At 72.1% G+C, this 57,671-nt stretch carries 44 protein-coding genes and 1 tRNA gene (1 of these 45 only partly in view); 18 read left to right on the top strand and 27 right to left on the bottom strand.

The features are described 5' to 3' along the window. Window positions 1-26 precede the first annotated feature (26 nt). A complete protein-coding gene (gene fusA, locus ABT296_RS13155) occupies window positions 27-2,102 on the top strand; it encodes an elongation factor G (RefSeq protein WP_351926404.1) in 2,076 nt (691 codons plus the stop codon). 54 nt (window positions 2,103-2,156) lie between these two features. Here the strand turns inward: fusA and ABT296_RS13150 are convergent, their stop codons facing one another. Then, window positions 2,157-3,422: a cellulase family glycosylhydrolase gene (locus tag ABT296_RS13150; RefSeq protein WP_351926401.1), complete on the bottom strand. Its 1,266-nt coding sequence runs from the start codon at window positions 3,420-3,422 to the stop codon at window positions 2,157-2,159. A gap of 657 nt (window positions 3,423-4,079) precedes the next feature. On the opposite strand from ABT296_RS13150, the gene ABT296_RS13145 reads away from it, so the two are divergent. Continuing rightward, entirely contained in the window at window positions 4,080-5,024 is a 945-nt protein-coding gene (locus ABT296_RS13145; protein ID WP_351926399.1) for an ROK family protein, read from the top strand. 64 nt (window positions 5,025-5,088) lie between these two features. Here ABT296_RS13145 and ABT296_RS13140 read toward each other — a convergent pair whose 3' ends face one another. Continuing rightward, the gene (locus ABT296_RS13140) at window positions 5,089-6,117 is read right to left on the bottom strand and encodes a LacI family DNA-binding transcriptional regulator (protein WP_351926397.1); all 1,029 of its coding nucleotides are present in this window, start codon (window positions 6,115-6,117) and stop codon (window positions 5,089-5,091) included. Further along, window positions 6,114-8,543, bottom strand: coding sequence for a glycoside hydrolase family 2 protein (locus ABT296_RS13135; RefSeq protein ID WP_351926395.1), 2,430 nt, complete (start codon window positions 8,541-8,543; stop codon window positions 6,114-6,116). Before ABT296_RS13135 ends, ABT296_RS13140 begins: the two co-directional genes overlap by 4 nt. 280 nt (window positions 8,544-8,823) lie before the next feature. On the opposite strand from ABT296_RS13135, the gene ABT296_RS13130 reads away from it, so the two are divergent. The 4 genes from ABT296_RS13130 to ABT296_RS13115 all read left to right on the top strand — a co-directional run bounded on the left by ABT296_RS13130 (window position 8,824) and on the right by ABT296_RS13115 (window position 13,574). Beyond that, the gene (locus tag ABT296_RS13130; RefSeq protein ID WP_351926393.1) at window positions 8,824-10,152 is read left to right on the top strand and encodes an ABC transporter substrate-binding protein; all 1,329 of its coding nucleotides are present in this window, start codon (window positions 8,824-8,826) and stop codon (window positions 10,150-10,152) included. Window positions 10,153-10,245: 93 nt separating this feature from the next. After that, on the top strand, window positions 10,246-11,220 hold the full coding sequence (locus tag ABT296_RS13125; protein ID WP_351926391.1) for a carbohydrate ABC transporter permease: 975 nt from the start codon (window positions 10,246-10,248) through the stop codon (window positions 11,218-11,220). Further along, a complete protein-coding gene (locus ABT296_RS13120; protein ID WP_351926390.1) occupies window positions 11,217-12,074 on the top strand; it encodes a carbohydrate ABC transporter permease in 858 nt (285 codons plus the stop codon). Before ABT296_RS13125 ends, ABT296_RS13120 begins: the two co-directional genes overlap by 4 nt. A gap of 156 nt (window positions 12,075-12,230) precedes the next feature. Then, window positions 12,231-13,574, top strand: coding sequence for a diacylglycerol/lipid kinase family protein (locus tag ABT296_RS13115; protein ID WP_351926389.1), 1,344 nt, complete (start codon window positions 12,231-12,233; stop codon window positions 13,572-13,574). On the opposite strand, the gene ABT296_RS13110 is transcribed toward ABT296_RS13115, so the two are convergent. Together ABT296_RS13110 and ABT296_RS13105 are read right to left on the bottom strand one after the other, a co-directional pair. Beyond that, on the bottom strand, window positions 13,575-17,426 hold the full coding sequence (locus tag ABT296_RS13110) for a glycoside hydrolase family 2 TIM barrel-domain containing protein (RefSeq protein ID WP_351926387.1): 3,852 nt from the start codon (window positions 17,424-17,426) through the stop codon (window positions 13,575-13,577). It lies immediately after the preceding gene. A gap of 83 nt (window positions 17,427-17,509) precedes the next feature. Continuing rightward, window positions 17,510-19,402, bottom strand: a complete 1,893-nt coding sequence (locus ABT296_RS13105; RefSeq protein ID WP_351926385.1) for an ABC transporter ATP-binding protein — start codon at window positions 19,400-19,402, stop codon at window positions 17,510-17,512. Between the two features lie 145 nt (window positions 19,403-19,547). Here ABT296_RS13105 and ABT296_RS13100 point away from each other — a divergent pair, with 145 nt between their 5' ends. Both ABT296_RS13100 and ABT296_RS13095 read left to right on the top strand, forming a co-directional pair. After that, entirely contained in the window at window positions 19,548-20,471 is a 924-nt protein-coding gene (locus ABT296_RS13100; RefSeq protein WP_502977239.1) for a lysylphosphatidylglycerol synthase transmembrane domain-containing protein, read from the top strand. A gap of 532 nt (window positions 20,472-21,003) precedes the next feature. Next, a complete protein-coding gene (locus ABT296_RS13095; protein WP_351926383.1) occupies window positions 21,004-22,101 on the top strand; it encodes a mechanosensitive ion channel family protein in 1,098 nt (365 codons plus the stop codon). A 4-nt stretch (window positions 22,102-22,105) separates the two neighbouring features. Here ABT296_RS13095 and ABT296_RS13090 read toward each other — a convergent pair whose 3' ends face one another. Further along, a complete protein-coding gene (locus ABT296_RS13090) occupies window positions 22,106-23,644 on the bottom strand; it encodes a M1 family metallopeptidase (protein ID WP_351926381.1) in 1,539 nt (512 codons plus the stop codon). Between the two features lie 217 nt (window positions 23,645-23,861). On the opposite strand from ABT296_RS13090, the gene ABT296_RS13085 reads away from it, so the two are divergent. From ABT296_RS13085 to ABT296_RS13060, 6 genes are all read left to right on the top strand, one after another. Then, window positions 23,862-26,081 carry an NADP-dependent isocitrate dehydrogenase gene (locus tag ABT296_RS13085; protein ID WP_351926379.1) on the top strand — a complete coding sequence of 740 codons (2,220 nt, stop codon included), beginning with the start codon at window positions 23,862-23,864 and terminating at the stop codon, window positions 26,079-26,081. Between the two features lie 164 nt (window positions 26,082-26,245). Beyond that, on the top strand, window positions 26,246-26,617 hold the full coding sequence (locus ABT296_RS13080) for a hypothetical protein (RefSeq protein WP_351926377.1): 372 nt from the start codon (window positions 26,246-26,248) through the stop codon (window positions 26,615-26,617). 47 nt (window positions 26,618-26,664) lie between these two features. Then, the gene (locus tag ABT296_RS13075; protein ID WP_351926375.1) at window positions 26,665-27,789 is read left to right on the top strand and encodes a hypothetical protein; all 1,125 of its coding nucleotides are present in this window, start codon (window positions 26,665-26,667) and stop codon (window positions 27,787-27,789) included. Further along, window positions 27,786-28,346, top strand: coding sequence for a DinB family protein (locus ABT296_RS13070; RefSeq protein ID WP_351926373.1), 561 nt, complete (start codon window positions 27,786-27,788; stop codon window positions 28,344-28,346). The genes ABT296_RS13075 and ABT296_RS13070 overlap by 4 nt, the downstream gene beginning before the upstream one ends. Continuing rightward, window positions 28,346-29,152, top strand: coding sequence for an N-formylglutamate amidohydrolase (locus ABT296_RS13065; RefSeq protein ID WP_351926371.1), 807 nt, complete (start codon window positions 28,346-28,348; stop codon window positions 29,150-29,152). Before ABT296_RS13070 ends, ABT296_RS13065 begins: the two co-directional genes overlap by 1 nt. A gap of 56 nt (window positions 29,153-29,208) precedes the next feature. Continuing rightward, window positions 29,209-30,432: a cytochrome P450 gene (locus ABT296_RS13060; protein WP_351926369.1), complete on the top strand. Its 1,224-nt coding sequence runs from the start codon at window positions 29,209-29,211 to the stop codon at window positions 30,430-30,432. 231 nt (window positions 30,433-30,663) lie between these two features. On the opposite strand, the gene ABT296_RS13055 is transcribed toward ABT296_RS13060, so the two are convergent. Genes ABT296_RS13055 through ABT296_RS13045 form a run of 3 tightly spaced genes read right to left on the bottom strand, consistent with a single transcriptional unit; the run spans window position 30,664 to window position 33,226 of the window. Further along, window positions 30,664-31,155 (bottom strand): hypothetical protein, encoded by a 492-nt coding sequence (locus tag ABT296_RS13055; protein ID WP_351926367.1) that lies wholly within the window; start codon window positions 31,153-31,155, stop codon window positions 30,664-30,666. Then, window positions 31,152-31,790 carry an RNA polymerase sigma factor gene (locus ABT296_RS13050; protein ID WP_351926365.1) on the bottom strand — a complete coding sequence of 213 codons (639 nt, stop codon included), beginning with the start codon at window positions 31,788-31,790 and terminating at the stop codon, window positions 31,152-31,154. Before ABT296_RS13050 ends, ABT296_RS13055 begins: the two co-directional genes overlap by 4 nt. Then, window positions 31,787-33,226, bottom strand: coding sequence for a S8/S53 family peptidase (locus ABT296_RS13045; protein ID WP_351926363.1), 1,440 nt, complete (start codon window positions 33,224-33,226; stop codon window positions 31,787-31,789). The genes ABT296_RS13050 and ABT296_RS13045 overlap by 4 nt, the downstream gene beginning before the upstream one ends. Window positions 33,227-33,335: 109 nt before the next feature. Here ABT296_RS13045 and ABT296_RS13040 point away from each other — a divergent pair, with 109 nt between their 5' ends. Continuing rightward, window positions 33,336-35,942, top strand: coding sequence for a CHAT domain-containing protein (locus ABT296_RS13040; RefSeq protein ID WP_351926361.1), 2,607 nt, complete (start codon window positions 33,336-33,338; stop codon window positions 35,940-35,942). Window positions 35,943-36,704: 762 nt separating this feature from the next. Here the strand turns inward: ABT296_RS13040 and ABT296_RS13035 are convergent. Continuing rightward, on the bottom strand, window positions 36,705-38,471 hold the full coding sequence (locus ABT296_RS13035) for a LuxR family transcriptional regulator AbsR2 (RefSeq protein WP_351926359.1): 1,767 nt from the start codon (window positions 38,469-38,471) through the stop codon (window positions 36,705-36,707). A gap of 97 nt (window positions 38,472-38,568) precedes the next feature. On the opposite strand from ABT296_RS13035, the gene absR1 reads away from it, so the two are divergent. Continuing rightward, on the top strand, window positions 38,569-39,654 hold the full coding sequence (absR1, locus tag ABT296_RS13030) for a beta-glucuronidase AbsR1 (RefSeq protein ID WP_351926357.1): 1,086 nt from the start codon (window positions 38,569-38,571) through the stop codon (window positions 39,652-39,654). Window positions 39,655-39,835: 181 nt separating this feature from the next. Here the strand turns inward: absR1 and ABT296_RS13025 are convergent. Together ABT296_RS13025 and ABT296_RS13020 are read right to left on the bottom strand one after the other, a co-directional pair. Then, window positions 39,836-39,909: transfer RNA gene (locus ABT296_RS13025), tRNA-Pro, on the bottom strand. Window positions 39,910-39,953: 44 nt separating this feature from the next. Next, window positions 39,954-41,396 (bottom strand): MFS transporter, encoded by a 1,443-nt coding sequence (locus ABT296_RS13020; RefSeq protein WP_351926355.1) that lies wholly within the window; start codon window positions 41,394-41,396, stop codon window positions 39,954-39,956. 163 nt (window positions 41,397-41,559) lie between these two features. Here ABT296_RS13020 and ABT296_RS13015 point away from each other — a divergent pair, with 163 nt between their 5' ends. Next, window positions 41,560-42,138 carry a TetR/AcrR family transcriptional regulator gene (locus ABT296_RS13015; protein ID WP_351926353.1) on the top strand — a complete coding sequence of 193 codons (579 nt, stop codon included), beginning with the start codon at window positions 41,560-41,562 and terminating at the stop codon, window positions 42,136-42,138. 109 nt (window positions 42,139-42,247) lie between these two features. Here the strand turns inward: ABT296_RS13015 and ABT296_RS13010 are convergent, their stop codons facing one another. From ABT296_RS13010 to ABT296_RS12990, 5 genes are all read right to left on the bottom strand, one after another. Next, complete coding sequence (locus ABT296_RS13010; RefSeq protein WP_351926351.1) at window positions 42,248-43,282, bottom strand: Ldh family oxidoreductase; 1,035 nt, start codon at window positions 43,280-43,282, stop codon at window positions 42,248-42,250. 12 nt (window positions 43,283-43,294) lie between these two features. Continuing rightward, window positions 43,295-44,995: a thiamine pyrophosphate-dependent enzyme gene (locus tag ABT296_RS13005; RefSeq protein WP_351926349.1), complete on the bottom strand. Its 1,701-nt coding sequence runs from the start codon at window positions 44,993-44,995 to the stop codon at window positions 43,295-43,297. Window position 44,996: 1 nt separating this feature from the next. Further along, window positions 44,997-45,857 carry an amidohydrolase family protein gene (locus ABT296_RS13000; protein ID WP_351926347.1) on the bottom strand — a complete coding sequence of 287 codons (861 nt, stop codon included), beginning with the start codon at window positions 45,855-45,857 and terminating at the stop codon, window positions 44,997-44,999. A gap of 129 nt (window positions 45,858-45,986) precedes the next feature. Then, window positions 45,987-47,222, bottom strand: a complete 1,236-nt coding sequence (gene lhgD, locus ABT296_RS12995; protein WP_351926345.1) for an L-2-hydroxyglutarate dehydrogenase — start codon at window positions 47,220-47,222, stop codon at window positions 45,987-45,989. Window positions 47,223-47,250: 28 nt separating this feature from the next. After that, window positions 47,251-48,687: an aldehyde dehydrogenase family protein gene (locus ABT296_RS12990; RefSeq protein WP_351926343.1), complete on the bottom strand. Its 1,437-nt coding sequence runs from the start codon at window positions 48,685-48,687 to the stop codon at window positions 47,251-47,253. A 118-nt stretch (window positions 48,688-48,805) separates the two neighbouring features. Here ABT296_RS12990 and ABT296_RS12985 point away from each other — a divergent pair, with 118 nt between their 5' ends. Beyond that, window positions 48,806-49,096: a putative quinol monooxygenase gene (locus tag ABT296_RS12985; protein WP_351926341.1), complete on the top strand. Its 291-nt coding sequence runs from the start codon at window positions 48,806-48,808 to the stop codon at window positions 49,094-49,096. Between the two features lie 49 nt (window positions 49,097-49,145). Here the strand turns inward: ABT296_RS12985 and ABT296_RS12980 are convergent, their stop codons facing one another. The 10 genes from ABT296_RS12980 to ABT296_RS12935 form a co-directional block, all read right to left on the bottom strand. After that, window positions 49,146-50,132, bottom strand: a complete 987-nt coding sequence (locus tag ABT296_RS12980) for a uroporphyrinogen decarboxylase/cobalamine-independent methonine synthase family protein (RefSeq protein WP_351926339.1) — start codon at window positions 50,130-50,132, stop codon at window positions 49,146-49,148. A gap of 6 nt (window positions 50,133-50,138) precedes the next feature. Continuing rightward, window positions 50,139-50,600 (bottom strand): GlcG/HbpS family heme-binding protein, encoded by a 462-nt coding sequence (locus ABT296_RS12975; protein WP_351926337.1) that lies wholly within the window; start codon window positions 50,598-50,600, stop codon window positions 50,139-50,141. Then, window positions 50,597-51,376, bottom strand: coding sequence for an alpha/beta fold hydrolase (locus tag ABT296_RS12970; RefSeq protein ID WP_351926335.1), 780 nt, complete (start codon window positions 51,374-51,376; stop codon window positions 50,597-50,599). The genes ABT296_RS12975 and ABT296_RS12970 overlap by 4 nt, the downstream gene beginning before the upstream one ends. A gap of 26 nt (window positions 51,377-51,402) precedes the next feature. Continuing rightward, window positions 51,403-51,774 (bottom strand): VOC family protein, encoded by a 372-nt coding sequence (locus tag ABT296_RS12965; protein ID WP_351926333.1) that lies wholly within the window; start codon window positions 51,772-51,774, stop codon window positions 51,403-51,405. Further along, window positions 51,771-52,541 (bottom strand): fumarylacetoacetate hydrolase family protein, encoded by a 771-nt coding sequence (locus tag ABT296_RS12960; RefSeq protein WP_351926331.1) that lies wholly within the window; start codon window positions 52,539-52,541, stop codon window positions 51,771-51,773. Before ABT296_RS12960 ends, ABT296_RS12965 begins: the two co-directional genes overlap by 4 nt. Then, complete coding sequence (locus ABT296_RS12955; RefSeq protein ID WP_351926329.1) at window positions 52,538-53,986, bottom strand: NAD-dependent succinate-semialdehyde dehydrogenase; 1,449 nt, start codon at window positions 53,984-53,986, stop codon at window positions 52,538-52,540. The genes ABT296_RS12960 and ABT296_RS12955 overlap by 4 nt, the downstream gene beginning before the upstream one ends. Window positions 53,987-54,047: 61 nt before the next feature. Further along, complete coding sequence (locus tag ABT296_RS12950; RefSeq protein ID WP_351926327.1) at window positions 54,048-54,959, bottom strand: VOC family protein; 912 nt, start codon at window positions 54,957-54,959, stop codon at window positions 54,048-54,050. Window positions 54,960-55,070: 111 nt separating this feature from the next. Then, window positions 55,071-55,982 (bottom strand): LysR family transcriptional regulator, encoded by a 912-nt coding sequence (locus ABT296_RS12945; protein ID WP_351926325.1) that lies wholly within the window; start codon window positions 55,980-55,982, stop codon window positions 55,071-55,073. A gap of 94 nt (window positions 55,983-56,076) precedes the next feature. Next, window positions 56,077-57,042, bottom strand: a complete 966-nt coding sequence (locus ABT296_RS12940; protein ID WP_351926323.1) for a sugar ABC transporter substrate-binding protein — start codon at window positions 57,040-57,042, stop codon at window positions 56,077-56,079. A 50-nt stretch (window positions 57,043-57,092) separates the two neighbouring features. Then, a protein-coding gene (locus ABT296_RS12935) for an ABC transporter permease (RefSeq protein WP_351926322.1) crosses the window boundary here: on the bottom strand, window positions 57,093-57,671 show its 3' portion. 453 nt of this gene lie beyond the right edge of the window; 579 of the gene's 1,032 nt are visible here — the last part of the coding sequence; its start codon lies beyond the right edge, outside the window; the stop codon is at window positions 57,093-57,095.

Genomic DNA, 57,671 nt, shown 5'->3' with positions numbered 1-57,671 from the left:
GACACACGTAGAAGGGCCTCAAGGCCGTGCGTACCCAGCTCACACTCCGCGCGCTCGAAACCGTCCGCAACCTCGGCATCCTCGCCCATGTCGACGCCGGGAAGACGACCGTGACCGAGCGCATCCTGTTCCTGACCGGCGCCGTCCACAAGCGGGGCGAGGTGCACGAGGGCACCACCGTCACCGACTTCGACTCCCAGGAGCGCGACCGGGGCATCACCATCTTCGCGGCCGCGGTCAGCTGCGACTGGGACGGGCACCGGATCAACCTCATCGACACCCCCGGCCACGTGGACTTCGCCGACGAGGTGACACGTTCGCTGCGTGTCCTCGACGGCGCGGTGGCGGTGTTCGACGCCGTCGCGGGCGTCGAACCGCAGAGCGAGGCGGTCTGGCGGGAGGCCGACCGGCACGACGTTCCGCGCCTGGCGTTCGTCAACAAGATGGACCGCGCGGGCGCCGACCTGGACGCCGCCGTCACGTCGATCCGGGAACGGCTCGGCACCACGCCCCTGGTGGTGCAGCTTCCGATCGGCCGCGAGGACGGCTTCGAGGGCGTCGTCGACCTGGTCCGGATGCGGGCCGTGGTGTGGCCCCCGGACACCGGCGCGTACGAGGAACGCCCGGTGCCCGAGGAACTGCGCGCCGAGGCGACGCGGCGCCGCCGGACGCTGGACGAGGCGGTCGCCGAGCTGCATCCGCGGGCATTGGAGGAGTACTGCGCGCACTCGGCGGTCTCGGAGGAGACGCTGCGCGCGGCGCTGCGCGAACTGACCTGCACGGGTCAGGCCGTGGTCGTGCTGTGCGGTTCGGCGTACCGCAATCGGGGTGTCGAGCCGTTGCTGGAGGCCGTGGTGGCGTACCTGCCGTCCCCGGCGGACGTGCCCGCCGTGCGCGGCTCGTTCGACGGCGCCGAGCAGGAGCGGGCCGCCGATCCGGCGGCGCCGCTGGCCGCGCTGGCGTTCAAGGTGCAGGCCGCGCCGACCGGCCGGCTGACGTATCTGCGGATCTATTCGGGTGTGCTGCGCAAGGGGGACACGGTGCTGGACACGGGTGTGGGGCGCACCGAGCGGGTCGGCCGGATCCTGCGGGTGCAGGCCGACCGGCACACCGAGACGGATCTGGCCGTGGCCGGGGACATCGTCGCCGTGATCGGCCCGAAGTCCGCGCGGGCCGGTACGACCCTGTGCTCCCCGTCGGCGCCGCTCGTGCTGGAACCGCCCGCCACGGCCGACCCGGTGGTCTCGGTGGCCGTCGAGGCCCGCCTCGGCCAGGACACCGACCGGCTGGCCACGGCGCTGGCCCGGCTGACGGAGGAGGACCCGTCGCTGGTGGTGCGGACCGATCCGGAGACCGGCCAGACCCTGCTGTCGGGCCTGGGCGAACTGCATCTGGAGGTGGCGGTGGAGAAGCTGCGCCGGGACCGGGGCCTGGAGGTCTCGGTCGGCCGCCCGCAGGTGTCGTACCGGGAAACCGTGGCCGGCGGCGTGACGGGGCTGGTGTACCGGCACGTCAAGCAGGACGGCGGCGCCGGGCAGTTCGCCCATGTGGTGCTGGACGTCGAGCCGTTGGAGGCGGCCGAGGGTGAGGAGGGTTTCGTGTTCGGTTCGACGGTGGTCGGCGGCAGGGTCCCGCGGGAGTTCGTCCGCGCGGTGGAGGCCGGCTGCCGGGACGCGCTGGCGGAGGGGCCGCTCGGCGGGCATCCGGTGACCGGTGTGCGGGTGACGCTGACCGACGGGGCCACGCACTCCAAGGACTCCTCGGAGCTGGCGTTCCGCGCCGCCGGCCGGTTCGGTCTGCGCCAGGCGCTGCGGGGCTGCGCGATGCGGCTGCTGGAGCCGGTCGCCGAGGTGACGGTGACCGTGCCCGAGGAGTCCGTGGGAACGGTCCTGGGCGATCTCGCGGCGCGCCGCGGCCGGGTGTCGGCCTCCGCGACGCGCGGCGGTACGGCCGTGGTGACCGCGACGGTGCCGCTGGCCGAACTGTTCGGCTACGCCTCGCGCCTGCGCGGACGCACCCAGGGCCGGGGCACGTTCACCACCCGCCCGGCGGGCTACGCGGAGGTTCCGCGGAGCCTTGCGGCGGGGGCGACGGGCGCCTGACGCACGGGTGAGCCGGCCCCGCACTCCGAGGAGTGCGGGGCCGGTTCGGTGGGTTCAGCGGTCGGCGGCGCCCCCTCGGACGACACACGACCGGCTGTTCTCCCAGCCCCAGCCGTCCCCGTCCGGGTCGGCGGAGCTGCTGGAGCAGTACGGATAGCCGTTCGGCGCGGTACCGGTGCCGTCGGCCGCCCCGCCGCGGACCACGCAGGACCGGCTGTTCTCCCAGCCCCAGCCGTCCCCGTCCGGGTCGGCGGAGCTGCTGGAGCAGTACGGGTAGCCGTTCGGCGCGGTGCCGCCGCCCGAGCCGCCGTAGATCGTCGCGAGCCTCGACGTGGAGGAGATGCCGTTGGAGCCGTAGAACAGACGCTGGCCCCAGGACGTCATCGAGCTCGGGTTGAAGCTGTTGACCATGTCGAGGTACTCGACGCCGCCGCCGTTGCCGCTCCAGGACCAGCCGAGGTAGCCGATGCCCATGGACTGGGCGTACGACATGATCGCGTCCTCGTTGGGGTCGCCGTCGCTGTGCTGGTTGCCGAACTCTCCCACGACGATGGGGAGTCCGTTGTTGCGGAAGGCGCTGAGGTAGCTCTGCACCTCGGAGGCGGTGTCGTACACGCCGTACATGTGGATGGAGAAGATGGTGTTGCGGTCCGGGTCGGACGCGAACACCGAGGAGGCGTTGTCGCGCATGGTGTTCGACCAGTCCTGGCCCCAGTTGGGGGCGTCCACCATCAGGGCGTTGTTGATGCCGGCGCCGCGCAGCTTGCCGATCGCGCTCTTGGTGGCGCTGGTCCAGCCGGAGTAGTTGTTGTTGCCGTACGGCTCGTTGCCGATGTTGACGATGACGTAGTTCTCCTGGCCGGACAGCACGCTCTTGAGGCCGACCCAGTAGGACGCCGCCTTGTCGAGGGTGGTCGCGGAGGAGTCTTCCCCGTAGCCGGTGGTGTCGTGCACCTCCAGCACACAGATGACCTTGCTCGCCTTGCACTGGCTGATCAGCGACGCGACCTCGGAGCTGCTGGTCTTCGACCAGCGGTCGCCGCTGCCGAGCACCACGCGGACGGTGTTGGCGCCCTTGGCGGCGATGTTCGCGATGGAGCCGGTCTGCGACGGGTACCAGAGGTGGGCGTGGTTGACGCCGCGCATCACGAACTCACTGCCGTTGGCCTCGTACAGACGGCCGTTGCTCACACGCAGGCCGGTGGCGGCGGCCTCGGCGTCGCCGGGCGGGGTGCCGACCAGCGACAGCAGCAGGCCCAGTACAGCGGTGAGCGCCGCTGCGAGGGCGTTGCGGATCGTTCTCTTCCGTGGGTTTCCCATGTCACTCCCCTGAGAGGAACATCGAGCGGTGCGGCGTTCGAGACGCGGGCAGTAACACTGACAACGTTGTCCATGTCCAACGGTGCAGAATCTCGGCCACACTTGACGGAGCGTCAGGAACGAACGGCGCATCAGTTCGCCGTGCCCCCATATGAGAGCACCAAGTGTTTCGGTCATGTCAATAGGCGCGTTCGCGACGCTTCTTTTCTACGCGCGATGCGCAACCCGCAAGAGCTAAACATTCACTAAACCGGTTCGGGTCACGTCACACCCGTTGCCCACTCCCTCAGCCTGCCCTACCTTGCCCGGGCACAGGCCGTCCGATTCAACCTCCTGACGCCGTAGACGACCAGCGCGCATCCGGCCATCGGTGACCGGAATCCCATGCAGATCGAGGCGCATCTATACCGGTTTAATAACAGGAGGTACTGTGCTCATCCGAACCATTGTTCCGCGGCTAACGTAACGGCGTGGATCCACCGCGACCGATCGTCAATCCCCATTCCCGGGGCCTGAACGGTTCACGAAGACAACGTTGTCGAGAAAGTTGAATTCCGCACCGCACCCCGTCCGACCGACCCGCCTCGTCCCACCCCCCACTGCCCGCCACCCGGCGCCCCCGCCGCCACACCACCGAAGAGAGAAGAGACCACACAGGTGTACGCAGCACTCGACATCGGCGGCACGAAGATCGCGGGAGCGCTCGTCGACGACGCGGGCGTCCTGCGGGGGCGCGCCGAACTGCCCACGCCGGCCCGTGAGTCGGCGTCCCGGCTGGCGGACACCGTCGACGCCGTGATCAACGCGCTGGCGTTGCACCCGGCCTGGGGCACCGTCCGCGGCATGGGCATCGCCAGCGCCGGACCGGTGGACACGGCGAACGGCACCGTCAGCCCGGTGAACATCCCGGCCTGGCGGGCGTTCGAGCTGGTGGAGTCGGTACGGGCGCATCCGATGCTGTTCGACGGGATCGAGCCGGTGCTGATCGGGGACGCCGTGGCGGTGGCCGCCGCCGAGCACTGGCGCGGTGCCGCCCGGGGAGCCGCCAACGCCCTGTGCATGGTGGTCTCGACGGGGGTGGGCGGCGGCTACGTGCTGAACGGGAGGCTGCACCCAGGCCCCTCCGGCAACGCCGGGCACATCGGGCACGTCTCCGTCGACCTGGACGGCCCGCCCTGCGCGTGCGGCTCCCGCGGCTGCGTCGAGGGGTACGCCAGCGGCACCGCCATCGCCCGCCACGCGCTGCGGGCCGGCTGGACCCCGCCGCCGGGACGGGAGCCCTCGGCGGCGGTGGTGGCGGAGTCGGCGCGGGCCGGCGACACGCGTGCCCTGGCCGCCTACGACCGGTCCGCCCGGGCCCTGGCCGCCGCGATCGCCGGCAGCGCCACCCTGCTGGAGATCGAGGTGGCGGTGGTCGGCGGGGGTGTCGCCCGGGCCGGGGAGGTGCTCTTCACTCCCCTGCGGCGTCATCTGCGCGGTTTCGCCGTCCTCGACTTCACCCGGCGGCTGACGGTGCGGCCCGCCGCGCTGGCCCAGGACGCCGGCCTCGTCGGCGCGGCGGCGGCCGCCCGCGGCCACGTACCGCAGGAGGTCACGGCCTGAACGCGACACGAGGGGCCGCGACCCGAAGGCCGCGACCCCTTGTCGCGTAAGCACGTCGGCCCGCTCAGGGGCGGGGCGGCGCGGTGGAGCCCCGGGGCACCAGCTGGGGCATGGCCACCGGCTGGGACACGGCCTCCTGCCCCGCGATGACGTCGAACAGCACCCGGGTCACCTGGGCGCCGAAGGAGTGCACGTCATGGCTCATCGCCGACAGCGTCGGGTGGGTGAGGCGGCACAGCTGGGAGTCGTCCCAGGCCAGCAGGGACAGCTCGTCCGGTACGGCGACACCCATCTCGGTGGCCACGCCGAGCCCCGCGACCGCCATGATGTCGTTGTCGTACACGATGGCCGTGGGGCGCTCCGGCGACAGCAGCAGCGAGCGGGTCGCCCGGGCGCCCTCCTCGCCCGAGAAGCCGGTCTCCATATGCGTCCCGCGGTCCAGGCCGAGGTCCGTCATCGCCGCCTCGAACGCCTCGGTGCGGATGGCGCTGTGCCCCAGTCCGGACGGCCCGCCCACCCGGGCGATGCGCCGGTGGCCGAGGGCGGCCAGATAGCGGACCGCCTCGCCGACCGCGGTGGCGTCGTCGGTCCACACCGAGGGGAAGCCGCCCGTCAGGCTCGGGTGCCCGACGGCCACCGCCGGCAGCCCCAGCTTGCGCAGGGGCTCGATGCGCGGGTCGTCCTTGCGCAGGTCGACCAGGATCGAGCCGCCTATCTGCCGCTCCCGCCACCAGCGTTGCTGAAGCTGGATCTCCTCCTCCAGCGAGCCGACGAGCCGCAGCAGCAGTGAGCAGTCGCGCTCGGCCAGCACGCTCTCGATGCCGGAGATGAACTCCATGTAGAAGGGCTCCAGGCCGAGCAGCCGGGCGGGCCGGCAGATGGCGAGGCCGATGGTGTCGACCGCCTGCCGGGACAGGCTGCGCGCCGAGGAGTTCGGCGCCCAGCCCAGGTCCCGGGCGGCGGCGAAGATCCGTTCGCGGGTGGCATCGGAGACGCCCGGCTTGTGGTTGAAGGCCAGGGAGACCGCGCCCTTGGAGACACCGGCGGCCGCGGCGACGTCCTTGATGGTCACCCGCTCACTGGGTGCGCTCACGCCGGTTCCACGCTGAAGAGTGCCGCTCGTACGGAGTTGGCGCCCGTCTCGTCGGCGCCGCGGACCTTCAGATGGATCCGTTCCCCGGGCAGCAGGGTGCGCGGGCCGGTGTCACAGGAGGCTGCGGGGCCGAGCCGGTCCGGCTGGAGCAGGAGGTCCCGTACGAGGGTGCGTGCAGTTACCACGACGTCGAGACTACCCGCATCCGCGCCGGTCACGGTGGCCACGGTCACGTCGTAATCGGGGGCGGGGTAGGCGAAGTCCTTGTCGGTCACCGGGAAGTGCAGGGCGCGCAGGGCGCCCTCGTCGGCGACGAGGAACTCCTTGGCGGAGGAGGCGTCCGGCACCAGCTCCGGCGGCACCGCGGTGCGGTGGACGGTGCGCGCGGCGACGGTGACCTCCACGGCGCCCTCCGCCAGGACCGTGCCGTCGGCCCGGATCCGGCGCAGGGTCACCGAGGCCGCCCACGGCTCGGCCGCCTGGTTGATCACCGCGAGGGTGGGGCCGTCGGTGTCCGGCTGGAGGGTGAGCAGGCGGTCGGCGTAGACCCGGCGCAGTTCGTGGTGGAGGGGTTTGAGGCGGCCGTCGCCGTCGACGGCGGCCCAGGAGCTGACCGGCCAGCAGTCGTTGAGCTGCCACACCACCGTGCCCGCGCAGACGGGCCAGTGGGAGCGCCAGTGCTCGATGCCGGCCGCGACGGCCCGCGCCTGGACGAGCTGGGTGAGGTAGTGCCAGCGGTCGAAGTCCCCCTCGGGCAGGGGGAAGTGGCGGGCGACTCCGCGGTCGAGCTTGCCGTTGCCGTCCTCCGCCTTCTGGTGGTGGAGCATGCCGGGCGAGTCGGGGGCGAGTTCCTCGCCGGGCAGCGCCCGTCGGAGCGTGGCGAGGGCGGGCGGCCCCTGCCAGCCGAACTCGGCGACGAACCGGGGCACGCTCGCCCGGTACTCGGCGTAGTCCTGGCGGTTCCACACCTCCCAGGAGTGGTGGGTGCCGTGCGCCGGGTCGTTCGGGTGGTGGTCCCAGGTGCCGGACCAGGGGCTGCCCGCGGTGTAGGGGCGGGTCGGGTCGAGTTCGGCCACCACGCGGGGCAGGACGCCCAGGTAGTAGCCCTCGCCCCAGGAGTCGCCGTCGAGCGCGGGCTCCCAGTCCCAGTCCCGGAAGCCCCAGAGGTTCTCGTTGTTGCCGTTCCACATGATGAGCGAGGGGTGTGCCATGAGCCGGATAACGTTGTCGCGCGCCTCGGCCTCGATCTCGCCGCGCAGTGGCTGTTCCTCGGGGTAGGCGGCGCAGGCGAAGAGGAAGTCCTGCCAGACCATCAGGCCGAGTTCGTCGCAGGCGTCGTAGAAGGCGTGGTCCTCGTAGATGCCGCCGCCCCAGATGCGGACGAGGTCGACGTTGGCGTCGACGGCCTGCGTCAGCCGGGCCCGGTAGCGCTCGGGGGTGACGCGTGAGGGGAAGACGTCGTCGGGGATCCAGTTCACCCCGCGGGCGAAGATCCGCTCGCCGTTGACGACGAGGGTGAAGCCGGTGCCCAGTTCGTCGGCGGACCGGTCGATCTCCACGGTACGGAAGCCGATGCGGCGGTGCCAGGAGTCCAGCGGTCCGCTCCCGGCCTCGTCGCCGGCCGCGACCAGGGTCACGTCCAGGCCGTACAGGGGCTGCTCGCCGTAGCCGCGCGGCCACCACAGGTCGGCGTCGGGGACCTCCAGGACGAGCACGGCCCGGTCGCCGTCGACCGCGGCGCCGGCTCGCGCCCCGCCGACGGTGGCGTGGATCTCCAGGGCGCGCCCGGCGCCCTGCTCGGTGCGCTCGATGTCGACGCGCACCTCGACGCGGCCGGTGCCGTCGACGACGGTCACCACCGGGCGCACCTCGGTCAGCCGGGCGGTGGACCAGCGCTCCAGCCGGACCGGCCGCCAGATGCCGGCGGTGACCAGGGTGGGGCCCCAGTCCCAGCCGAAGCTGGAGGCCATCTTGCGGATGTACTGGAAGGGCTCCGGGTAGACGTTGGGCCGTTCCCCGGTGAGCGCGCGCACGGCGTCGGCCTCGTCGTAGGCGGAGGCGAACTCCACGTGCAGGCCGCCGTGGCCGCCGGTCACGTCGAAGCGGTAGGTGCGGTGCATGTTGCGGGTGCGGCCCAGCTCACGGCCGCCGAGCGTGATCACCGCGGCGGTGTCGAGCCCCTCGAAGACGAGGTCGGTGCGTTCGTGGCGGTCGGCTGCGGTGTCCGCCGAGTGGATGTGACGGCTGTAGGTCCACGCGCGTCGGCCCACCCAGGCCACCTCGTGCTCGTTGAGACCGAGGAACGGGTCCTCGATCTCGCCTGCCGCGAGCAGGTCCGTGTGGACGCAGCCGGGGACCTGGGCAGGCAGCGCGCTTCCGTCGTACCCAAGGCTCCAGCCTTCGGCAAGCTGGACGACTTCCTTCATGTGCGGCTCCTCTGGGCGGAACAGGCGGGACAGGCGGCGTCGTGCGTGTGCGACAGAAGTCAACCTAACGCCGCAGACATGAACCGGTCTAGTCCCCTCCCCTCGTGAGACGTGAAACAAAAATGCAGGTGAGAGCCATTGATGATGCGGGATGCCGTCACGCCATGTAACGATTAAGTATCGCGGCCTTGCAGACAGCTTTACCGGTTCATCACCCGGCTGGCATAGTCCCCGACATCCACCGAAGCCCGAGCCGTAATCCAATGGAGGAGTGGGGCGTATGGGAACGAGAACGCTGAGTGCCGCGATGCTGGCCGCCGCGGTGCTGACGGTCAGCACGGCGTGCAGCGGGGGCGCGACGAAGCCCGCCGGGGAGGAGTCGGCGGTAGCGCCGCTGAACCCCGAGGGCGCGTCCGGCAGCATCACCGTGCTGACCAACCGTACCGATCTCGTGCAGGACGGCACGATGAAAAAGTACGCGGCGGAGTTCAACAAGACCTACCCCGACGTGAAGGTCGAGTTCGAGGCCATCACGGACTACGAGGGTGAGGTCAAGATCAGGATGAACACCGAGAACTACGGTGACGTCCTGCTCATCCCCGGCGCCGTCTCCAAGGCGGACTACCCCAACTTCTTCGCGCCCCTCGGCGCGGCGGCCGACATGCGCTCGAAGTACCTGTTCACCGGCAAGACCGAGGTCGACGGCAAGGTCTACGGCATCGGCACCTTCGGTACGGCCAGCGGCTTCGTCTACAACAAGGCCCTGTGGAAGGAGGCCGGCATCACCGAGTGGCCGACCACTCCGGAGCAGTTCCTGCGCGACCTCAAGAGCGTCAAGGACAAGACGGGCGCCGTCCCCTACTACACCAACTTCAAGGACGCCTGGCCGCTCAGCGGGCAGTGGACCAACGGCGTCGGCACCGTCAGCTGCGACAGCCAGGCCCTGGACGTGCTGGCCGAGTCGGACAAGCCCTGGGCCAAGGGCAGCGACCTGAACACCCTCGACACGCTGCTGCACGACATGGTCGCGCGGAAGCTCACCGAGAAGGACCCCAGCACCACCAACTGGGAGAGCTCCAAGACGCTGCTCGCCAAGGGGGAGATCGGCAGCATGATGCTCGGCTCCTGGGCCGTCAACCAGATGCGCGCCGCGGCCGAGGACGCCGGGAAGAACCCCGACGACATCGGCTTCATGCCGGTGCCCGTCCAGTCCGGCGGCGAGTTCTGCGCGACGCTGGTCTCCGACTACCAGCAGGCCGTGAACATCCACTCCGACAACAAGGAGGCGGCCCGGGTCTGGATCGACTGGTTCACCGCGGAGTCCGGCTACTCCGAGAAGGAGGGCGCCGTCTCGGTGCTGAGGTCGGCAGCGATGCCCTCGACCCTCCAGGACTACGTTGACAACGGTGTCAAGATGGTGGAGCGTTCCGAGGCGAAGACCGCCGAGGTGAACGAGATCGACGAGGCCGCCGAGATCGGTCTCAACACGCCGGACTACCGGCAGAAGCTCATCGACATCGCCCGCGGCGCCCAGGACGGCTCGCTGCGGGACTACCTCGCCGACCTCGACAAGCGCTGGTCCGAGGCCCGGAAGAACGCCGGCTCCTGACGTTCCGCGCGCACGGGTCCCCCGCCGCCCCGCCCCCGGTGGCCGGGGGCCCCGCGCGGCGCTCAGCGGATGATGAAAGGCCCTGGCCCTCACATGCCTCGAACCCTGTCCACCACCCCACCGCCCGCACGGGCCGCGAAAGCGGACCGGGGGTCCCGGCGCCGCGCCCGGCGCCGCGCCCCGAGCGGACGCTCCTGGCGTGACCTGCCGATGCGCCGCCTGACCCCCTGGCTGTTCCTGGCGGCCCCGCTCGTCCTGCTGGTGACGTTCACCTACGTCCCGGTGGGCAACATGCTCTACTACAGCTTCACCGACTGGGACGGGGTCAGCCCCGACCGCAGTTACGTCGGCGGCGAGAACTACACCGACGTCTTCACCCGCGCGGACATGTTCCGGGTCTTCGCGGTGAGCCTGTACTACCTGGCGGCGTCCGCGGTACAGATCGTGATCGCCCTGTACCTCGCCACCGTCCTCAGCTTCGACCTGCGCTTCCGGAACCTGTTCAAAGGCATCCTGTTCTTCCCGTACCTGATCAACGGTGTCGCGATCGGCTTCGTCTTCCTCTACTTCTTCCAGGACGGCGGCACGCTCGACTCGGTCCTGTCCCTGGTCGGCCTGAACCCCGACCACGCCTGGCTCGGCGATCCGGAGTCCGCGAACACCTCGCTCGCCGGCGTCTCCGTCTGGCGGTTCACGGGTCTGAACTTCGTGCTCTTCCTCGGCGCGATCCAGTCGATCCCCGGTGAGCTCTACGAGGCCGCCCAGCTCGACGGCGCCACCCGCTGGCAGCAGTTCCGGCACATCATCGCCCCGGGCATCCGGCCGGTGCTCAGCCTGAGCGTCATCCTGGCGATCTCCGGTTCGCTGGCCGTCTTCGAGATCCCGTACATCATGACCGGCGGCGCGACCGGGACCTCGACCTTCGTGATCCAGACCGTGAAGCTGGCCTTCCAGTTCAACAAGACGGGCCTCGCCTCGGCGTGCGCCGTGGTGCTGCTGGCGATCATCCTGCTGATCACCTGGCTCCAGCGCCGTCTCGTGCCCGACGACAGGGTGGACCTCGTATGACCGTCAACGCGACCGACCGGCCCCGCCGGCGCCTGCGCCTCTCCACCCCGCTGACCTACCTGGTCCTGATCGCCGCCTCGCTGGTGGTCCTGGTCCCGCTCAGCGTGATCTTCCTGACCTCGCTGAAGTCGGAACAGGAGGTCGCGGGCGGCAGCGGCGCCCTGACCCTGCCGGACAACTGGCTGAACTTCGACAACTACGTCACCGCGTTCTCCGACGGCAAGATGCTGACGGCGTTCGGGAACACGGCGTTCATCCTGCTGTTCTCCATCACCGGCACCGTGATCATCGGCTCGATGACGGCGTACGCCATCGACCGCTTCCAGTTCCGCCTGAAGAAGCCGGTCATGGCGCTGTTCCTGATCGCCACCCTGGTCCCGGGGGTGACGACACAGGTCGCGACCTTCCAGGTGGTCAACAGCTTCGGCCTCTTCGACACCCGCTGGGCGCCGATCCTGCTGTACATGGGCACCGACATCGTGTCCATCTACATCTTCCTCCAGTTCATCCGGGGCATCCCGATGTCCGTGGACGAGGCGGCCCGGCTGGACGGCGCGAACGCCTTCACCATCTACCGCAAGATCATCTTCCCGATGCTGAAGCCGGCCATCGCGACCGTCGTCATCATCAAGGGCATCACCACGTACAACGACTTCTACATCCCGTTCCTGTACATGCCCTCCGAGGAACTGGGCACGATGTCCACGGCGCTGTTCCGGTTCAAGGGACCCTACGGCGCGCACTGGGAGACGATCTCCGCCGGCGCCATCCTGGTGATCGTCCCCACCCTGGTGGTCTTCCTCTTCCTCCAGCGCTTCATCTACAACGGATTCGCGCAGGGGGCGAGCAAGTAGCGGGGCGCCACGACCACGAGGAGGGAGAGCCGACCTGACCGGTTCTCCCTCCTCGGCGTGTTTCCCGTGGTGCCCGGGCACACGCCTGGCGATGATCAGAACGTGCGACGGACTCGTGATCGATCTGTCAGTGTTCTACTGAGGGGTGGAGGAGCGATGGCCGTGGATGCGAGCCGGCGGAACTATCACGCGCAGCGGTGGGCGGCGAGGGCCGCTCTGACGGCCGCCGCGCTCGCCCTGCTGGTGCCGCTCTTCTACGGCGGACTCGGCGGCGTGCTGCTGCTCGTGGGTGGTGCGGTGGGCCTGGTCGTCACCGCGGCGGCGGTGTGGTGGACGCTGAGTCTGCGCGGGCCGCTGCGCTGGCTGGCGGCGCTGGTCGCCCTGGTCGTCCCGGCGTGCGCGGTCGCCCTGTTCGCGGTGACCCTCTTCTGGGCGGTGCCGGTGTCGCTGGCGCTGTGGACCGTCGCCGTGTGGTGCGGCCGGTTCGCGCTGCGCGGGACGGGCGGGCACCGGGTGCGGGTGAAGGAGTACCGCACCCCGCCGCCGAAACGCCCCTTCCTGATCATGAACCCGCGGTCGGGCGGCGGGAAGGTCGTCCGGTTCGACCTCAAGGAGCGGGCCGAGCGGCTCGGCGCCCGGGTCGTCCTGCTCGACCCGGAGCACCAGCAGGACGTGACCGAGCTGGCGCGCGCCGCCGTCGCGGACGGCGCCGATCTGCTCGGGGTCGCGGGCGGCGACGGCACCCAGGCGCTGGTCGCGGCCGTGGCCGCCGCGCACGGGGTGCCGTTCCTGGTGATCAGCGCCGGAACCCGCAACCACTTCGCGCTCGACCTGGGCCTGGACCGGGACGACCCCTCCACCGGTCTGGACGCGCTCACCGACGGCGTGGAGCTCCGCGTCGACCTGGGCTTCGCCGCCGACCGGCCCTTCGTCAACAACGCCTCCTTCGGGGCGTACGCGACGATCGTGCAGAGCCCCTCCTACCGGGACGACAAGCTCGGCACCAGTCTGGACCTGTTGCCCGACCTGCTCACCGGACAGCAGGGCGCCCGGCTGACGGCCCGGGCGGCGGACACCACGCTCGACGCCCCGCAGGCGGTGCTGGTCAGCAACAACCCCTACCTCACCTCGGACCCGTTCGCGTTCGGCCGGCGCGAGCGGCTCGACGGCGGGGTCCTCGGGGTCGTCGGGATCAAGGTGGAGAACGCGGCGGAGGCCGCCGGGCTGCTGCTCGGACCGGATCCGCACGGCCTGACCGTGCTCACCGCCCGGGAGGTGGTCGTCGACGCCGACCGCCCCGAGATCGAGGCGGGACTCGACGGGGAGGCCCTGGTGCTGCCCGCCCCGGTCCGGCTGAGGGTCGAGCCGGGCGCCCTGCGCGTCCGGGTGCCCCGCAAGCGGCCCGGGGTGATCCGGCCCGAGCCGAAGCTGGACTGGCGCCGGCTGCGCAAGCTCGCCGCGACCGTCGGCCGTACGGCCGGACCGTACTCCCGTCCCTGATCAGCGGGTGGCGGTCGGGCGGCGGGAGATCCGGGTGGCGTCCGCGAGGTCGGTGAGGGGCCGCAGCCGGTAGGTGTGGGCGTGGGCGCGGTCGGCGAACAGCTTGTACTCGTCGTGGGTGTGGGCGCCCCAGCTGTTGTCGCCGCCGACGCCCATCTGCCGGTGGTTGACCCGCAGCACGACCTCTTCGCGGGGGGTGAGCTGGTAGTCGTGGCGCACCCCGACCGACAGGTCCTCCGGGGTGTGGCGGGAGGCGTTGATCTCCAGCAGCGGTTCGCCGCTGACCAGCAGTCCGGTGCCGTGTACGTCGGTGAGGGCGGCCCAGCGGACGTCGGTCCGGTTGCCGTTCTCCTGCGGGCGCACGTACGGCGTCCACTGGTCGGCGACGGCCCCGGAGTACAGCCCGACGTCGGTGCCGCTGTTGCGGTCCCAGTGGTTCTCCTCGGGGCCGCGCCCGTAGTAGTGCAGCCGGTCCAGCCGCCCGGGGAGGAAGAGGAGCGTGCCGACCTCGGGGATGTACGGGAGCGAACCGGCGCCCGGGTGCAGGGTGTTGTCGACCTTGATCTCGCCGTTGCCGAACACCGTGTAGGTGGTGCGGTACGTCGACCGCACGGTGGTGGGCAGGGTGCCGGTGACCTCGATGACGATGGCACGGTCGCCGAGGGCCCGTACGGCGCACCCGGTGACGGTGCGCCGGGCGCCCGCGTCGCGCCAGGTCTCGTTGCGGATGTGCTGGCGGTTGCCCCTGTCGTTGTCGGTGGGCGCCCTCCAGAAGTTGGGGGTGGCGCCGGAGAGCAGCAGCGGGGTCCCCGCCACCTCGTAGGAGGTGATGAGTCCGCTGGCCCGGTCGACGGTGACGGTGAAGTCCTCACCGGTGACGGTGACGGTCCGGGCACCGTCGTGGTGGGTGAGGGCGGGCACACCGGCCAGGGGGGCCGGGGTCACCGCGGGAGTCGGCGCGTCGAGGGCGAACTGGTGCCGGGCGACCTCGAAGCCGGCGTCCGCCCAGGGCGTGGACTGCCGTGTGGTGAAGGCCAGTCGGAGGAAGTACTCGGTGCCGGGGGCCGGGTCGGCGGGCAGCTCGAAGGGCACGGTGACGCCCTTGCTCGACAGCGGGGCCACGTCGAGGCGGTCGCGGTCCAGCCTGCCCCCGCCGATCGGGCGGCCGTCCGCGAGCAGGGTCCAACTCGCCTCGAAGGCACGCAGGTCGGTGAACAGGTACTCGTTGGTGAGGGTGACCGTGGTGCCGTCGTCCAGGGCCGCGCCGATCGCCTGGTAGGCGCGTCGGACCTCGGCGGCCTTGCCGGTGTGCCCCCGGTCGGCGGTGACGATGCCGTCGGCGACGAAGTTGCCGTCGTTGGGGTTGTCGCCCCAGTCGCCGCCGTAGGCGAGGAACGTCCGCTCGGGGGGCCGCAGTTCGGTGAGGGCGACGGTGGCCGCGTCGAACCAGAACCGCACTCCCTCGCCGTCGGGGCCCCGGTTCTCGGAGGCGAGTTCGGCCGCGCTCAGGGCGCGGGCGTAGACGCGGGCCCGTCGGACGGTGCCGCTGAACTCACGGGTGGGATGGTCGGCGTCGGTGGCCAGGGCGAGGGGGGCGCAGTTGACGGCGGGCCGGACCGTCGTGGTGCGGGTCGCCCTGGCCTCGCCGTCGACGTACAGGGTGAGGGTGCCGGCCCCGGCGTCGTAGACGCCCGCGACGTGGTGCTCGGTGCCGCGCCAGCCGGTCGCCGGGAGCGGCCAGGTGACGGTGATCCAGCGGCCGTCGCCGTAGATGAAGAACTCCAGGTTCTTGGTGGTCTGCTTCAGGGTGTAGTGGGTGTCGCCCTTGGCGATGACCGGCTGCTGGTAGCCGGTGAAGTGCGGGGTGATCCAGGCTTCCAGGGTGAGCGAGCCGGTGAGGTCCAGCCGCCGGTCGCGGGCGAACACGGTGCCGCCGTAGAGGCCCTTGGAGCGGTCGAGGGTGCCGGCCGCGGCGAGGATCTCGCCCTTCAGGCCGAGGGGTCCGGACTCGGTGAGCAACTTGCGGGTCGGCGTTGGCCAGTTGAGGCACTGGTCGGCGAAGTCCCAGATCCAGCCGCCCTGGAGGACGTCGTGGCGGCGGATCAGGTCCCAGTACTTCTTGAAGTTGCCGGTGGAGTTCCCCATCGCGTGCGCGTACTCGATCATCACGTACGGCCGGGTGTCCGCGGTGTCCGCGGCGCGGGCCGCTACCTCGGCGGGGGTGTCGTACATCTCGGAGCGGATGTCGCTGATGCCGGGCCGGTCGTCGCCCTCGTACTGGACGACGCGGGTGGGGTCGTAGGACTTGATCCAGTCGTGCATGGCGGTGAACGTGGAGCCGGTGCCGGCCTCGTTGCCGAGGGACCAGATGACGACCGAGGCGTGGTTCTTGTCCCGGTGGACCATGTTCCGGGCGCGGGCCAGGCACGCGCTCGCCCAGTCGGCGTGGTCGCCGGGGTAGTCCTTGTGGATGCCGTGGGTCTCCAGGTTGGTCTCGTCGACGAGGTACAGGCCGTAGGCGTCGGCGAGTTCGTACCAGAGCGGGTTGTTGGGGTAGTGCGAGGTGCGCACCGAGTTGATGTTGAGCCGTTTGATGACCTCGATGTCGCGGACCATGTCGGCGCGGGTCAGGGCGGTGCCGCGGTCGGGGTGGGTCTCGTGGCGGTTGACCCCGCGCAGCGAGACCGGCTTGCCGTTGATGCGCATCAGCCCGTCGCGCAGGGCGAATTCACGCAGGCCGACCCGGTGCGACAGCGTCTCGGTCACCCGGCCGGCGGGGTCGCGCAGGGTGAGGACGGCGGTGTAGAGGTTCGGCTGCTCGGCGGACCACAGCCGGGGCGCGGGCACCGCCCTGACCGCGGTGACGGTCGTGTCCGTGCCGGGCGCGCCGACCTCGGCGGTCCGCGCCAGCGGCCGGGGCCAGACGGGGTGGCCGTCAGCGTCGTACAGCTGGGTCTCGACGGTGTACGCGCCCGGCGTCCCGCCCCCGTAGGCGCGCACGCTCGCGGTGACCGAGAGCGCGGCGGTCGTGAAGTCGTCGCCGAGCGGGGTCTGCAGTGTGAAGTCGCGCAGGTGCACGGTGGGCGTGGAGTACAGGTACACCGAGCGGAAGATGCCGCTCAGCCGGATCATGTCCTGGTCCTCCAGCCAGTCGCCGTCCGAGTAGCGGTAGACCTCGACGGCGATGCGGTTGGTGCCGGACGTCAGACGGTCGGTGATGTCGTACTCGGACGGCGTGTAGGAGTCCTCTTCGTAGCCCACGAGTTGGCCGTTGATCCACACGTAGTGCGCCGACTTGACGCCCTCGAAGTGCAGGAAGACCCGGCGTCCCGACCAGTCGCCGGGGACGGTGAAGGTGCGGCGGTACTGGCCGACCGGGTTGTAGCGGGTCGGCGCGGCCGGCGGCTTGGGCTCCTCGCCGTGGCCGTTGGCGCCCCAGTAGGGGTAGGTGATGTTGAGGTAGATCGGCCGGTCGTGGCCGTGCAGTTGCCAGACGGAGGGGACCGGGAGGGTGCCCCAGTCCCCGTCGTCGAGGTCGGTGCGGTGGAAGTCGGTGTCCCGGTCGGCGGGCCGGTCGACGCAGGCGAACTTCCAGGTGCCGTCGAGGCTCAGCCGGTACGGCGACGCGGTGCGGTCGGCGGTGAGCGCCTGCGCGGTGTCGGCGTACGGCATCAGCGTGGTGTGCGGGGGCTCGGTGCCCAGGCTGAACACGTCGACGGCGCCGTTCCACCGGGGTGTCTCCGCCGCGGCCCGGGCGCGCCCGGCGGTGGTCGTGGAGGAGAGGGCGAACGCGCCGAGGAGGGCGGCTCCGCCCTCCAGCAGACGGCGGCGGCTGACGGTCGGGTGCGGCATGGACGTGGCCTTCCTCAGCCGCTGAACACAGCTGATCACAGCGGGTGACTGCCGGGTCGAGGGTCACCCTAGGGTGCGGCCCGCTACGCCACGGCGATCTCCGTCGTGTCGGCGGGTCGCTCCTCGAACTGCGTGCGGTGCAGCTCGGCGTAGCGTCCGTCGGCGGCCAGCAGCGTGTCGTGGGTGCCGCGTTCGACGATCCGCCCGTCCTCGACCACCAGGATCTGGTCGGCGGCGCGCACCGTGGAGAGCCGGTGCGCGATGACGATGGCGGTCCTGCCCTGGAGGGCCTCGGCGAGGGCCTCCTGGACGGCGGCCTCGGAGGTGTTGTCGAGGTGGGCGGTGGCCTCGTCGAGGATGACCACGCGCTGGCGGGCCAGCAGCAGCCGGGCGATGGTCATCCGCTGGCGTTCGCCGCCGGACAGCCGGTAACCGCGCTCGCCGACCACCGTGTCCAGACCGTCGGGCAGGGCGCGGACGAGGTCGTCGAGGCGGGAGCGGCGCAGGGCGTCGTGGAGTTCGTCGTCGGTCGCGGCGGGGCGGGCCAGGAGCAGGTTGGCGCGGACGGTGTCGTGGAAGAGGTGGCCGTCCTGGGTGACCATGCCGAGGGTCTCGCGCAGGGAGCGGGCGCTGACCTCGCGGACGTCGACCCCGCCGAGGCGTACGGCGCCGGCGTCGACGTCGTACAGGCGCGGCAGCAGGGCGGCGATGGTCGACTTGCCGGCGCCGGAGGAGCCGACGAGCGCGACCGTCTGTCCCGGCTCGGCGCGGAAACTGAGGCCGCGCAGCACCTCGGAGCCGCCGCGGGTGTCGAGCGCGGCGACCTCCTCCAGGGAGGCGAGGGAGACCTTGTCGGCGGAGGGGTAGCCGAAGCGGACGTCGGTGAACTCCACGCAGACCGGTCCCTCGGGGATTTCCCGGGCGTCGGGCCGGTCCTGGATGAGGGGCTCCAGGTCGAGCACCTCGAAGACCCGCTCGAAGCTGACCAGGGCGCTCATCACCTCGACGCGGGCCCCGGCGAGCGCGGTGAGCGGGGCGTACAGGCGGGTCAGCAGCAGGGCGAGGGCGACCACGGCGCCGGGTTCGAGGGTGCCGTTCAGGGCGAAGAAGCCGCCGAGGCCGTAGACCAGGGCGAGGGCGAGCGCGGAGACGAGGGTCAGGGCGGTGATGAACGCCGACTGGGCGGTGGCGGTGCGGATCCCGATGTCGGCGACCCGGCGGGCGCGGGCCGCGAACTCGGCCGACTCCTGTTCGGGGCGGCCGAAGAGCTTGACGAGGGTGGCGCCGGGGGCGGAGAAGCGCTCGGTCATCCGGGTGCCCATCGCCGCGTTGAGGGTGGCGGCCTCGCGGGTCATGCGGGCCATCCGGCGGCCCATGCGGCGGGCCGGGATCACGAACACCGGCAGGAGGACCAGCGCGAGCAGGGTGATCTGCCAGGACAGGGTGAGCATCACGACGAGGGTGAGGAGCAGGGTGACGAGGTTGCTCACCACTCCGGACAGGGTGTTGCTGAAGGCGCGCTGGGCGCCGATGACGTCGTTGTTGAGCCGGGAGACCAGCGCCCCCGTGCGCGTGCGGGTGAAGAACGCGACCGGCATGCGCTGCACATGGTCGAAGACGGCCGTCCGCAGATCGAGGATGAGCCCCTCCCCGAGCCTCGCCGAGAGCCGCCGGGCGAGGATGCCGAGGGCCGCCTCCACGACCGCGATGAGGGCGATCAGCAGGGCCAGGCGTACGACGCGGTCCTCGTCGCCGTCCGAGACGATGGTGTCGACGACCTCGCCGGCCAGGACGGGCGTCGCCACGGCGAGCAGCGCGGTGACCACTCCCAGGCCCACGAACCGGGCGATGCGGGTGCGGTGCGGGCGGGCGAACGCGCCGATGCGGCGCAGGGTTTCGCGGTCGAAGGGGCGGCGCTCCTGTTCGGCGGTCATGACGGAATGCAGTTGGGTCCAGGCTGTGGTCTCCATGCTCATGCGGTAGAAGCTAGAACCTCGACTTTCCTTGAGGTCAAGGCTCGGGGCGCGGAACACCGTAACGGGGGTCCCGACGAGCGGACTTAAGCCGTGGGCCCCGCTTCCGCAACCCGCTGTTGGGGCGGTGCGGAGAACCTCTTCGGATGTGACAGTCCGCCGGATCCTCTGTCTGCTGCCGCTGGTGCTGGTCGCCGTGGTGGCGGTGCTCCACCGTGACGTGCTCGCCGAGGGGTTCGCGCACCTGGGCACCGCCGAGTGGCCCTGGCTGCTGGCCGCGGCCGGCGCCACCTGTCTGACCTGGGTGGCCGCGGCCTGCTGCCGGCAGGGCGCGGTGGTCGAACGGCTGCCCTCCGCGCGGCTGCTGGCCACGCAGTTCGCGGCGGGCGCGGCCAACCATCTGCTACCGACCGGGCTCGGCGCGAGCGCGGTCAACCTGCGGTTCATGACCGTGTGCGGGCTGCCGCTCGCCCGTTCCTCGGCGGCCATAGCCCTCTATCTGCTCGCCGAGTCCGTGGGCCGGCTCGCGCTGCTGGCCGTGCTGCTGCTGGCGTTCCCCGACGCGTTGCGGCTCGGCACGCTGCTGCCGCAGGGGGCGGTGGGCCCGCTGCTGCTCGGCGCGGTCGCCCTCGCGCTGGTCGCGGCGGGCGTCCTCGCCCTGGTGCGGCGGGTGCGCGCGGCTGTGCTCTCCTTCCTGCGCACCGCGCTCGGCGAGGCCCGCTCGGTGCACACCCGCGCCTCCCGGGCCGTCGCCCTGTGGGGCGGCGCGTTCGCCTTCCCGGCCCTCCAGGCGGCCGGGCTGATCGCGGTGGGCGAGGCGTTGGGCCTGGGCGTCCCGCCGCTGCACATGGCGGTCGCCTACCTCGCCGCGACGGTCGCGGTGGCGCTGGTCCCCACCCCGGGCGGTCTCGGCTCGGTCGAGGCGGCGCTGATCGTGGCCCTGGTCGCGGCGGGCGGCACGGCGGCCGTGGCGACGGCGGTGGTCCTGGCGTACCGGATCATCACGGTCTGGCTGCCCATCCTGCCGGGTGCGCTGACGCTGGGGGCGCTGGTCCGCTGGAAGGTCATCTGACACGGGGGGTGTTGCTCGGGGCCGAGGGCCCGGCACGGGTCAGGGGCTCAGGGCCGAGGGCCCGGCACGGGTCAGGGGCTCGGGGCCGAGGGCCCGGCACGGGCCGGGGGCTCGGGGCCGAGGGCCCGGCACGGGCCGGGTGGTGCGGGCCGTGGCTCCGGCACGGGCTGGACGATCCGGGCCCAAGCCCCAGCAGTGGCCGGACGATCCGGGCCAAAGCCCCAGCCCGTGCCCGCGCCCGCGCCGAGGTTCCGCACGCGCCCGTGGCCACTCCAAACCGGCGCACCGGCGGGGCGCGCCGGCCCTGGTCCGAGTGCGCTCCGTCGGATTCGGGACGGACCTCGCCGTCACCCGCGCCAACAGCGCCCACCTGGTACGAACTGCTGTGCGGAATACGGGAAGATGAGGCCGCGTGCCCGGTCGGCGCACGCCCTTTTCCGTCCAGACATCGTGCAGGGGACAACGTGACGAAACTTCACATCCGGCCGACGGCGGCTCGACGCGCCGCCGACTCCCGTCCCGGAGGTGACCGGTGAAGCGGGATCTCACCATGGACGACCTGGTCGTCGCGGGGATAGCCCTGGGCGCCGGCCTGCTGGCGGCGTTCCTGCTCCGGATGCTGATGCGCTGGCTGGGCAAGCACGCCGACCGGACCCGCTGGAGCGGTGACGACCTGATCGTGGACGTGCTGCGGACCTTGGTGCCGTGGGCGGCGTTCCTCGGCGGCGTGGCCTCGGCCGGGGCGGCGCTGCCGCTCACGAGCACGGTGCAGCGCCACACCAATCAGGTGCTCACCGTCCTGCTGATCTTCCTGGTGACCCTCGCCGTGGCCCGTGGTATCGCCGGAGTGATGCGGACGGTCACCCAGGCCCGTCCCGGTGTCGCCGGCTCCGCCACGATCTTCGTGAACATCACCCGGGTCCTGATCCTGGCCATCGGCTTCCTGGTGGTGCTCCAGACGCTCGGCATCTCCATCGCGCCGATGCTCACCGCCCTCGGCGTCGGCGGTCTCGCGGTCGCCCTGGCGCTCCAGGACACCCTCGCCAACCTCTTCGCGGGCATCCACATCCTCGCCTCCAAGACCGTCCAGCCCGGTGACTACATCCGGCTGAGCAGCAACGAGGAGGGCTACGTCGAGGACATCAACTGGCGCCAGACCACCGTGCGGAACCTCTCCAACAACCTGGTCGTGATCCCCAACGGCCAGTTGGCGAAGACGAACATGACCAACTTCATGCGTCCCGACCAGCAGTTGACGATCCTGCTCCAGGTGGGCGTCGCCTACGACAGCGACCTGGACCAGGTGGAGCGGGTCACCAACGAGGTGATCGCCGAGGTGATGGCCGAGGTCGACGGTGCCGTGCCGGAGCACGAGCCGATCATCCGCTTCCACACCTTCGGGGACTCCCGCATCGGGTTCACCGTGATCCTGGGCGTCGGGGAGTTCAGCGACCAGTACCGGATCAAGCACGAGTTCATCAAGCGCCTGCACCGCCGCTACCGCCAGGAGGGCATCCGCATCCCGGCGCCCACCCGGACGGTGGCGATCCAGCAGGGTTCCCTCGCCATTCCGCAGCAGCGCGGCACGGAGAGCGAGCCGGACGAAGTCCCCTCCGTCCGGCTCGACTGATCCCTCAGAGGGTGGCTGAGTTGTCGTGCGGCCGCACGTCCCGCCGCTTGCGCGGGGCGGCGGACGCCGACGGCACCGGGGTGACCGTCCAGTCCGGGTGGCCGGGCATCCGCGGGGTCTTCGTCCCGTAGAGCCACTCGCGCAGGAAGCCCGACAGGTCCTGCCCGGACACCTCGGAGGCGACGGCGATGTAGTCCTCGGTCGACGCCGAGGTGTCCCGGAAGCGCTGGAGGAAAGTGCGCTCCAGAGCGTTGAAGGCGTCCTCGCCGACGGCCTGCCGCAGGGCGTACAGGACGAGGACGCCGCCCAGGTAGCGCTGGCTGTCGAAGAGGTTCGCGGCGTTCGGGGAGGCGACCGGCCCGGAGCTGTTCCGCCACAGGTCGCCCTTGGCGTAGGTGTCCTTCATCCGGGCTTCCATGCTGGTCAGGCCGATGGAGTCGGCCCAGCCGCGCTCGTAGCGGTAGAGCAGCCCGTAGAAGTCGGCGTGACCCTCGTTGATCCAGAGGTCGGCCCAGGTGGCGGGGCTGACGCTGTTGCCGAAGTAGGAGTGGACCAGCTCGTGCATCATGTGCGAGCCGATCTTCTTCTCCTCCTGGAGGAGGTAGTTCGGCCGGTAGATGGTGAGGGTCTGGGTCTCCAGGCCGGTGAAGCCGAAGGGCTCGGCGGCGTCGGAGTTGCACGGCAGCAGGCCGTACGTCTCGAAGGGGTAGGCGCCGAGCCGCTGCTCGATCCACTCGACCAGGGCCGGGGTGAGCGCGAGGGCCGGCTCCAGGGCGGCGGCCCGGGCGACCGGGACCACGTCGCGCAGGGGCAGCCCGTGCGGGCCCTGCCGGTCCTTGATCACGTAGTCGCCGACGGTGATCTGCACCATCTCGGTGGCGATCGGCGAGCGGGAGCGGTAGGTGTACGCGGTCCGGTCGCCGTCGAGGGTCTCGGTGCGTATGAGCTGTCCGGTGGCGACGCCGCGCAGCCCGGTGGGGACGGTGAGCCGGAAGGTGAAGTCGGCCTTGTCGACGGGGTGGTCGTTGCAGGGGAAGACGGTGTGCGCGGAGTCCGGCTGGCAGGCCACGGCGAAGCCGTCCGGGGTGGCGACCCAGCCGGTGTGCGTCAGGGTGCGGCGCGGGTCGGCGGTGTAGGTCACGCAGAGGGTGACGGCGGCCTTGGCCGGGAGCGTGGCGGCCGGGGTGATCCGCAGCTTCTCGTCGCTCTGCTCGAAGGCGGCGGCCCGCCCTCCGACGCGGACGGCGGTGACGTCCAGGCCGAGCGCGTCCAGGGAGAGCCGGGTCAGCGCCTGGGTGGTGCGCACACGCAGGGTCGCGGTGGCGGCGACGAGCCGGGTGGTGGCGTCGTAGGCGAAGTCCAGGTGGTACGACGACACGCGGTAGCCGTCGTTGCCCAGGGCCGGGAAGACGGGGTCGCCGAGGGTCTCGGGGCCCGGGGAGCCGCTCTTCGCCTTCGCCGCGTGCGCCGTGGGAGCCACGGCCAGGGCCGCCGCCGTGCCGATCAGGGCGGCCGGGGCCGTCACTCTGGTGCGATTTCTCATGGTCTGCTTCCGCTCGGGCGGCCGGGTGGTCAGGTCCGGCCGTCGCCTGTGATGAGTGATCCACCTACAGGACTGTCGAAACGCGTGCGGAGGTTGCCCCTCCGGCCGAAACTCGTTCCCCGCCCGTGCCGTCCGGGTGCGGACCCCTGTCGAGCCGAGGGCGATCACGAGATATCTTGATGTCGAGCAATGTTGCAGACGTGGAGCGGAGCACCCGGTGACTGACTCGACCATCATCTATACGCACACTGACGAGGCCCCGGCCCTGGCGACGTATTCCTTCCTGCCGGTGGTCCAGGCCTACGCCTCGCAGGCGGGTGTCGACGTGAAGACGCGTGACATCTCGCTGGCCGGCCGCATCATCGCGGTGTTCCCGGAGTACCTCGCCGAGGATCAGCGCATCCCGGACGCGCTGGCCGAGCTCGGTGAGCTCGCCAAGACGCCCGAGGCCAACATCATCAAGCTGCCGAACATCTCGGCGTCGATCCCGCAGCTCAAGGCCGCCGTCGCCGAGCTGCAGGGCCAGGGCTACGCGCTGCCGAACTACCCGGACGACCCCAAGACCGACGAGGAGCGGGACATCCAGGCCCGCTACGACAAGGTCAAGGGCTCGGCCGTGAACCCGGTCCTGCGTGAGGGCAACTCCGACCGCCGCGCCCCCGCCTCGGTCAAGAACTACGCCAAGACCCACCCGCACCGTATGGGCGCCTGGACCGGCGAGTCCAAGACCAACGTGGCGACCATGGGGCAGAACGACTTCCGCTCCACCGAGAAGTCCGTCGTGATCTCCGAGGCCGGCGCGCTCAGGATCGAGCACGTCGCCGCGGACGGCACCACCACGGTGCTGCGTGAGTCGGTACCGGTCCTGGCGGGCGAGGTCGTCGACGCCTCGGTGCTGCACGTGGCCGCGCTGCGCGAGTTCCTCACCGCGCAGATCGCCGAGGCGAAGGCCCAGGGCGTGCTGTTCTCGGTGCACCTCAAGGCCACGATGATGAAGGTCTCCGACCCGATCATCTTCGGTCATGTCGTGCGTGCCTTCTTCCCGAAGACCTTCGCCGCGCACGGCGCCGCGCTGGCCGCCGCCGGTCTCAGCCCCAACGACGGTCTGGGCGGCATCTACAAGGGCCTGGAGGCCCTCGCGAACGGCGCCGAGATCAAGGCGTCCTTCGACGCCGAGCTCGCCGAGGGCCCGGCCCTGGCGATGGTCGACTCCGACAAGGGCATCACCAACCTGCACGTGCCGTCCGACGTCATCGTCGACGCCTCGATGCCGGCCATGATCCGCACCTCCGGCCACATGTGGGGCCCCGACGGCGCCGAGGCCGACACCCTCGCGGTGCTGCCGGACTCCTCCTACGCCGGTGTCTACCAGGCCGTGATCGAGGACTGCCGCGCCAACGGCGCCTACGACCCCTCCACCATGGGCTCGGTCCCGAACGTCGGCCTGATGGCGCAGAAGGCCGAGGAGTACGGCTCCCACGACAAGACCTTCGAGATCGCGGCCGCCGGCACGGTCCGTCTGGTCGACGCCGCCGGTGAGGTCCTCATCGAGCAGCCGGTCGCCGAGGGCGACATCTTCCGCGCCTGCCAGACCAAGGACGCGCCGATCAAGGACTGGGTGAAGCTCGCCGTCACCCGCGCCCGCGCCACCGGCGACCCGGCCGTGTTCTGGCTGGACGAGACCCGCGCGCACGACGCCAACCTGATCGCCAAGGTCCACACGTACCTGGCCGAGCACGACACCGACGGCCTGGACATCCGCGTCCTCGCCCCGGTCGACGCCACCAAGCTGTCGGTGGAGCGCATCCGCCGCGGCGAGAACACCATCTCGGTGACCGGCAACGTGCTGCGCGACTACCTCACCGACCTGTTCCCGATCCTGGAGCTGGGCACCAGCGCCAAGATGCTGTCGGTGGTCCCGCTGATGGCGGGCGGCGGCCTGTTCGAGACGGGTGCCGGCGGTTCCGCTCCGAAGCACGTCCAGCAGCTGGTCAAGGAGAACTACCTGCGCTGGGACTCGCTCGGTGAGTTCTTCGCCCTGGTGCCGTCCCTGGAGCAGTACGCGAAGACCACCGGCAACGCCCGCGCCCAGGTCCTCGCCGACACCCTCGACCGCGCGACGGCGACCTTCCTCAACGAGGACAAGTCCCCGACCCGCCGCGTCGGCGGCATCGACAACCGCGGCAGCCACTTCTTCCTGTCCCTGTACTGGGCGCAGGAGCTGGCCGCGCAGACCGAGGACGCCGAGCTGGCCAAGGCCTTCGCGCCGCTGGCCGAGACGCTCTCCGCCAACGAGCAGAAGATCGTGGACGAGCTGATCGCGGCCCAGGGCTCCCCGGCCGAGATCGGCGGCTACTACCAGCCCGACCCGGCGAAGGCGGCCGAGATCATGCGCCCGTCGGCCACCTGGAACGAGGCTCTCGCCTCCCTGAGCTGACGCTCGCACGCACCCGGAGGGCCGGCACCGCCACGGTGCCGGCCCTCCGGCATGCCCGGGCACGTACCGGACGATTTCGTTCAGCCCTGTGCGGGGTTCGATCATGCCTACGATCGGGCCGCGGCCCCGGGACACCCCCGCGCGGCCGCCGAAGGAGGGGAACCTTGTCCAGTCTTTCCAGAAGATCCCTGCTCGGTTACTCCGGTACGACCGCGGCGGGCGCGGTCCTCGGCAGCGCGGCCTCGGCGCAGCCGGCCCAGGCGGCGGAGACGGGGGCCGCGGGGGCGGAGGCGCAGGCCGCGGAGGCCACGCAGTTCGCGCACGACACGTACTTCACCGGCCGGGCCTGGACGAACACCGGTAACGACACCAACGCGGAGGTGCAGATCGAGTTCCGCGTGACGAACTCGGAGACCCCCGCGTCGCTGCGCATCAGCCCCCTCGAACTCGCCGCGCTGCTCAGCGAGTTCGCGGAGTCCCGGGGCTGGCCCCCGATCACCTTCTACGGCGATCCGGCGCCGGTGGCACTGAACTAGCCGGGGCGCACGACCCGTTGTCAGTGCCCTCCCGTACCGTCTGCTCCATGTCGATCAACGTGGAGTCGCGGGGCTCGGTCCGGCTGCCGGGCGGGAGGGCGCTGGTCAACGGCTTCGCCCTGGACATCCGGGGCGGCCGGGCGCCGCGGGCGCTGCTGGCCGACGGGCCCGAGCTGGCGGTCCACGACCTGCATGAGGTGTTCGCGGGTGAAACGGCGCCGCTCGCCGTCTTCCCGCTGCCCTGGCCCGGCTGGGACCGCGGCGTGCACTCGGTGAGCCCCGACGCCGGCTTCGCGGTGTTCTCCGGGCAGCGCGCGGTGCGTGCCGTGGGAGCCGGCGGCGAGACCCTGTGGGAGTACCGGCACGCCTGCTGGGGGCCCGAACTCGACCACCCCCACACGGGCGACGAGCAGGAGGTGTGCCGCGGCCTCGAACACGGCTCGTGCCGGGTCTCCGACGACGGCCGGTTGGTCTGGGCGCACGTCGTACTCGCTCCCGAGGAGGGCGGGTTCCAGGAGTACTGGGTCGTCCTCGACGCCCGCGACGGACGCGAGCTGGCCCGGCTGCCGCTGGACGGTGCCGCCTCCGGCTCCCACCAGCTGTCCCACCCGGACGGCGTCCACATGGGCCTGTGCGTCGGCATGGGCCAGGACGGCGTCCTGCTGCACTGGGCGCGCCGGGACGGCGAGCGGCTGACCGGCTGGGACCTCAACGACTCCATGGACCGCATCCTGGCCGGCGTCCACCCCGCGCACGAGGGCTTCCTGACCGTCGAGCACTACGGCTCGGACCTGATCCTGCACGCGCTGGACGGCACCGTCCTCGCCGAGCGCGAACCCGATCCCGATCCCGATCCCGGCGACGACGAGGACCCGCCCTGCTGGGACCACGGCTGCGGTTTCGTCGACGCCGGCACCGTCATCGCCTCGACCCTGGAGTCCGACGCCGACCACGACCGGGCCCGGCACTGGCTCCTGGACGCCCGCACCCTGGAGATACGGGGCACGGTCACCTATCCCAGCGGCGAGGTGGACAGCTTCGTGAGCCCCCTCGGCGACGGGACCTGGCTGACCTACGACGACGCGAGCGGGACGCTCCACCGCTGGGCCCGCGCGGCCGACGGAAAAGCGGTTGCGGGCCCGGGGCCCGGGTCAGCAGGGTGGGGAGGATGAGCGACGTACCCGAGCGGTGGACCCAGGCGAGTGTGTACCCCGACATGTGGGCGGACCCGGGCGAGGACCCCCGCGACAACGACGGGCCCGGTCCGGACGGCGAGCTGGAGACGCTGCGCAGCGTGCTGCGCGACTTCCGGCTGACGCTGGAGATGAAGTGCCAGGGCCTGGAGCCCGAGCAGCTCGCCCTGCGGTCGGTGCCGCCGTCGACCATGTCGCTGCTCGGCCTGGTCCGTCATCTCGCCGAGGTGGAGCGGGACTGGCGCAACTGGATCGTGCCCGGCGACCCGCAGCCCAAGCTGTACGGCGTGCGGGACGCCGACTTCGACGGCGCGGCCGGCACCCGGGACCTGGTCGACGGGGCGTTCGCCGACCTCGCCCGCGAACAGGCGGCGACCGACGCGGAGTTGGAGCGGTACTCCGACCTGGGCACCCGGGTGGGCGAGGACCGGAACTCCGTGCGTGAGCTGTGGGTCCACCGCATCGAGGAGTACGCCCGCCACTGCGGCCACGCCGACCTGCTGCGCGAGTGCGTCGACGGCCGGGTGGGCCAGTAGTGCCGCAACCACCGCGCCCGGCCGGGGCGTTCACACTGGCCGCCGGTGCCGCGGACTCCCCCGTCCTCCTCCATGTCCCGCACTCCGCGCGGGAGATCCCCGACGACGTACGGACCTCCATCGTGCTGGACGGCCCGGCCCTGGAGCGGGAGCTCGACCACATCACCGACGCGCACACCGCGCGGATCGCCGAGACCGCGGCCGGGGCGTGCGCGCTGACTCCGTGGGTCTTCGCCAACCGGCTGTCCCGGCTCGTCGTCGACCCCGAGCGGTTCCCCGACGGGCGGGAGGAGATGCTCGCCGTCGGCATGGGCGCCGTCTACACGCACACCACGCACCGCGAGGTGCTGCGGGCGGCGGGCGCCGATCCCGAGCCGCTGCTCGACCGGTACTTCCGGCCGTACGCGCGGGCCATGTCCGAGGCCGTCGCGGGGCGGCTCGCGGCCACCGGGCGGGCCGTGATCGTCGATGTGCACTCCTACCCGAGCCGTCCGCTCCCCTACGAGCTGCACGGGGACGGGCCGAGGCCGGAGGTCTGTCTCGGCACCGACCCCTTCCACACCCCGCCCGCGCTGCTCGCCGCGGCCCGGGAGGCGTTCGCCGGGTGCGGAGACGTCGGCCTCGACAGCCCCTTCGCGGGGACGTACGTGCCGCTGGAGTTCTACGGGACCGATCCCCGGGTGAGCGCTCTGATGGTGGAGATCCGGCGGGACACCTACATGAGCGAGCCGGGCGGGCCGGCCGGCCCCGGCCTCACCCGGCTCGCCTCGGCACTGACCGCTCTGGTGGACGCGCTGCCCGGTTGACCTCGGCTGGAGCACTCCCGGGCGACAGCCGGGCGGGCGCCGGTGAGGGTGGGGGCATGACCGACGACACCACCACGCTCACCGGCCGTGACGGGCCTTTGGTCCGGGACTGGCCCGCGCGCGATCTGAACGGCACGGACTTCGACCCGGTCCTCGCCGAGCTGATGCGCGAGGGTCCGCTCACCCGGATCCGGCTGCCGCACGGCGAGGGCTGGGCGTGGCTGGTCACCCGGTACGAGGACGTCAAGGCCGTCACCGACGACCCCCGGTTCAGCCGGGCGGAAGTGACGATCCGTCAAGTGACGCGGACGGAAACGGACTTCAAGCCCCGCCCCGGCTCCCTGGCCTTCGCCGACCCGCCCGACCACGACCGGCTGGCGCACCCGGTCTCGGGGGCCTTCACGGTCGGCGCGATGAAGCGGCTCAGGCCGCGCGCCCGGCGTCTGCTGGACGAGGTGATGGACGGCGTCGTCAAGGAGGGGCCGCCCGCCGACCTCGTGGAGCGGGTCCTGGAGCCGTTCCCCCTCGCCGTGGTCAGCGAGGTCATGGGGGTGCCGGTCGCCGAACGGGACCAGGTGCACGACTGGACCCGGCGGATCGTCTCCCCCTCCGGGGACGCCGAGGACGCCGAGCGGGCCAGGGACGGCCTGTACGGGTGGATCACCGACACCGTGCGGGCCCGGGCGCACAGTCTCGGCGACGACGTGTACTCGCTGCTCGGGGCCGCCGTGCACCACGGCGGGATCAGCGAGACGGAGGCGATCGGGCTGGCCGGCCCGCTGCAGACCGGCGGCGAGGCCGTCACCCACAACTGCGGGCAGATGCTGTACCTGCTGCTCACCCGCCCCGAGTTGATGGAGCGGATGCGGGACCGGCCCCAGGATCGCGGCCCCGTCGTGGACGAGCTGCTGCGCCACATCCCGCACCGCGGCAGTGTGGGCCCGGCCCGGATCGCCCTGGAGGACGTCGCACTGCACGGGGTGCGGATCCGGGCCGGTGACCCGGTGTACGTGTCCTATCTCGCCGCCAACCGCGACCCCGGGGTCTTCGCCGAGCCGGACCGGATCGACCCCGACCGGGTGGCGCCGCCGCATCTGGCGTTCGGCAGCGGCCCGCACCACTGCACGGGCGCGGTGCTCGCCCGGCTGCAGAGCGAGCTGCTGCTGAACACGCTGCTGGAGCGGCTGCCGGGGCTTCGGCTCGCGGTGCCGCCGGACGAGGTGCCCTGGCGGCGCGGGACGGTGATCCGCGGTCCGCGGTCGCTGTCCTGCGCCTGGTGACCCGGGCGCAGGGCGGTGACTCGGGCGTGCCTGATAGTTCGGGCGTGCCCGGTGACACGGCGCACCCAATGACTCGAGCGCGCCCGGTGACACGGCGTGCCCATGACTCGGGCGGGCCCGGTGACACGGCGTGCCCGGTGACTCGGGCGTGCCCATGACTCGGGCGGGCCCGGTGACTCGGGCGTGCCCGGTGACTCGGGCGGGCCCGAAAATTCAGTCGTGCCCGGTGATTCAGGCGCAGAGCCACGGGGTGACGACGACCTCCGCGCCGGTCCGCAGTCTCAGCGCGAACGGGCCGGTGGGCGCCTCGTCGCTGCTGAAGCGGCCCATCGCGTCGGCCGTGAGGGCCGGGGCGGCCGACTGGGGGCCGCTGAGCACCTCGATCCGGGCCGGCTGGGGCGGCAGTACCTGCCCCATCAGCCCCTCGCCGGTCACCTCGACGTCCACGGTGACCTCACCCGCGCGGAAGGTCAGCATCCGCGGTACGTCCACGGCTCCCCTCACCGGGATGGCGTCCACCACCGAGTCGAAGGTCAACTCGGCGATGCGGGCGTCGAGTTCGAACAGCGCGTAGGCCTCGACGGCGATCCGGTTCAGTTCGGCCGGTACCGGGTCGAGGATGGCGGCGGCCCGCCGGAGCTCCTCCTCCAGCAGGGCGTCGTCGAAGTCCGGTCCCTCCTCGAAGGCGTCGAGGGGATCGTCGTTCAGGTCGTCGTCGTTCACAGCGCTCCCCGTGCGTCGAGTCGGGCCCGGAGCCGGCGCAGACAGCGCTGGCGGAGCGGACCGATGCTGCCCACGGCGATCCCGAGGGCCCCGGACACCTCCTGGTAGCTGGGTGGCGGCGAGGCCATCAGCACCCGCAGCAACTGGCGGCAGCGTTCGCCGAGTTCCTCGAACTCCTGCCACAGCCGGCGGACGCGTTCGCTCTGCGCGGCCGCCTCCTCGGAGTCCAGGAGGGTCTCCTCGGGCGTACGGTCGTCGCTGACCCGGTCCAGCAGCAGCGGGTCGTCCGTCGGCGTCAGCCGCTTGAGGCTCTTGAGGACCTTCAGGGACTCGTGGCGGGCGGTGCTCGCCAGCCAGGAGCCTGCCTTCTCCGGTTCGCGGATGCGCCCCAGGTGCTGGGCGAAGCGGAACCAGACGGTCTGGTACACCTCGTGCGCGTCGGCGTCGGAGAGCCGGTGGGCGCGCACCACCGACCACACCAGTGGGCTGAGTCCTTCCACGAGCGCTTTCCAGGCCGCCGCCTCACCGTCGACGGCGGACTGGACGAGCGCGCCGACATCCGCACGATCCACTGCCCCACCCCTCGTGTACGGCAAGACATCGTACGCCGTGGAGGGGGCGGTTCCGGCCCTCATGCCGGAGGACTGAGCGGCACGACGGGAACCGGGCGCCAGGTGGGCGGGCACAGCGCCGGCACATGCGCCCCGCGCACCTCGGCGAACTCGGTGTTGGAGGAGATCAGTTGGCCGCGGGCGGCGCGCGGGTCGGTCTCCTTGTGCGCGGTCATGTGCGCGGCGACCATGCCGGCGACGACGGGGGTGGCGAAGGAGGTGCCGCTCCAGTGCGCGAACCCCTCGAACATCACCTGGTCCGGCTTCCCGGTGGCGGCGACCGCCCGCTCCTCGCTCAACAGGCCCGTGTGGCGCGGGGACTGACAGGTGCACACGTAGGCGAAGCCGTACCGGCAGGCGTCGTAGGTGGAGTGCTGGTACACGTACGGGACGGGCCGGTCGAAGCCGGTGAGGGAGCTGGTCAGGCGCTCGCCGGGGGCGTACGCCTTCACCCAGGAGCCGTGGTTGCTGAAGCAGGCGCCGTACTCGCCGTCGCCGCGCAGGGCGCCGATGGACAGCACCGAGTCGGCGTACTCGGGGAGTTCGGCGTAGGCGGCCGGCCAGAACGGGGTGGCGCTGGCGTTGTTTCCGGCGGCGGCGACCAACAGGGTGCGCTGGGTGCGCAGTTCCCGCATGAAGGCGTCCAGGCCGAGCAGTCCGTCGGTGCGGCCGTTGGAGGTGCCGGCGGAGAGGCTGAGGATGTCCGGCCAGCCGCCGTGCTCGACGGCCTCGAAGAGCTTGTCGCCGAACTCGGACTCCAGGATGGCGCCGGCGTCGTTGAGCGTGTTGCGGACGGTGATCGTGGTGTTGGGGGCGACGGCGGCGACGAGTCCGGCGATGAACGTGCCGTGTCCGACGTACTGCTGGAGGATGCCGTCGTCGTCGCACTCCTTGATCTGGAGGTCGCCGTCGGTGTGCGCGAGCAGGGGGTAGGAGCGGTAGTCCTGCATCAGGCCGGTGTCGACGACGAGGACGCCGACGGCGGTGTCGGGGTCGTGGACGCCCTCCGCGGCGGACGGGTTGGGCCGCTGGGTGAGCGGGGCCGGCACGGGCTCGTCGCCGGGGCAGGCGTTCACCGCGATGGAGACCACGTGGTTGCGGCTGACCAGCCGGCGCCCGGCGCGGCCCTCGGCGGAGCGCAGGGCGCGCAGCGCGCCGGCCACGGCCCGGTCGCCGCGGCGGTCGCCGTGACCGGGGTCGCCGACCTGGATCCGGGTGATCCCGGACCGGTTGGTCTCCGGGCCCGCGCGGCGCACCTGGTCAGAGGTGAGGCCGGTGAAGGCGGTGAAGTGCTCGCGGACGGTGTCCTCGACGACGCGGGCCTCCTCCCCGTCCCGGGCCAGCACGACGCCCTTCTCGTAGAAGAACTCGGCGGAGTCGTCGGGACCCATCGCCAACGGCACGTCGGGCATGGAGCGTTGGATCTGGTCGAACTGCTCGTGGAATCGCTGTGGTGCCATGACGTGTCCTCCCGTTGAGCGACGGTTCGTCAGACAGAGTCCCCGGGCCGTCGATTGATACAGGGCCAAACCTGTGTGGCCGCCAGGAGTGAGCACTACCATCCGTAGGGTGACCGCGGGAAGCGACTCGGTTCTCCAACTGCTGCCGAAGGTGTTCGCCGCACCCGGGGAGGCTCTGGCCGGGGCGGAGGAGGTGCTGGGCGCCGATCCGTCACCGCTGCACGCCTCCGTCGCGCATCAGGTGATCGGCATCTGGCAGCGGGACTTCGGGGATCTGAGGCTGGCGCTGGAGCATCTGCGGCGGGCCCGCGATCTCGCGGCGCGCGCGGACTCCGCGGAGCGCGAGGCGGACGTCCTGGGCACGCTCGGCGTGGCGCTCGTGCACGCGGGCCGCACCCGGCAGGGCCTGGCCGCGTTCGAGCGGGGGGTCGCGCGCGGCACCGGGCACACGCGGGCGCGGGTGCTGTACCGGCGGGCGTACGTGTGGTGGGTGCTCGGTCATCACCGGGAGGCGCTGGAGGACGTCCGGCGGGCGATCCCGGTGCTGCGGCAGGCGGACGACGTGATCTGGACGGCTCGGGCGCTGACGCTGCGGGCCACGGTGCATCTGGCGCTCGGCACGGTGGAGCGGGCCGACGCCGACTTCACGGCCGCCGAGGCACTGTGGGACACCACCGGCCAGGAGCACGACAAGGCGGACGCGGTGGAGAGCCGGGGGCTGGCCGCGTTCCGGGCCGGGGACATCCCGGCCGCGCTGCGGCTGCTGGACGAGGCGGAGGAGCGGTACGCCAAGCTCGGCACGCCGACGTTCATGCTCGACATCCGGCGCTGCGAGGTGCTGATGGCCGCCGGGCTCGCCCCGGAGGCGCTGACCGCGGCGGACGCGGCGATCGGGGTGCTCGACGGGATCGGCGGGCAGTCCACGCGCAAGGCGGAGCTGCTGCTGGTCGCCGCGCGGGCGGCCCGGCTGACGGGCGACGAGCACACGGCCGTGGCCCGGGCCGCGCTGGCGGTACGGCTGTTCGCCGGGCAGCGGCGGACCTGGTGGGAGACGCACGCCCGGCTGGTGCTGATCGAGGCGCGGCTGACCGCGGGGCGGGCCTCGGGCCGGCTGGTGGCGGACGCCGCCTCGGCCGCGGACCGGCTGGCCGCGTTCGGTGCCCCGGCGGCACCGGAGGCGTCGCTGCTCGCGGGCCGGATCGCGCTGGCGCTGGGCTGGCGGGCGGACGCCGAGCGGCACTTGGGCGACGCGGCCCGCAGCCGGCACGCCGGTCCACCTCTGGCGCGGATGACGGGCTGGGCGGCGCAGGCGCTGCGGGCGCGGGCCGCGGGGTCAGGGCGAGGAGTCCTGGAGGCGTGCCGGCGCGGCCTGGACGTCCTCGACGACCACCGTACGACGCTGGGGGCCTCGGAGTTGCGGGCCCGGGCCACGGCGCAGGGCGCCGAACTCGCCGCGCTGGCGCAGCGGGTGAGCCTGGACTCCGGCGGTCCGCGGCAGTTGCTGGTGTGGAGCGAGCGCTGGCGGGCCACGGTGCTGACCGCTCCGCCGACCCTGCCGCCCGCCGACCCCGCGCTGCAGAGCGGGCTCACGGCGTTCCGGGAGATCGCGGCCCGGGCGGAGGCCGCCCGCATGGAGGGGCGGCCGGTGCCGGCGCTGGAGCGCGAACAGCGGCGCCTGGAAAGGGAGATACGCTCCCGGACCCTGCACATGCGCGGGGCGTCGCCCGGTGGCGGGGACCGCTTCGACCCGGCCCGGCTGCTGCGGCACCTCGGCGACCACACCAGGCTCGTGGAACTGGCCGTGGTGGACGGGCGGGTGCAGGTGCTGCTGTGCGCGCAGGGCCGGGTACGGCGGTTCGAGGCCGGGCTGCTCGCCGACGCGGAGGTCGAGGCGGAGCATGTGCAGGCGGGGCTGCGGCGACTGGCGCATCCGGGGGCCGAGGGGCGGCTTCCGGTGGTGGAGGCGGCGGGCCGGCGTCTGGAGGAGCTGCTGCTGGGGCCCGCGGCGGCGCATCTGGGCGGCGGGCCCGTCGTGGTCGTACCGCCGGGACGGCTGCACCGGGTGCCGTGGGCGCTGCTGCCGTCGCTGCGCGAGCGGGTGGTCAACGTGTCTCCGTCGGCGAGCAGTTGGCTGCGGGCGCGGGAGACGCAGCCGCCGCCGGGCGGCCGTCAGGTGCTGGTCCGCGGCCCCGGTCTGGCCAGCGGGGGCGCGGAGGTCCCCGAACTCGCCGACCGGTACGGTGCGCCGACGCTGCTGGAGCAGGACGCCGCGGGTGTGGAGCGGGTCTTGCGGGAGCTGGACGGGGCCGCGCTCGCGCACATCGCGGCACACGGCACGTTCCGGGCGGACAGTCCGCTCTTCTCCGCGCTGCGGATGTCCGACGGGCCGCTGATCGTGCACGACTTCGAGCGCCTCGCCCGCAGCCCGTACCGGATCATCCTCTCCTGCTGCGACACCGCCCGCTTCGCGTCGGTCGGCGCCGACGAACTCCTGGGCCTGGTCACGGCGTTGCTGCCGCTGGGCACGGCCGGGGTGGTGGCGTGCAGCGCCCCGGTCAACGACGCGGCAGTGGTCCCCCTGATGGTCGCCCTGCACAAGGGCCTGAGCGCCGGCCTCTCCCTGGCCGAGGCCCTGCGCGACGCCCGCGCGGCCCTGCCGTCGGACGCGATCCACCAGTCCACGGGCTGGGCCTTCACAGCCTTCGGAGCGGCGTAGACCCCTCCGGGAGTCCGCTGTCCGACCACGCCGGCCCACCGGTTCCCCCGGGCCGCCACCCGGCCCACGGGGGTGTCGGCCGGGGCCTGTGGTCCACCCGCGTCGGGGCCACGGGCACCGGGCGTACGAGCCCGCCGCCGGAGGCGCGGGGCGCCTGGAGGGTCCGGTCCAAGGGCCGGAGATCTCGCCGTCGTCGCATGTCGGAGGGCGTGCCCACGCGTCAACTCGTCGCGGCCTGTTCTGTCGGGCGCCGAGGAGAATGCCCGACGGGACCGATCGCACCGGCCCCTGCCGTCGCGTGCCGCGCCGGACACTCCTGCCCGGAAGGGCCAGGGCCTGATACCCGTGCTCGGGGTCCCGTTGGCTGCTCGGCATCCCCGCGCGGGTTCCGGTGGAGTGCGGCAAGCGGGGCGCGGGGCCTGAAGGGGTGTGGCGTCGTGCTCGCCCCGCTGCGAACGCGGCACGGCCCTTTCCCCGCCTGGGGCGTGGTGGGCTCGGTGGGCACCGGGCCGGTGCTGCCCGGGTCCGCTGCCGACAGGTCCGGGGTGAGGTCGAGGACCGGGCACTTGGACGTGCCAGGGCGGGTCCGGGTCCGGGCGTGCAGGAGTCTGTTGAGGGCCGGGCACACCAGGCGCGTCGAGGCATGGTCGGGGGGCATCCCGGGCGCACCGCGGTGCGGTCGGACCCGGCGCCCAGGCGTGCCGGGGTACGGGCGAGGGCCGGGCACCCGGGCGTGCCCGGCCCCTCGGGGGCGGTCGCGGGTCAGGCCGGCTGGTCCAGCAGGCAGGGGAGGGCGCCTCGGTCGCTCGCGCCGAGACGGGCGTACGCGCTGTAGAGGTGGTTGCCGACCGTGCGGACGGAGAGGGTGAGGCGTTCGGCGATCTGGCGGTTGCTCAGTCCCGCCGCGGCCAGCGTGACGATCTGCCGTTGGCGGGCGGTGAGTTCACCGAGGACCAGGCCGGAGAGCGCGGGTGTGCGGGCGCCCTGGCAGCGGCGGGCCAGGGACACCGCCCGGGTGCGGGAGCTACGGGCGGCGCGCGGGTCGCGGTGGGCCCGTACCGCCTGGGCGTGCGCCTCGGCCGCGTACAGCAGCAGCCCGCGCTCCTGGAGCGCCTCGGCTGCGCGGTCGAGCGCGGGTCCGTCGCCGCGGGCGAGCGCCTCGGCGTGCTGGGCGAACACCCCGTCGAGGCGTCCGGCGGCCCGCTCGGGCGCGCCGAGGCGTACGGCGTCGTACGGCTCGACGGTCGCGAGGGCCGCGTCGATGTCGCCGCGGACGACGGCGGGCCAGCCGGCCCCGGCGTCGGCGGCGGCCGTGAGTTCGCCCGACTGGGCCACGGCGAGGGCGAGTTCGTCGCCGCAGCGCGGGTCGCCCGGGGTGTCGAGGAGCCCTTCGTGGGCCCATGCCTCGGCCTCCTTCAGCCGCCCCCCGATCCGGGCGAACCGCGCACGCACGGCCGCGTAGCGGGCCGGGACCCGGACGCCCTCGTCCACCAGCCACTCCCCCACGGGCGCCGAAACGGCCCGTACGTCGGCCTGGCGGACGCTGTGCCGCAGGAGGGCCGTCTCCGTGTCGAGGGCCGCCGCGCACTGCTCGGGGGTGCGGGCCAGCCGCCTCGCCCGGAGCCCGCCGGCCGCGGCCCGCAGCACCGGGCCGTGCAGGGGGTGGGCGAGGCGGACGGCGCCCCGGTCGTCGATGCGGATCAGGCCGTCGGCCTCCAGGACTTCGAGGATCCGCAGATCGAAGGCGTCCATGTCCGGGGCTAGGGGCTCGTCGAAGGCGACGCGTTCGAGGGTCTCGCGCTCCTCGGGCCGGGCCCGGTCCAGGACGTGCGCGGCGCGCTCGCGCACGGTGGCCGTCAGGGGCAGCGGGCCGCGCCAGGCGCGGGCGTCGGAGCCGGGTACCGGGGTGAGCAGCCCACGCTCGCGCACCGCGCCCAACAGGTCGCGCAGCAGCCGTAGATCGCCCTGGCACAGCCGGTGCAGGCGGTTCACGGTGAGGGGTTCCAGGCCGCCGCCCGCCTGGGTGGCGAGGAGTTCGGCGGTCTCCTCCGGGGGCAGTGGGTCGAGGGTGAGGCGGGGCAGGAGTTCGCCGGTCCACAGCCGGGTGATCGCGCCGGGCGCGGGCGGGCCGTCGGTGGCGACCACCAGGAGCCGGGTGCGGCCCTGTACGGCGAGCTGGTGGACGAGGGCGGCGGAGGAGTCGTCGAGCAGGTGTGCGTCGTCGACGATCAACACCCTTACCGAGGAGAGGAGTTGCATGGCGCGGTGCAGGGTGACGCCCTCGGGGAGCAGGTGCGCGAAGGCGGCGAAGGGGATGGCGCGGGCCTCGGGCGTGCCGGCCACCCTGGCGCAGTCGCCGCCCCGGGTGGCCTCGGCGACGAGCCGGGTCTTGCCGCAGCCGGCGACACCGGTCACGACGATTCCGTGGCGGCCGGCGGCCAACGCCCGTCGGATCAGCTCGACTTCGCTGTCCCGTCCGGTGAACGGCCAGGGCAGTTCGAGGGTCTTCGCATCCCGTTCGAATGTCATCACACCCAATAGAGTCCGGTTACTCAGCCCTGATACAGGGCGACTTGAGTAGCCCCCGACTCAGGCGCGGGGCGGCCGGGGGCGGCAACCTTGCCCCATGACCGCTCGCTACTGCTCCCTCGCGCAGCAGTCGGCCCCCGTTCCGGCACCGGGGCTGACCGCCGAGCGGCAGCGCGCGCTCATCGGCGGACGCCGGATGTGGGTCAACCACACGGTCCTGCACTACTACTTCTTCGACGGCGACAGCGACGCGTCCACGATGTCCGTACCGGGGACCGGGGGGTCCCGGAAGGTGTCGTGGGTCGGCTCGAAGGAGCAGCGGGACGTGGTGCGCGAGTGCTTCCGGGAGTGGCAGGACCTCGGCATCGGGGTGTCGTTCACCGAGGTCGCCGACCGCTCGGAGGCGGAGGTACGGATCGGGTTCCAGCCGGGTGACGGTTCCTGGTCGACGGTGGGCAAGGACGCGCTCCAGGTCGGCCTGAACGAACGGACCATGAACTTCGGCTGGGACCTGACCGCGCCCGGGGAGCGCGGGACGGCCCTGCACGAGATCGGGCACGCGCTCGGCATGCTGCACGAGCACCAGAGCCCGTTCGCCGGCATCCACTGGGACGACGAGGCCGTCGTCGCGGACCTGGCGGGGCCGCCGAACTTCTGGAGCCGGGAGACGACGTTCTTCAACATCCTGCGCAAGCTCGACCCGGACGAGGTCAACGGCTCCGTCTGGGACCCGCAGTCGATCATGGAGTACCCCTTCGGGGCGGGGCTCATCCTGGAGCCGGAGCAGTTCCGCGGGGGCCTGAACCCGCCGGGCACGCTCTCCCCCGCCGACAAGGAGTACGTCCTGCGCTGGTATCCGTCGGCCGGTGCTCCACGACCGCCCGCGCTGGTGCCGTTCCGCTCGGCGCCGATCGCTCTCGGCCCGGGTGAGCAGGCCGACTTCACCGTCGAGCCGCCGGAGACCCGCGAGTACACGGTGGGCACCTTCGGCGACAGCGACACCGTCGTGGTGGTCTTCGAGGAGCGGGACGGGGAACCCCGCTACCTCACCGGCCAGGACGACGGAGGCACGTCCGGGAACACGAATATCAAGGCCCATCTCGTCAAGGGCCGCCGCTACTTCGTCCGTGTGCGCCTGTACTCCGCCTGGGGGTCGGGGGAAACCGCGGTGATGTGCTGGTAAACGGCACGGGTGCAGCCGCACACGGACGAACGGACCACCAGTCCGGCGCCGGGGGAGCTGCCGGTGACGCCACCTTCGGGGGAGGGTGACGTCGCCGGCAGCGTCATGCCGTGCGGACGGAGCCGTAGGCAAGAAAAAAAAGATCCTCGCGGGCTGTCGCCCGCGAGGATCCTTCGTACCGTCGGGACGACAGGATTTGAACCTGCGACCCCTTGACCCCCAGTCAAGTGCGCTACCAAGCTGCGCCACGTCCCGGTCTGCCCGTCTCGCGGTGACCCGCGAGAACACGCAGGTAAACCTTACCGTACGCGGCCGGATGCTCCGGTCTGCCGGGGCAGCGGGGCGGGTCCGCGGACGGTCGTCGCGGGGCGGGGAGCGCGGCCGGCCGGGACGAGGAGGGCGGCGAGGGCGGCGGCCAGGCAGAACACGGCGAGCAGGGCGAAGCCGTGGGTGTAGCCGGACTCGTACGGCAGGCCGGAGGGCTGGAGGCTGCCGGTGACCAGGACTCCGGTCACGGCGGCGCCGAGGGAGCCGCCGATGGTGCGGATGTTGGCGTTCATCCCGGTAGCCGCGCCGGTCTGCTCGGGCGGCACGCTGCCGACGACGATGGTGGCCATGGAGGCGAAGGCGAGTCCGATGCCGAGGCCGAAGACGCCCGCGACGACCGCGACCTGCCACTGCTGGTCGTGCCACAGGGCGAGGAAGCCGCAGGCCACCGCGCCGAGCGCGGCCCCGGTGACGAGCAGCGCCTTGGCTCCGACGACGGGCTGGAGGCGGCCGCCGAGCACACCGGAGAGGAACATCGCGACCAGCATCGGCAGCATGAGCAGTCCGGACCGGGTCACGCTCGCGCCGAAGCCGTAGCCGGCGGAGCCGGGGGTCTGGACGAAGCCGGGCAGGAAGGACCAGATCGCGTACATGCCCGCGCCGAAGAGCAGGGCCGCAGTGTTGGTGGTCCACACCGCGGGCAGCCGCATCACCTTCAGGTCGATCAGCGGGGTGCGGGAGCGGGTCTCGGCACGCAGCCACAGGGCGAACAGCGCGAGCGCGGCGGCGAACAGGCCGAGCACACGGGGCGAGCCCCAGCCCCAGACGGTGGCCTGGCTGATCGGCAGCAGCAGGGCGACGAGCCAGCCGGAGAGCAGGACCGCGCCGGCCCAGTTGACGCCGCCGCGGGCCCGGGTGGCGGACTCGGGGACGTAGCGCAGGGCGATCAGGGTGGTCACGGCGACGACGGCGACCGGGATCCAGAACAGCCAGCGGTAGTCGAGGGCGGTGATGACGGGTCCGGCGGCGACGATGCCGACCCCGCCGCCCGCGGCGATCACCGCGGAGAGGTTGCTGATGCCGCGGGGGACGTCGCCGGGGGCGAACTCGTCGCGGATGATGCCGAAGGACAGCGGGAACAGGGCGCCGCCCGCGCCCTGTACGACGCGGGCGGCGATGAGGACGCCGATGGACGGCGCGAGGGCGGCGAGCAGGCAGCCGAGCGCGACGACCGTCAGGACGGCGACGAGGGTGCGCTTCTTGCCGACGAGGTCGCCGACCCGGCCGAGGATCGGGGTGAACACCGAGGCGGAGAGCAGGTAGGCGGTCATCACCCAGGTCGCGGTGGACTGCGAGGTGTGCAGCTCCTGCTGGACGATCGGCAGGGCCGGCGCGATCAGCGACTGGAGCATGGCGAACACGGCGGCACCCGTCGCGAGGACCGCGAAGGTGAGCCGCGTGGAGGAGCGGGGCATGAGGAGCCTCTCCGGATACGGGCGGAGTGCGAGCGGGGAAGTGGGGCCCGCGTGGGCGCGCGGGCCCACGGCGGACGGGACCCCGCACTGATAAAGTGGAGGTACACCTCCACTCTAGCGGAGGCTACCCTCCGCTTCAACCGTGCCCTCCGGGAGGCAGCCCGTGACCGCCCAGCCGTTCCCCGTCACCGAGATCGTGGCGGCCCGGCGACCGCACCGTAAGGACGCGGCGCGCAACTACGACGCCCTGCTCGCCGCCGCCCGGGAGGCGTTCGCCGAGAAGGGCGCGGAGGCGTCCCTGGAGGACATCGCCCGCCGGGCCGGCGTCGGCATCGGCACCCTCTACCGGAACTTCCCCACCCGTCGCGACCTCTTCGAGAGCGTGTACGCGGGCGAGGTGAACGACCTCGTGGAGATCGCCGGGGAGGTCGCCGCGCTGGAACCGTGGCCGGCGCTGACGACCTGGCTGGAGCGGTTCACCGGCTACATGGTCACCAAGCGGGCGGTGCGCGAGGCCCTCGACGACCAGTCGGAGATCTTCGACGCCTGCCGGGACTCGATGTACGCCGCGGGCGGGCCGCTGCTGGAGCGGGCCCAGCGGGCGGGCGTGGCCCGCACGGACATGGACTTCGGGGACCTGCTGCGCATGGTCGCCGGCATCACCGCGACGACCTTCGTCGACGACGCCCAGCGCGACCGCGTCCTCGCCATCGCGCTGGACGGGGTGCGCACGGGCCGCTGACGGCACGACGCCGCCACAGCACGAGGAGCGCCGCTGCCACGTTTCGTGGCGGCGGCGCTCCTCGCCGTCGGCCCCGGCCCTCCCCCGTCGGGGGCCGGGGGCCTCGTTCTCACGCGGGCGGCGCGATACCGAACCTGCCCGCGGCCTCCGTCAGCTCCCGCCAGACCTTCGGCGCGACGGGGATGCCCTCCTCGGCCCGCCCGGCGGCCACGGCGGCACTGCGCTCACCGGGGTAGTGCACGCCGTCGTCGCTCGGCAGGCCCTTGAGCGTGGACAGCGTCGCGTCGACCGCGGCCGTGAAGGCGTCCGGGTCGCCGAAGGCAGCCGGGTCCACGGCGATGAGCAGCGCGTTCTGCCGGTGCTTGCGGCCCTGGGGGTCGTCCGAGTGGAACGCGGAGAAGATCGGCGCGCCGACCAGCACGCTGGTGAGGAGCTCGAACGCGAGCGACATGCCCGAGCCCTTGGCGCCGCCCAGCGGCAGCGGCATGACCGCCTGCTCGGGGTCGGTGGTGGGCGTGCCGTCCTCGGTGGCGGCGGCACCCTCGGGCAGCGGGGTGCCGTTCGCCCGCGCCTGGCGGATCCTGCCGAGCGCGATGGTGGCGGTGGCCATGTCGAGCACCAGCGGGGCGTGCTCCTTGGCCGGTACGGCGACGGCGAGCGGGCTGGTGGCGACGGCCGCGCCCTTGGCGCCGGTGTAGCCCATGTTGGGCATGCCCGCCACGAACCCCAGTCCGACCAGGCCCTGCTGGGCGATCCGGGACACGTAGTAGCCGATGGCGCCGGTGTGGACGGTCCGGCGGACACCGACCGAGGCGATGCCGGTCGTCCGGGCCCGCCGGACGGCCTCGTCGGCGGCCGCACCGAGCGCGACGGGGCCGGGGGCGCGGTCGGCGTCCAGCACGGCCGCGGCCGGGGTGGTCGACTCGATCCTGATCTCGGGCCGGGCGTTGGCGACGCCCTTGGCCAGCAGCTCCAGATAGGCCGGTACGCGGGCGATGCCGTGGGATTCGACACCGCGCAGGGCGGCCCAGACGAAGACGTCGGCGGTGGTGCGGGCGTGCTCGGCGCTCAGGCCGCCCTGTTCCAGCAGGGCCGCGGAGAACTCCCGCAACTCCTCCGCGGGCACGAGCTTGCGGTCGGACATGGTTCTCCTTGATCAGCGGGTGACGAGGACGTCGACGACGGCCGTGGTGCCCTCCGCGACGGCCTTGAGGGCACGCTCCAGGGCGGGCCCGAGGGCGTCGGGCGCGTCGACGGTCTCGGTGTGCATCCCGAACGGCTCGGCGAACCCGGCGAGCCGGGGCAGCCGGTGCAGGTCGGTGCCGAGCCACTCCCCGGTCTCGGCGGCGGCGCCGTCGGGGTAGAAGCGCCGGTGGTTGAGGTTCATCGACTTGTAGACACGGTTGTTGAACACGACGATCAGCAGCGGCAGTTCGTAGGCGCGCGAGGCGTCGTAGGAGGGGATCACCGGGTTGTAGGTGAAGGCCCCGTCGCCGATGGTGAGGACCACCGGGCGCTGCCGGGCGGCGAGTTTGACGCCCAGCGCGACCGCCATGCCCTGGCCGAGCCCGCCCTGCACGTAGAAGTACGAGTCGGGGGTGTCGGTGCGCAGGTGCCGCTTGACGACCCTGCTGTGGGTGATGGTCTCGTCGACGACGACGGCGTCCTGTCCGTCGAGCAGCCGCCGCAGTTCCGCGGCGACCAGCACGGGGTCGATGCCCTCGGCGGCGCCGGCCCGTGCCTCGGCGGCGGCGATCGACGCCTGCTCGTCGGCGTGCCGCTCCTCCTGTGCGGCGCGCCGGGCGGTGACCGCCGCCGGGTCCAGGTCCTTCGCCCGCTTGGCGAGCTGGCGCAGGGTGTTGGCGACGTTGCCCTCCAGGTACCGGTCCGCGAAGAGGACCTGGTAGACCACATGCGGGCGCTGGGGCACCTCGTCGATGACGACGACCCGTGCCTTGGACGGGCGGCGGCTCGGCGGGTAGAAGGGCGCCCGGCAGTTCACCAGGAGGATGAGGTCCGCCTCGTCCATCCACGGACCGATGTCGCTGCCGGCGTGCAGGGGGTGGGTGCGCGGGAAGTTCCCGCAGACCGCCGAGTCGGGCTCGACGACCGGGATGTCCCAGGCCTCGGCGAAGGCCGTCAGCGCCTCGAAGCCGTCCGCCTCGCGGCCCGCGGTCTCCGTGACGATCACCGGGTTGGCGGCCTCGCGGATCATCGCCGCGACCGCGTCGGCCTCGTCGGGCGAGCTGTGCGTGGAGCCCGGCGGGACGATCGGCTTGGCCTCGCGGCCGTCCCACTCCTCCAGCAGGATCTCCAGCGGGATGTTCAGGTAGGCCGGTCCCGCAGGGGCCCGCCACGCCAGCTCCGCGGCCCGGGTGATCATCGTGGGCAGGGTGTGGACGCTGGCCGCCTCGTTGGACCACTTGGCGAACGGCTGGGCGACGCCGTGCGGGCCGCCGACGACGGACAGGTTGCGGTACCACTGGCCGCCGGGGTCCTTGCCGGGTCCGTCGCCGTAGGTGGCCGACTCCGAGGAGGTGACCACCATCGGGACACCGGCGAGCAGTGCTCCGTGCACGGCCATCGAGCCCTGGAGCAGGCCGGGGGCCGCGTGCAGCAGCACGCCCTGCGGGCGGCGGGTGATCAGGCCGTAGCCGGTGGCCATGCCCACGGCGACCGTCTCGTGCGTCAGATCGAGGTACCCCGGGCAGGGGGTCCCGTCGCGGTGGTGCCGGGCCAGCGACTCCCACACCGGGGCCCATTCGGACCCCGATGAGCAGAAGACGTAGTCGGCGCCCGCGGCGGTGAAGGCGGAGACGGCGGCGTCACCGCCGTCCAGGTGCTCGGTGTCGTTCATGTCAGCCCTCGATCGGCCAGTTCAGGACCTCGGAGATACCCCGGCCCATGATCCATTCGAGCTCTTCGGGGGTGAAGTCCCAGTGCTTGGTGAACTGCTCGATGGTGTCGGTGTACGTGATGCCGTGGCCGAGCAGGCGGGTGATGTCGGTGCCGTAGAAGCACCGCTGCGGGCCCAGCTTGTCGACCATCTCGCGCACGTACTGCTGGATGTTGTTGTTGGGGAACGGCTGCGTCGAGTAGCCCGGCAGCGCCGAGACCTTGACGTAGATGTTCGGGTGGGCGGCCAGGTCCGCGGTCTCCTGGACCCAGTATCCGATCGCGTCGTCCACGCAGCGGGCCATGATGCCCATGTGGTCGATGATGATCTTCAGCTCGGGGTGCTTCGCGGCGATCTCTCCCAGCTCCCGCTTCCAGATGGGCGCGTGGACCATGGTGGGGATGCCGAGCTCCTCGGCGATCGGCCAGTACCAGTCGTTGGTGCCGTCGATCATCCAGTTGCGGTCGATCGGCCGGTGGAAGGTGAGCCGGGTGCCCTTGACGTGCGGGTTCTGGGCGAAGTCCGCCAGCATGGCCTTGCCCTCTTCGGGCTTGTTCTGCGGGATGCGGGCCATGATGCCGAACCGGTCGGGGTGCGCCTCGCATGCCTCCAGGGCGTAGTCGATGCGGTCGCCCTCCCAGGACGGCGGGAGGATCAGCGCCCGGTTGACGCCGGCCTCGTCCATCAGCTCCAGGGCCTCCTCGTAGGAGAAGGGGTCCTCGCGGTGGCCGTTGAGGCGGATCCGCTCCCGGGCGCCGGGCACCCAGGGGCGGTCCGGGGTCTCTTCCTTCCAGATGTGGATCTGCGTGTCGACGACGAACATGGCTTCAACTCTCTCTTTCGAGCGGGGCGGTGAGGGCTTGCGGAGGGAACGCTAGGCCGGGCGGGGGCCCTTGCCGAGACCTTGGAGCGCAAGCTGTTGTTGCGCGGAATACGGCTCTGCGCAGGGCATTCACTGTTTGCGGGAGCGGTCGCCGGGGCCGCCGCCGGAGCCCTCGCCGAAGACGGCGTCGACGATGTGCTCGGCGATGGCCAGGGAGGCGGTGGCGGCCGGCGAGGGCGCGTTGCGGACGGCGGTGACCCTGCCCTCCCGGTGGACGCGGAAGTCGTCGGCGAGGGTGCCGTCCCGGTCCAGCGCCTGGGCGCGCACCCCCGCCCCGCCGCGCACCACGTCGGCCACCCCGACGTTCGGCATGTACAGGCTCGCGTCGCGCATGAACGCCCGCCTGGACAGCGAGCCGCGGTACTCCTTGACGCCGGTGCGCCAGTGCTGGGCGGCCATCCGCCAGGCCCCGGGGTAGGCGGCGAGCCCCGCCAGGTCCCTCAGCGAGATGTCGCCGAGCCGGTAGCCCTCCCTGGACAGGGCCAGGACGGCGTTGGGGCCGACCTCTACGGTGCCGTCGACACGGGGGGTGAAGTGGATGCCGAGGAAGGGGTAGCGGGGGTCGGGCACCGGGTAGACCAGGCCGCGCACCAGCCGTGCCTTCCCCGGTCTGAGCAGCATGTACTCGCCACGGAAGGGGATGATCCGCGGCTCGGCCCGGTCCCGGGCGAGGCGGGCGACGGTGTCCGACTGGAGGCCGGCGCAGATGATCAGCCGGTCGACCCGCACCCGGTCCGTCGCGGACGCCACCTCGATCGCGCCGGGCACCTCGGTGAGGGAGGCGACGGGGAAGCCGAGCCGGACCTCGCCGCCCGACGCCTCGATGTCCTTGGCGTACTCCCGGGCGATCGCCCTGTAGTCGGTGATGGCGGTGCGCGGCGAGTGCAGGGCGGCGATGCCGCCGGCCTCCGGCTCGATCTCCCGGATCTCCTCCTTGGAGACCCTCCGCAGTTCGGGGACGTGGTTGCCGCGGGCCCGTTCGTAGAGGTCCGCCATGCGGCCCAGTTCGTCCTCGCGGACGGCCGTGACGAGTTTTCCGACCTCCTCGTAGGCGAGGCCGCGCTCCTGGCAGTACTCGCGCAGCAGGGCGACCCCGCGCACGGTCAGCCGGGCCTTGAGGCTGCCCGGGGCGTAGTAGATGCCGGCGTGCACGACGCCGGAGTTGTGGCCGGTCTGGTGGACGGCCACCTCGTGTTCCTTCTCCAGCACCACGACCCGGGTGCCGGGTCGGCGCAGGGCGATCTCGCGGCCGGTGGCCAGGCCCACGATGCCCGCGCCGATGATCCCGATCGTCTCGTCAGCCATCGGCGTGCTCCTTCGGTGTCGGCTCGAATCAGAAATGGATGGCGACGGTCTTGACGCGGGTGGAGAAGCGCAGGACCTCCTCGCCCTGCTCCTTGTAGGCGGTGCCGGAGTCGTGGAACCCGCCGAAGGGGAGGTGGACGTCCCAGCCGGTGGTGGTGGTGTTCACGGCGACCTGGCCGCACTCGGCCTCGTCGGCGAACCGGTGGGCGCGGGAGAGGTCGCGGGTGAACAGGGCGGCGGCCAGGCCGAATCCGGAGTCGTTGACGGCCTCGACGGCCTGCTCGAAGCCGACGACGGCACGCACGGCGAGCACCGGCCCGAAGACCTCGTCGCGCCAGAGCGCCATGTCGGGGGTGACGTCGCCGAGCACGGTGGGCAGCACGTAGCAGCCGTCGGGGCGCGTGTCGTCGGCCGCTCCCCCGGTCAGGACGGTGGCGCCCTCCTCGACGGCCCGGCCGATGTCGGCGAGGACGGAGTCCCGCTGCCGGGGGCTGGACAGCGGGCACAGGGTGGTGGCCGGGTCGGTGCCGGGGCCGACGGTCAGGGCCTCGACCTCGGCGAGCAGCAGCCGTACGAAGTCGTGGTGGACGGCGCGCTCCACGATGACCCGGCTGGTGGCGGTGCAGCGCTGTCCGGCCTGTCCGAAGGAGGCGGCGGCCACGGCCTTCGCGGCGGCCGGGAGGTCGGCGTCGGCGAGGACGACGGAGGCGTTCTTGCCGCCGAGTTCACCCTGGAAGCGGACGTTGCGGTCGCCGAGGCGGCGGCGGATGCGGTTGCCGACCGCGTTGGAGCCGGTGAAGGTGATCGCGGCGATGCGCGGGTCGTCGAGGAGGGCCTCCTCGATCTCCGCGGTGCGGCCGGTGATGACGTTGAGGACTCCGGCGGGCAGGCCCGCGTCGTGCAGGGCGCGGGCGAAGTGCAGTCCGGAGAGCGGGGTCTCGGTGGCCGGCTTGAAGACGGCGGCGTTGCCGGTGGCGAGCAGCGGGGCGAGCTTGCGGGCCGGGGTGATCAGGGGGTCGTTCCAGGGACTGACGACGAGGATGATGCCGATGGGTTCGCGCTGGGTGTGGGTGCGGGTGTCCGGGCGGACGTCGTGCAGGAGGGTGCCGTAGCCCTGGCGGGCGAGTCCGGCGTAGTAGTCCAGGAAGTCGGCGGCCTTGCCGGTCTCGGCGCGGGCCTCGGCGAGGGTCTTGCCGTTCTCGGCGGTGACGTCGGCGGCGATCTCCTCCAGGCGTTCCCGGATCAGGCGGGCCGCCCCGGTCATGATCCGGGCGCGCTCGAAGGGGCTGGTGCGCTTCCACCCGGCGAAGGCGCGCTCGGCGTGGTCGTAGGCCCGGGTGACGTCCTTGGCGGGCAGGGCGGGGACACGGGCGAGGGGGGTGCGGACGTCGGCGGGGTCGTGGACGTCGATCCACTCGCCGGTGGTCACCCACTCTCCGCCGACGAGGGTTTCCAGGGTGCGCATGGCGTTTCACTTCCTTGTCGGGCAGTCATTGGTTGCGCGGCGCGCGGGTGGCCCGGGAGCCCGTCCGTGCTGGAATCGGCGTGCTCGTCGCACTCGCTTTCGATCCGGAGGACGTTCCATGTCGTACGCCGTTTTCGCCCACTACCGCTGCGAGCCCGCCGACGCGGGAGGGGTGCGGGACGCGTTGCTGAAGATGCGGGAGTTCACTCGGGCCGAGCCCGCGAACCTCGCGTACGAGGTGCACGCGGAGGCCGGCCGGGAGGGCGGGTTCGTGCTGTACGAGGTGTACGCGGACCGGGCCGGGTTCGAGGCTCACGCGGCCGCGCCGTACTTCGACGAGCTGATCGTGCGGACCGTGCGTCCGCTGCTGGTGGAGCGCACGGTCACGTTCGCGGAGGTCGTCCGGTAGTCGTCCGCGCGGTCCTGGGGGCGCGGGCGACCGCGCCCCCTTCGGCGTGTCAGAACTCGTTGCCCCAGCAGTAGCGGGCGACGGTCTCCACCAGGACCAGCTTGCGGCGCTGCTGTTCCGCGGTGAGGAGCGGGGCGTCGGCGACGTCGGCGAAGCCGCGGGAGGGCGATACGGCCATGTCCTCCATGTCCTTGAGCTCGGCCGCCGCGTCCAGCCGGGCCATGACCGTGTCGATGTCCTCCAGGTCGGGCGTGGTCGCGTCGACCACTCCCAGGCACAGGTCCCGGTCCTCGGGCAGGGCCCTGATCAGGTCCAGTTCGGCCGGCGTGCCCTGGTCGAAGGGGAGGATCCAGCGGTCGGCCGGGACCTCGCCGTAGAGCCGCTCCAGGCGGGCGGGGTCGGCCTCGGCCGGTGCCGTCCAGCCCGGGCAGAGGCCGGTGCGGACGCCCTCGGGGCGCTCGTCCAGACGGAGCGCCGCCGCCTCGACCGCCAGGGCGTCCTCGAAGGAGAGGGGCGAGTCGGCCGGCCAGTCGAGGAGGAGGGGGTTGTTGAGCTGGATCAGGCGGACGCCCCGCGAGACCAGCAGGGCGATCTCCGCGCTCACGATCTCCGCGAGGGCTTCGCCGAGTTCACGGGCCGAGGCGACACCGAGTCCCGGTTCGAAGGTGGTGGCCGCGAGGTAGGCGGGCGACGGCAGGGACGCCTTGGGGGCGATGACGGTCAGTTCGGCGAGGCGGGCGGCCCCGTCGGCGAGGAGCGGACCCTTCGCCTCGGGCAGGGACTCGGCCACCCAGCGGGTCAGCCCGTCCACGACCGTGTCGGTGCGGCGGAGGCCGGTGACGTTGTCGAGGACCGCACCGCGGAAGTCGGCGCGGGGGAAGTCGCCGTCGGTGACCACCGTGGAGCGGAGCTTGCGCTGGAGGACCACGGCCTCCCGGACCGCCTCGGCGACGGACTCGGGGTCCTTCGGGTCGAGGCCGGCCGGGCGGACCAGGCTGCCGTGGTGATCGATGCGGTAGTTGAACGTATCGGCCATGGCCGGTCAGTCCTTTCCGGGTGCCGAGACGCCCCAGGCGGCGAACTCCAGCTCGTAGCCGAGGGATTCGAGCACCGCCTCGGCGATCTTCTGGTCCTCGGCCGCGGTGCCGCCGGCGATGCCGAGGCCGCCGATGATCTCGCCGTCCTTCTTGATGGTGACGCTGCCCTCGGTGGCCATGATCGGCATGGCGGCTCCGGGGAGCTGGGAGAGCTGGGAGAAGAAGACGGGCTGGCTCTCCTGCCACTTCTTCAGCATGGTGCCGGGGCGCTGCATGATCGCGGCGGTGTATGCCTTGGCTCGGGCGATGTCGGGGGTGAGGGGCCGTGCTCCGTCGGGGCGGCGGATGGCGACGGGGAAGCCGCCGGCGTCGACCACGGCGACGCTCACCGCCTTGCCGATCTCCTGGGCGCGCTCCTGGGCGGCGGCGAGGATCTCCTCGGCGGCGGCCAGCGTGAGGGTGGTCATGCGGAGTCCTTCGGTGGGGTCAGGGTGCGGCGCAGCCGGGCTACGGCCGCGTTGTAGGCGTGCGGGGTCTCCCAGTACATGGAGTGGGGGGCGCCTTCGACGATCTCCAGGTGGGAGCCGGGGAGGAGTTCGTGGGCGCGGGTGACGGTCTTGACGCCGAGCACGGCGTCCTTCTCGCCCGCGAGGAACGCGACCCTGACCCCGGAGTCCTGGATGTCCTCCAGGGAGGGGCCGTTGGTGTCGAGGTTGCGCAGGTCCTGCATGCGGGCGACGTTGAAGGTGCCCATCTGCTGGAAGAGGAAGGTCAGGTCGGCGCGCTCGCTCTGGAACTGCTTGGTGAGCAGGCGGTCGATCACCGGGAGTTTGACGGCCTCGGCCCGGTCGGCAGCGGCCAATTCCCTCAGCTCGGGGTGGCTGATGCCGCCCAGGGAGTGACCCAGTACGACGGAGGAGACCCGCTCGGGGCGGAGCAGGCCGGCCTTGAGGGCGGCGACGGAGCCGATGGACTGGCCGACCAGCATGACGTCGGTGAGGTCCTCGGCGTCGAGCACGGCGGCCACGTCACCGGGGAAGTCCTGGCCGTCGAAGTCGGAGGAGTCGGACTTGCCGAAGCCGCGCAGGTCCAGGGTGACGATCGTGAACTCGTCGCGCAGTGCGGCCACTTGCTGCCACCAGGCGGCGTGGTGGCCGCCGCTGCCGTGCACGAACAGGATCGCGGGGCCGGTGCCGTGGCGCTCGTAGTAGATGGCTGTGCCGTCGGAGTCGGCAAGAGGCATGAGGATGAACTCCCTTTGGTGCAGGCTCAGTTGGGGCGCTTGGCGTGGTAGACCAGCTCGATCATGGTGTGGTCGGGGTCGTGGATGTAGCAGAACTTCGACTGGTTCTCGGGGCGCTGGATGGGCCGGGTGTGCCGGATGCCCAGCTCCGCCAGGTGTTCCAGGAAGTCGTCCCAGTCGTCGACCTCGACGGCGAAGTGATAGGGCGCCATGCGCTCCATCTCCTCGACCGGGGTGAAGTGCAGATCGAAGTTTCCGCGGGTCATCAGCACCACGCGGGTGTTGGACTTGGGCGTGATCCGCTTCATCCCGAAGACCTTGGCGTACCACTCGGCGGTCCGGTCGGGGTCGGTGGTGGGGAAGTTGACGTGGTGGATGTAGCGGGGTTCCTTGCTCATGCTCGATTCCCTTCGAGTTGTACGGGGTTGGCCAGCGTGCCGATGCCGCTGATCTCGACCTCGACGGTGTCCCCCGGTTCCAGTTGGCAGGTGGACTCGGCGCCCATCCACAGCACGTCACCGGGGTGCAGGGTCAGGTGGCGGGTCATCTCGACGATGTGGTCGAAGGGGTCGAAGACCATGTCGCCGGTGGGGAAGGAGGACCGTTCCTCGCCGTTGACCCGCAGGGTGGTCGTCTGGGCCAGGGCGTCGACGTCCGTCTCGATCCACGGGCCCATCGGCTTGAAGGTGTCGCTGTTCTTACTGCGCCAGAACGTGCGGTCCTCGTGCTGCCAGGTGCGGGCGCTGACGTCGTTGCCGACGGTCCAGCCGAAGACGGACCCGCGGGCCTCCTCGTACGTGGCGTACCGCAGGGTGCGGCCGATGACGGCGACGAGCTCGGGTTCGGCCTCGAAGCGTCCGGTCACCTCCGCCGGCTTGACGACCGGTGAAAGGTGGCCGGTGAGCGCGTTGTTGGCGCGGTAGCCGATCTCGGGCCGCTTGGGCGTCTCGGCCCCGGCGTGCTCGATGTGCCGGGGGTAGTTGTAGCCGACGGCGTAGAAGACCGGCGGCACCACGGGCGGCAGCCATACGGCGGCCGACCGCTCCAGGGTGCCGATGACGTCGGGGTCGCCGTCCAGGGGGGAGCCGGACAGCAGCTCGATGTCCTCCTCCCCCACCCGGCCCCAGACCGCGCGGCCGGCGACGGAGACGCGTGCGTACCTCATGGCGCCAGCAGGTGGGAGACGCGCTTGGTGACCAGGTAGGCGTCGAGCGCCTCGGGGCCGCCCTCCCGGCCGTAGCCGCTGTCCTTCACCCCGCCGGAGGGGGCCTCGTGGACGGAGCCGCCGCAGTGGTTGATCGACAGGATCCCGGCCTCCAGTTCGGCGGAGAGCCGCTCGGCGGTGGCGGCGGACCGGGTGAAGCCGTAGGCGGCCAGTCCGTAGGGCAGGGCGTTGGCGGTGGCGAGCGCCTCGTCGAGGTCGGTGAAGGGGACGAGGGGGGCGAGGGGGCCGAAGGGCTCCTCGTGCATCAGTTCCGCGCCCGGCGGTACGTCGGTCAGGACGGTCGGTGCGAAGAAGTACCCGGGGCGGTCCGGGCGGTCGCCACCGGTGAGCACCTTGGCGCCGCGGGACACGGCGTCGGCGGTGAGCCGCTCCATGGCCGCCAGGCGGCGCTCGTTGGCGAGCGGGCCCATCGTGGTGCCCTCGGCCAGGCCGTCCCCGACGGTCACCGCCTCGGCCACCTTCACGAACTCGGCGGTGAACTCCTCCACCAGGCTCGCGTGGACGAGGAAGCGGCTGGGCGAGGTGCACACCTGCCCGGCGTTGGCGAACTTGGCCTGGGCGGCCTTGCGGGCGGCCGCCACGGGGTCCGCGTCGGCGCAGACGATCACCGGGGCGTGTCCGCCGAGCTCCATCAGGGAGGGCTTCATGACCTTCCCGGCCTCGGCGGCGAGGAGCTTGCCGACGGGGACCGAGCCGGTGAACGCGATCAGGCGGGTGACCGGGGAGGCGATGAGGTGGGCGGAGACCTCGGCGGGTTCGCCGAAGACCAGATTCAGCGCTCCGGCGGGCAGACCGGCGTCCACGAAGCAGCGGACCAGTTCCATCGCGGTGGCCGGGGTCTCCTCGGACGCCTTGATGACGATCGAGCAGCCCGAGGCCAGCGCCGAGGAGATCTTGCGCATCGGCCCGCCGGCGGGGAAGTTCCACGGCACGAACGCGGCGACCACGCCGACCGGTTCGCGCCGTACGGAGAGCAGGGTGCCGGGGGCCGAGGGGATCAGGCGGCCGTAGGCGCGGCGGGCGTCGTCGGCGTGCCAGCGCAGGGTGTCGGCGACCCGGCGGGCCTCTCCCGTGGCCTCGGCGAGGGGCTTGCCCTGCTCCAGGGTCATGATCCGGCCGATGTCCGCGGCGCGTTCGGTGAGCAGGGCGGCGGCGGTGTGCAGGATCTCGGTGCGCCGGGCGATCGGGGTCGAGCGCCAGCGGCGGAAGCCTTCCTCGGCGGCGGCGAGGGCGCGGTCCAGGTCGGCGGCGGTGGCCAGCGGGACCTCACCGATCGGGGCCTCGGTGGCGGGGTTCACGATCGGGGCGGTGCGTCCGGTGCCGCCCTGGCACCACTCGCCCGCTATGTGCATACGGACGGCGGGGTAGCCGTGGTCGGTGGTCATGGGTGGGTGCCCTCTCCGGGGTTCGTCGCGGCTCTGGTTCCGGGGTGCGCCTCTCCGGTGGTCAGGAGGCCTCGTTGTCGCGGTTGGTGCGCAACGCCCAGATGTGGTGGGGCGGGGTGGTGGCGTGCACCCGGGTCTCGTAGGAGTCGTCGACCCGGTCCATGTCGGCGGCGTACTCGACACGGCCGCCGCTCGGGGCGTGCAGGAAGCGGAAGACGTTGGAGCCGATGGTGTGCCGACCGAGCCTGCGGGCCTCCCGCCAGCCCTTCTCGATCATGTGGTTGCCGCCCTCGATCACGTCGTCGAAGCCCGGCACCTCGTAGGCGATGTGGTTGACGCCGGCCCGGTCGGGGCGGTGGCACAGCAGCATGGTGTGCTGGTCGTCGTCGCCGGGCGCCTGCATGAAGACGCCCATCGGCTCGACGACGTCGGTGGGCCGGAAGCCGAGGCGCCCGGTGTAGAAGGCGACGGCCTCCTCCCGGCCCTCCTTGGCGATGTTGAGCGCCACATGGCACATCCGCAGCGGGCGGACCCGGGTGATCGCTTCCAGGGCGGTGTTCCACCGGCGCACGTTGTCCGGCGCGTTGACCGGGCGGGGGGTGACCGGTGCCGCCTTGGGGCGCGCCAGGGTGAGGCCGACGCCGAAGCCGGTCTCGTCCACGGTGTGGTGGACGCCGTCGGCGCCGGCCCGGACCGGGCGGTCCCTGCCCGCGGCGGCCACCAGCCGGGCCAGCTCCTCCTCGGTGTCCACGCCCCACACCACCTCGCGCAGGGTGGGACCCTGCTCCACCGGTGGCGGGAGCAACGGGCCCGGCCGGGTCTCCAGTTGGAGGGTCTGTCCGGTCAGCGTCTCGAACACGGCGTGTTCGTCGGTCCTTTCGACGAGGAACAGTCCGAAGTCGTCGTAGAAACGGACGCATTCGTCGAGGTCGTCGATACTGTAGGTGACCGACTCGATTCTCTGGATTCCCATGGATTCCTCGTTTCGCGGGTCGCCAATGAGCCTAGGTTCGTGGATCGCGGGGGCTCAACGGCCCGGGCTCCACGGGTTGTGCAATCGTTTCTTGCGGCCGGGGAAGCGTGGCTACGGCTGGATCGCCGGGATGGGATTGCGGGAGAACCACGCGGTGAGGAATTCCAGGAACACGCTGACCTTGCGCGGGGCGGCCTGCCCCGGCCCGTAGATGGCGTACAACGGGCGGTCGGGTACGGCCAGTTCCGGGAGGAGGACCTTCAGCGCGCCGGAGACGAGGTCGTCGTAGACCGGGCGCTGCGGGAGCAGGGCGATGCCGCGTCCGTGCACGGCCGCCTTCTGCAGGGCGAGGTAGGAGTTGGACGAGAACGCCACGTTGCGGATCTTGTGCAGGGTGGAGGCGTGGCCGTGGCCGATCCGCCACACCGGGTCGTTGACGTGGACCAGGCAGTCGTGGTGGGCGATGCCGTTCGGCTCGGTCAGCGGCCCGTGGCGCTCCAGGTACTCCTCGGACGCGCACAGCACGAAGGGCAGCGAGGCGATCTTCTTCAGGCGGACGCTGGAGTCGCGCAGGTCCCGGGTGTGGAAGGCGACGTCGAATCCGCTGTCGAGGAAGTCGTAGGTACGGTCCGACATTCCGCCGAGTTCGAAGCGGACCTGGATTTTGGGGTGGGCCGCGGAAAATGCGGCGATGGCGTCCCCGAGATCCAGGCTGCCTATCCATTTCGGGCAGATGATGCTGAGGGTGCCCTCGGCCCGGTCGTGGAGATGCGCGATTCCGGCGTCCTCCGCCTCGATCTCCTCGAGGATTCTGGCGGAGAATTCCGCGTACCGCTGTCCCGGTTCGGTGAGGCTCACCGAACGGGCCGTGCGGTTGACCAGCCGGACCCCGACCTGTCGTTCGAGTTCCGCCACATGGCGGGAGACCAGGGAGCCCGACGAGCCCAGTTTCTTGGCGGCGCCGCTGAAACTTCCGACCTGAGCGACGGTGACGAAACTGTGCATCAGCAGCAGACGGTCCATGGTTCCTCGGTTCCTTCAGGTGCGGGGTCGAGCGGGTGCAGCCTAAGTGAAACGAATTCTTTTCATAAGGCTTGTGACCTGCTGTTTCATATGCTCACTCGTGGCAGTAGGCCGGCGCCTGGTCGGCGTTTTCCTTCGTGACGAGAGTGAGCGGGGTACGGGTGATCTTCTCGGCGCCCTTGGCCTTGTCGAGCAGCTTCACGGTGCTGTCGAGGGCGTTGGCTCCGGTGAGCTGGGCGGGGTTGGAGACCGTGCCGAGGAAGGTGCCGGCCTTGACGGCCTCGACGCCGCGCTCGGTGCCGTTGTTCGTCACGATCTTCACGTCGGACTTGGCGGCCTTGAAGGCGTTCAGGGCGCCGAAGGCCATCTCCTCGTTGGCGACGAAGACGTAGTCCAGGTCGGGGTGGGACTGGATCATGTTCTCCGCCACCTCCTGCGCCTTGGCGGGGCTGAACATGCCCGGCTGGTTGGCGACCACCTTCGCGGTGGCGGGGAGGTTGTCGGTGAAGCCGCCGACCAGGACGTCGGAGGCGGCGCCCGGGGCGCCCGCGATCACTCCGACCTGGACGCTCTTGCCCGCCGCGTCCTCGGTGACGAGTTCGGCGTCCATCTTGCCGACCTCGGCGAGCGGCACCACGGAGGCGCCGAGCACGTCCTTCATGTCCTCCAGCAGCACCGAGGTCAGGAAGATCGGCACGTTGGCGGCCTTCGCCTTGGCTATGTCGGCCTCCAGGGCGTCCACGTTGACCGTCTGGACGATCACCGCGTCCACCCCGCGGGAGATCATGTCCTCGATGTTGGACAGCTCCTTGCCCGGGTCCTGGGTGGAGTTGGCGGTGTACAGCTCGACGCCCAGCTCCTTGGCCTTGGCCTCGATCGCGCCCTGGAGACAGGTGTGGAACTCGGTGTTGTTGCCGTTGACGAAGCCGATGGTGTACTCGCCGTCCCCGGCGGCCGGGGTCACGGAGTCGGTGTCGTCCTTGCTGCAACCGCTGAGGAGGAGTCCGGCGCCCACGGCGGTGGCGAGAACGGCGGTGCGGTACCGGGAGGTGATTCTCATGGTGCGGTGCCTTTCGTGTCGGACGTGCGAGTTCAGTGGGACGGGCGGGTTCAGTGGGACGGGTGACGGGACTTCTGCAGCTGGTTGGCGATCGCGGCGATCACCAGGACCGTCCCGACCGACACCGGCTGGTAGAAGGAGGAGATCTGGAGCAGGTTCAGCGAGTTGGCGACCACGCCGAGCAGGACGACGCCGAGGATCGTGCCGACGACGGTGCCCCGCCCTCCCTCCAGCGCCGTACCGCCGATGACGACCGCCGCGACCGCGCTGAGCTGGAGCATCAGGCCGCCGCCCGCGCTGGGGCTGCTGGCCACCAGCCGGGACAGGAGCATGATCCCGGCCAGTCCGGACAGGGCGCCGGCGCCCGCGTACAGCAGCAGCTTGTTGCGGTTGACGCCGATGCCGCTGAGCCGGGCGACGTGCTCGTTGCCGCCGATGGCGAACAGGTCGCGGCCGTACGTCGTGTACTTCATGACCAGCGCGGTCAGCGCCAGCACGATCAGTGCCAGCCAGGTGAGGTTGGGCAGTCCGATGAAGTAGCCGGCGCCCAGGTCGGACAGTGCCTCGCCGCCGGAGACGGTCTTGCCGTCGAGGACGACGAGCTGGACGCCGTCGAGGATGGTGGCGGT

The organism is Streptomyces sp. NPDC000983, from assembly GCF_040299205.1.
In the GTDB taxonomy this organism is placed as follows: domain Bacteria; phylum Actinomycetota; class Actinomycetes; order Streptomycetales; family Streptomycetaceae; genus Streptomyces.
This window is presented reverse-complemented; position numbering and strand designations above follow the sequence as displayed.

Excerpts from the sequence above, each read along its gene's own strand:
- ABT296_RS13090 (WP_351926381.1), bottom strand. The coding sequence starts at position 23,644 with ATGAGAAATCGCACCAGAGTGACGGCCCCGGCCGCCCTGATCGGCACG.
- ABT296_RS13150 (WP_351926401.1), bottom strand. The coding sequence starts at position 3,422 with ATGGGAAACCCACGGAAGAGAACGATCCGCAACGCCCTCGCAGCGGCG.
- ABT296_RS12970 (WP_351926335.1), bottom strand. The coding sequence starts at position 51,376 with ATGCCTCTTGCCGACTCCGACGGCACAGCCATCTACTACGAGCGCCAC.
- ABT296_RS13130 (WP_351926393.1), top strand. The coding sequence starts at position 8,824 with ATGGGAACGAGAACGCTGAGTGCCGCGATGCTGGCCGCCGCGGTGCTG.
- ABT296_RS13135 (WP_351926395.1), bottom strand. The coding sequence starts at position 8,543 with ATGAAGGAAGTCGTCCAGCTTGCCGAAGGCTGGAGCCTTGGGTACGAC.
- lhgD (WP_351926345.1), bottom strand. The coding sequence starts at position 47,222 with ATGGCTGACGAGACGATCGGGATCATCGGCGCGGGCATCGTGGGCCTG.
- ABT296_RS13010 (WP_351926351.1), bottom strand. The coding sequence starts at position 43,282 with ATGTCCGACCGCAAGCTCGTGCCCGCGGAGGAGTTGCGGGAGTTCTCC.
- ABT296_RS13070 (WP_351926373.1), top strand. The coding sequence starts at position 27,786 with ATGAGCGACGTACCCGAGCGGTGGACCCAGGCGAGTGTGTACCCCGAC.
- ABT296_RS13035 (WP_351926359.1), bottom strand. The coding sequence starts at position 38,471 with ATGACATTCGAACGGGATGCGAAGACCCTCGAACTGCCCTGGCCGTTC.
- ABT296_RS13110 (WP_351926387.1), bottom strand. The coding sequence starts at position 17,426 with ATGCCGCACCCGACCGTCAGCCGCCGCCGTCTGCTGGAGGGCGGAGCC.
- ABT296_RS12985 (WP_351926341.1), top strand. The coding sequence starts at position 48,806 with ATGTCGTACGCCGTTTTCGCCCACTACCGCTGCGAGCCCGCCGACGCG.
- ABT296_RS13125 (WP_351926391.1), top strand. The coding sequence starts at position 10,246 with ATGCCTCGAACCCTGTCCACCACCCCACCGCCCGCACGGGCCGCGAAA.
- ABT296_RS13115 (WP_351926389.1), top strand. The coding sequence starts at position 12,231 with ATGGCCGTGGATGCGAGCCGGCGGAACTATCACGCGCAGCGGTGGGCG.
- ABT296_RS13000 (WP_351926347.1), bottom strand. The coding sequence starts at position 45,857 with ATGTTCGTCGTCGACACGCAGATCCACATCTGGAAGGAAGAGACCCCG.
- ABT296_RS12965 (WP_351926333.1), bottom strand. The coding sequence starts at position 51,774 with ATGAGCAAGGAACCCCGCTACATCCACCACGTCAACTTCCCCACCACC.
- ABT296_RS13020 (WP_351926355.1), bottom strand. The coding sequence starts at position 41,396 with ATGCCCCGCTCCTCCACGCGGCTCACCTTCGCGGTCCTCGCGACGGGT.
- ABT296_RS12980 (WP_351926339.1), bottom strand. The coding sequence starts at position 50,132 with ATGGCCGATACGTTCAACTACCGCATCGATCACCACGGCAGCCTGGTC.
- ABT296_RS13120 (WP_351926390.1), top strand. The coding sequence starts at position 11,217 with ATGACCGTCAACGCGACCGACCGGCCCCGCCGGCGCCTGCGCCTCTCC.
- ABT296_RS12950 (WP_351926327.1), bottom strand. The coding sequence starts at position 54,959 with ATGGGAATCCAGAGAATCGAGTCGGTCACCTACAGTATCGACGACCTC.
- ABT296_RS12940 (WP_351926323.1), bottom strand. The coding sequence starts at position 57,042 with ATGAGAATCACCTCCCGGTACCGCACCGCCGTTCTCGCCACCGCCGTG.
- ABT296_RS12990 (WP_351926343.1), bottom strand. The coding sequence starts at position 48,687 with ATGCGCACCCTGGAAACCCTCGTCGGCGGAGAGTGGGTGACCACCGGC.
- ABT296_RS13060 (WP_351926369.1), top strand. The coding sequence starts at position 29,209 with ATGACCGACGACACCACCACGCTCACCGGCCGTGACGGGCCTTTGGTC.
- ABT296_RS13050 (WP_351926365.1), bottom strand. The coding sequence starts at position 31,790 with ATGAGGGCCGGAACCGCCCCCTCCACGGCGTACGATGTCTTGCCGTAC.
- ABT296_RS13075 (WP_351926375.1), top strand. The coding sequence starts at position 26,665 with ATGTCGATCAACGTGGAGTCGCGGGGCTCGGTCCGGCTGCCGGGCGGG.
- ABT296_RS13045 (WP_351926363.1), bottom strand. The coding sequence starts at position 33,226 with ATGGCACCACAGCGATTCCACGAGCAGTTCGACCAGATCCAACGCTCC.
- ABT296_RS12960 (WP_351926331.1), bottom strand. The coding sequence starts at position 52,541 with ATGAGGTACGCACGCGTCTCCGTCGCCGGCCGCGCGGTCTGGGGCCGG.
- ABT296_RS12945 (WP_351926325.1), bottom strand. The coding sequence starts at position 55,982 with ATGGACCGTCTGCTGCTGATGCACAGTTTCGTCACCGTCGCTCAGGTC.
- ABT296_RS13005 (WP_351926349.1), bottom strand. The coding sequence starts at position 44,995 with ATGAACGACACCGAGCACCTGGACGGCGGTGACGCCGCCGTCTCCGCC.
- ABT296_RS12955 (WP_351926329.1), bottom strand. The coding sequence starts at position 53,986 with ATGACCACCGACCACGGCTACCCCGCCGTCCGTATGCACATAGCGGGC.
- ABT296_RS12975 (WP_351926337.1), bottom strand. The coding sequence starts at position 50,600 with ATGACCACCCTCACGCTGGCCGCCGCCGAGGAGATCCTCGCCGCCGCC.
- absR1 (WP_351926357.1), top strand. The coding sequence starts at position 38,569 with ATGACCGCTCGCTACTGCTCCCTCGCGCAGCAGTCGGCCCCCGTTCCG.
- ABT296_RS13105 (WP_351926385.1), bottom strand. The coding sequence starts at position 19,402 with ATGAGCATGGAGACCACAGCCTGGACCCAACTGCATTCCGTCATGACC.